The organism is Bacillus cereus ATCC 14579 (assembly GCF_000007825.1).
GTDB classification, from domain to species: domain Bacteria; phylum Bacillota; class Bacilli; order Bacillales; family Bacillaceae_G; genus Bacillus_A; species Bacillus_A cereus.
Window position 1 is genome coordinate 780,019 of record NC_004722.1, and the last position, 57,312, is coordinate 837,330.

Sequence of the window (57,312 nt, forward strand, 5' to 3'; positions counted from 1 at the left end):
GAAAACTTACCACCTCAGCCAAATGCATATGAAGAAATTCGTCAAACGAATATGGGGAAAATTCACCCAAGCGTGGATAAAGAGCGTGAAATGGAGATTGGTCCAAATCGTTGTGCAGTGCACGAATAATGAAATAAATAAAAAATGGAGGAATTGATGATGAATATAAAACAAGTATTAGATGCGAAAGGTTTAGCATGTCCAATGCCGATTGTAAGAACAAAGAGAGCAATGGATGCTCTACAAACTGGAGAAGTGTTAGAAATACATGTAACGGATAAAGGGTCAGTTAAGGATATTCCAGCGTGGGCAAATAAATGTGGCCATGACATCGTAAAGCTTGAAGAAGAAGGCGATGTGCTGAAGTTTTGGATTAGGAAGGCGTAGTGAAGCAATAGTTTTGTAAATATAGAGAGGGTTGGTTATATGAACATAATATTAAGTACGCTTTTCATTGTACTTGCTGCATGGTTTGTATTTCACGATTTTTACCAGTGAAAGGTGTTCAAAATATAAATGGCAAAGAATTGAAAAGTATAGTGGGGAAAAAGGGGAAGTATTTTATTGATGTCCGTACAGTAGGTGAATATAGAGGGAATCATATGAAAGGCTTTCAAAATATCCCCTTAAATGATCTAGCAAGTAAGGCGAATCAATTAGATAAGAATAAGGAAGTAATCGTTATTTGCCAAAGTGGAATGAGAAGTAAGCAAGCAGCAAAGGTATTGAAAAAACTAGGGTTTCAGCAAGTAATAAACGTTTCAGGCGGGATGAATAGTTTGTGAGGAGGAAATTTAAAATGAAAGAAATGACTACAAAAGAATTAGAAGAGAAATTGTTGCGTAAAGAAGTGGTAAATATTGTGGATGTACGTGAAGTAGAAGAAGTAGCTGAAGGGAAAATTCCAGAAGCATGTAATATTCCACTAGGACTATTAGAGTTTCGTATGCATGAATTAAATAAAAATCAGGAATATATTATCGTTTGTCGTTCAGGCGGGAGAAGTGCAAGAGCTGTTCAATTTTTAGAAAGTTACGGTTTTCAAGTAATCAATGTGGTAGGTGGTATGTTAGCTTGGGAAGGAAAAGTAGAATAGGGAGAAACAATTTTTTACAAATAAAAAAATACCCCTATAGGTAATTGGAGGGAGAACAATATGGAACAACAGAAGAAAACAACAATCGTTTTATTTAGCGGAGATTACGATAAAGCAATGGCTGCTTATATTATTGCAAATGGTGCAGCAGCGTATGATCAAGAGGTAACTATTTTTCATACTTTCTGGGGATTAAATGCTTTAAGGAAAGATGAATATGTGAATGTAAAGAAAACATTTATAGAAAAAGTATTTGGAAGAATGATGCCACGCGGTGCTGATAAGATGGGGTTATCCAAAATGAATTTTGCTGGTATGGGACCAAAGATGATTAAAGGCATTATGAAAAAACATAACACAATGCCTTTGCCAGATTTAATTGATTTGGCAAAAGAACAGGGGATTAAACTTGTAGCTTGTCAAATGACAGTAGATTTATTAGGGTTAAAAGAGGAAGAGATTATGGAAGGCGTAGAGTTTGCAGGTGTAGGGGCATATTTAGCAGATGCTTCGGATGGGAATGTAAACTTATTCATTTAATCACCTTCTTTTTAGAAGGAGGGGGATGTAAGGTGAGTGGAGTATTATTACTTTTTATAATTGGGTTTATAGGATCGTTTATATCAGGAATGGTTGGAATTGGCGGTGCAATTATTAATTATCCGATGATCTTATATATTCCAGTATTGTTAGGATTTACTGGCTATACGTCACATGAAGTGAGCGGTATTACAGCGGTACAAGTATTCTTTGCAACTTTTGCAGGCGCCTGGGCATACCGGAAAAGTACTGATATGAATAAAATGTTAGTTGTGTATATGGGAGCTAGTATATTAATAGGAAGTTTTATAGGAAGTTTTAGTGCAAATCTATTAGATGAACACGCTGTAAATGTTGTTTATACAGTATTGGCGACCATTGCAGCTATGATGATGTTTGTACCGAAGAAAAATAATAGTGGAGCAGTTAAGTATAATAAATGGTTAGCAAGTGTGTTAGCGTTTATTGTAGGAGGTGTTTCGGGCATTATTGGAGCTGGAGGTGCGTTTCTTTTAGTTCCTATTATGCTAGTTATTTTAAAATTACCATTGCGCATGACGATAGCGACATCTATCGCTATTACGTTTATTTCCTCAGTAGGGATTACGACTGGAAAAGTGATTACTGGACAAGTAGTTATCATTCCAGCTCTAATTATTGCGGTTGCAAGTATATTTGCTGCGCCACTTGGAGCGCGAGTCGGGAAGAGGATAAATCAAAAAGTACTACAATATATGTTATCGATTTTAATTGTCGGCACTGCTGTTAAGATGTGGATTGATATGATATTGAAATAAAAGGATGGCGCTGCTTGCAGCCCATCCTTTTATTTATGCCCAAATAACTTTCATTAAGTTTTTATATTCGTCATTCGCTAATTTATATAGCATTCTCGTATGTTCAAAGACAAGTGCTGGATTAAAGTTTGGTTCTGAGAATGCAAGAGATGTTGAAATATCAATTGCATTTTGCTTATTTAATGTGAATTTTGCAAAGCGATAAGATGTATTTAATTCATTGATGACATGTAAAATATCATTTGTTGATGTTGCATCAGGTACGTGAGCAACATTGAAGCAGTATATATCCACCGTAGGATGTTCGTTTTGGAAAGCAGCGATAAGTTGAATCTTTGCGCCAGCTTCAGTCTCTAATCCTACTGAAAAATGAACAGAGCCATCATTTTCATCTATATTTTCTTCCATGTATATATCGTTGGATTTTAAGTAGTCTTTAAAATCTGAGATGTTATGTTTTACTGCAGCTTTCATATGTATGAGCCCCCTGATAATTGGAATAGATTGCTACTATTTATTATAATTTAAAAATATTAAAAAAGATAGTTAGAAAGTTCTGATTTTTAATTCTGAAGAAATAAAAAGAAGCCGTACTCTACCTCCATAGAGTACGGCTTCTTTACTATTCATTGTCGTTAGACGATGTTTCTGTATCTTCACTGCTATTTTTGTTCTTATTTTTCACTTCATTGTTACTTGATTCGCGTTCACTTGAATTTTCAGACTTAGATTCTTTTGTCTTTTTCGAATCAGAGTCTGAGTCAGACTTTGTATATGCAGGTAGCCCAAGATGAGTACGAAGTTCATTTGTAACATTAGCTAATTCTTTTTTATCTGGATTGTAGTAGTAAGTTCGACCACCACCAGCAGATTTGCTACATGTATCGTCACCTTTTGCCATATAGCAATCATCACCTTGGATTTGTAATTTCTCAATTTCCGAATCCGATCCATATTTATAGAATGAAAGCATATCATCAAATGTTAAGTTTGTAACGAATTGTCCGTTAATATCATCAATGATGTTGCCAACTTTTGTTACAGAACCAACACTTGTTAGTTTCTTTAAAATAGCCTCGATAACGAGTTGTTGACGTTGTCCACGCATTGCATCGCTATCGATGTGTCTTGTTCTAGCAAGAGCAAGAGCTTCTTCGCCATTTAACTTTTGAACACCTTTTTCTAGATGAATTGCCTCAGCATTATCATTGCTATCTTGCTCAGTAAATTCAACTGGTACATCAACTTCAACACCGCCCAAGTCATCGACGATTTTTATAAATGATTTAAAGTTAAATTTCACAAAATAATCGACAGGAACATTCATTAATTTTTCAACTGCATCAATGCTTGCTTGTGGTCCACCATTTTTTCCGTTTTTAGCAGAACCGAATGCATGAGCGTGTGTAATTTTATCTTTTTTCTTTTCTATTGGGATATAAGTATATGTGTCACGTGGGATACTTAATAGTTTAACAGTTTTGCTATCTTTATTAAATGTTGCAAGTAAAAGCGCATCTGTTCTTATAGCTTCACCATATTCTTTTCCTCGGACATCGCTTTCATCAACACCCATTATTAAAACAGAGACGTTATTTGTAATAGGTTTTACAGCTTTATCTCGTAAATCAGATTTATCACCGCGTGCTAAATCGTGTGCGGCATTTCGAACAGCAGAAGATGCTTTATTTACTAAAAACCAAGTATAACCGCCGCCTATTAATAAAACGAATAGTATAGCGCTTATAATAATTTTTATTTTTTTCTTATTTTTTTTCGGTTTATTGCGTGTATTTTCTTGCAAAGATGGGTTTTGCTCCATTTCCTGTACTCCTTCATTTGGATTGAAATACGACACTCATATCCACTTATTATAATGAAATTTAGCGAAAAAAAACATTACAAAACATTTACATTTCGTAAAAATTCAATATATTTATAAAAAGTCAGATTTTCTATATTATCTTTTTTAGATGTAGAATAAGTATAAGTTGTTTTAGTAGAAATGAAAATATGTATTGTGAGAAAGTGATAGAGAAGTAAGATTTGTTGAAATATAGCCAAGAAGAAATGAGTAAGCTTACTTATTTCTTCTATATAATAAAGAAGAATTTGACGGATAAAGGAGAGAGCATAATGAATCATACATCATTCCGAGCAATCGTTGTGAACGAAACGGAAAATCATCAGTTTGTAAGAAAAGTTGTTGAGAGAGAAGTAAGTAGTTTACCTGAGGGAGACGTATTCATACAAGTTCATTATTCTTCATTAAATTATAAAGATGCTCTTTCAGCTACTGGTAATAAGGGTGTTACGAGAACATATCCTCATACGCCAGGAATTGATGCTGCAGGAGTGGTTGTGAGTAGTGAAGATGCTACCATTAAAGCAGGAGATCAAGTTATTGTAACGGGATATGACTTAGGTATGAATACCTCTGGTGGTTTCGGAGAATATATTCGCGTGCCATCATCTTGGGTCGTGCCTTTACCGGAAGGAATGTCATTAAAGGAAAGTATGATGTATGGGACAGCAGGTTTTACTGCGGCTTTGTCGGTATATAAGCTTATTGGAGCAGGAGTCAAGCCTAGTATGGGAGATGTTTTAGTAACGGGTGCTACAGGCGGCGTAGGGAGTGTAGCTGTTAGTATATTAAGTAAGCTAGGGTTTAACGTAGTAGGAGCGACAGGAAAAATGGAAGAGGAAGATATGCTGCTACGTCTAGGAGCGAAAAAGGTGATTCATCGCGCGGAATTGAATGATGAATCAGGAAGCCCGATGTTAAAAGGGATATACGCGGGAGTTATCGATACTGTAGGTGGACATATGCTAGAAACAGCTTTAAAAACAGTAAAGTATGGTGGTTGTGTAACGACATGCGGTAATGTGGCAGGCCAGGAACTACAAACAACGGTATATCCGTTTATTTTACGAGGTATAAGCCTTTTAGGGATAGATTCCGTGCAATGCCCAGTAGATGTGAGAAGAGATGTTTGGACGCTTTTAGCGAAAGAATGGGGAAATAAAGAGTTACTATCTTATACAGAAGAATGTACATTAGAAGAATTAGAGAAGAAGTTTGCACTTATATTGCAAGGAAAGTTAAAAGGAAGGACAGTTGTTAAAATATAATAAGAAAGAGACGCTTAAGTTAGCGTCTCTTTCTTATTATAATGATTGTTTTAGATTAATTTTTCCTTGTTCACCTAAAACACCGTCAGCGATATTTACAGCGTGATCACCAATGCGCTCTAAGTTACTTACCATATCGACGAAGATGATACTTGCATCACCTGAACAGCTGCGTTCGTTTAGACGTAATACGTGACGTTTACGAAGAACACGTTCCATTTGGTCGATTTTGCGTTCTTTGGCAATAACAGTTTGAGCTAGTTCAGTATCGAAGTTTGTTAAAGCTTCAACTGAGTCTTGCAGTGTTGAAATTGTTAACTCAAGCATTTCGTTTAATTCAGCTAATGCTTCATCTGATAGTGAAACACGGTTTGAAATTTGGAAATCTACAAGTTCTACAAGATTTTCTACATGATCACCGACACGTTCAATATCTCCAACAACACCTGCTAAAACAGAATGTTTTTCAGAATCCGTAGGTGAAAGTGGCTTTTCTGATAGTAAAACTAAATACTCGGTAATTTTTTTATCTAAATTGTTAATAGCTCCTTCTAATTGAGTAGCCATGTTTGCGTGTTTTTTGTCTTGTGTATTTAAAAATTGATTTGCTTCTTTTAATCCATGTAATGAGAACTCAGCCATACGGATAATCTCTTTTTGAGCTTCAGTTAAAGCGATGGCTGGAGATTGTTCAATAAAGATTGGATTTAAATGTTGTGGTTTGAAGTCAATCGCTGCATCTTCACCACGAATAATTTTTGTTACAATCCATGCTAACACTGCAATGAACGGGAATTGAATGATTGTATTTGTTACGTTAAATGTTCCGTGTGCAAATGCAATAGTCATTTCTGGATTCAAGTTTAATGATGTTTGGAAATATTGAATTAAACTTGTAAATGGTATTAATAAAATTGTAAAGATAATTGTACCGATAATATTAAAGATAACGTGAACTAATGCTGCACGTCTTGCTGCAATTGAAGTACCGATTGCTGCTAATACAGCTGTAATTGTTGTACCGATGTTATCACCGAATAATACAGGAAGAGCTGCTTGTAAATCGATTGCACCTTGACCGAATAGTTCTTGTAAAATACCGATTGTTGCACTTGAACTTTGTACAATTAAAGTAAAGACTGTACCGACAACAATTCCTAAAATTGGATTATCACTCATGCTCACTGTTAATTCTTGGAATGATTCTAAAGAACGAAGAGGTTTCATACCTGCGCTCATTAATTCTAAACCGAAGAATAACATACCAAAACCGAATACAACTTGACCTACAGAATGTACTTTTTTATTTTTAAAGAAGAATAGTAAGATTGCTCCAACTGCCATAACTGGGAGAGCATATTCTCCGATTTTAATTCCGATAATAAATGCAGTAACTGTCGTACCGATGTTTGCACCCATAATAACACCGATTGCTTGTCTTAATGTCATAAATCCGGCACTTACAAGTCCGACTGTTAAAGCGGTTGTTCCTGAACTGGATTGGATTAATACAGTAACTAACATACCTGCTAGTACACCCATAAGTGGGTTTGTTGTAAAACGATCTAGAATATCGCGAAGACGATCTCCAGCTGCTTGTTGCAGTCCATCGCCCATGTATTTAATCCCGAATAAGAAAATACCTAATCCACCAATGAACTGGAAGATCATATCTTGAACATTATATTCCACGCATTCCACTCCTTAAATTTCATGTACGATGTAATTATTAACTGAACCTTGAGTCACTGTAAACGGTTTGCTAGTAAAATTTACACTAAATTTACAAAGGGAATAAAAGTTTACAATCCCTTAAAGAAACAACTGCATTTCATTGGTTTTTATCTTGTATAAATCTTAATTTTGTAAAGAAATCACACTTTTTAGAATAATGTTGTTCAGTCGAATATCAAGGAAAGCGTATGCAAGTTCATCGTATATTTTTTGATGAACGTTAAAAAAATATGTAGGGAAATGCATGTAGTTTTAGAACAGCAAAATGAGGGAAAACAATTCTTTTAACATGATAAAAAAGCCACTGAATTATCCAGCAGCTTTTTCCGTGTTTTTATCGCCATGCTTTTGTTTTCTTATGCTTGTAATGTAAATGAAGAGAAAAGCAATAAGTAATAGAGAGGAGTAACGATATACAGTTGCATAGTTTGTAAAGTGAGCAATAAATCCAAAGATAATCGCTCCAGCGCCGATTCCAAGGTCAAATGCGGAGAAGAATGTAGCAGTTGCTACGCCGCGTCGATGCGGTGCTACGCGGTCAATCATCCATGCTTGTAGTGCAGGTTGGATCGCTCCAAAACCACTTCCGTAACATGCTGCAGCAATAATTAAGCTCGGAATTGTCGTCGTATACGACAATAAAATAATACCTGTAAACGTTATAATAACTCCCGGAATGATGACGAATGTATGGCCTTTCGCATCATATAGCTTTCCAGAGAATGGACGTGTCACAGCGATTGCTAGTGCGTTACATAAAAAGAAGAGACTAATATCAGCTATGCCGACTTCTGTAGCAAATAGTGTGATAAAACTTCCGATTCCTCCGTACATTAATGTAATACATAATATTAATAATGAAGGAAGTAAAGCTTTACGCTCAATAAATCCATCGAGAAAAGTACTAGATGATTGTTGTGGAGGCTGTTTCGTTTTTTGGATTTGAAGTAGTTTCGTTAATATTAATGAAACAATTGTGCACGATAATGCACATAAAAAAAGAATTGTGAAGTTATATGTTTGCATAAGCCATAGTCCGATAAGTGGACCGAGGGCCATTGCAAGTGTTCCAGAAAGACCAAAATATCCCATGCCTTCTCCGCGGCGAGCTGAGGGAATTAAATCAGAAACGACAGTTCCATATGTAGTCGTTGTAATGCCGAAACCAGCTCCGTGCAAAATACGAACAGCAAGCAAGAGAAAAATAGTTGAGGCGAAAAGGTAACTGCCCATAGCGAGTAAACAGATAGCAGTACCGATCATTAAAATGATTTTTTTATTGAATTTTTGCAAGGCGTTCCCAGTTAGCGGTCTAACAAAAAGTGCCGCAACGGTAAACATGCCGACAACAAATCCGATATTTGAACTTGTGCCACCAATTTCTTTCACATAAACAGGTAAGGTTGGAATTAACATTTGAAACCCTAAAAACATACATAAGTTTGCAAAAATTAAAGCAACAAACTCTTTTGTCCATAACGGTTCTCGTTTTACGAGTATTGCTTCTCCCATATATTCATCCCCTATATAAAATTTTCTCTTTTCTTTCGAGTATATGTATTGGCCAATGCAACAGTCAAGGAAGGTGTCTTGAAAACGGATAACAATTTTTAAGGTGAAAAACTGACAAATTTGTGTAAAGGCTACACAACTATGAAAAAAAGATGTAAAGTATAGATGTATAGACTTATAGGTGTTAAGAATGATAGAAATTGTTTTTTCTTTAAAGAAAGCGGATTCAAAGGAGTAGTGAACAAGAAGGGGATATATACTTTTTCACTACATATATTTGAAAAGGTTTACAATATGATGAAGAAAGAGGCGTGTACATATGAGACGATTAGGTATTTCTATTTATCCAGAACATTCAACAGTAGAGAAAGATAAGGAGTATTTAACATTAGCAAGTAAATATGGGTTTACACGTGTGTTCACATGTTTATTATCTGTGGATGGAGAAAAAGAGAAAATTATTGAAGAATTTAAAGAAACGATCTCACATGCGAATGCATTAGGGTTCCAAGTATTAGTGGATATTAGTCCATCTGTTTTTGAACAATTAGGTATTTCGTATAATGATTTATCATTCTTCCATGAATTGGGTGCGTACGGTATTCGTTTAGATGTTGGTTTTTCAGGATTAGAAGAATCAATTATGACTTATAATCCGTATGGTTTGAAAATTGAGATTAATATGAGCAATGGTACGAAGTATGTAGATAACATTATGAGTCATAGACCAAATCGTGAAAATTTAATTGGTTGTCATAATTTTTATCCGCATCGTTATTCAGGGTTATCATACGATCATTTCATTAAATGCTCGAAACAATTTAAAGATTACGGTATGAGAACGGCTGCTTTTATTTCATCATTTGATGCAACATATGGACCTTGGCCAGTAACAGAAGGGTTATGTACATTAGAGCAGCATCGTGAATTACCGATGACAACACAGGCGAAACATTTATTCGCGACGGAATTAATTGATGATGTTATTATTGCAAACGCATATGCGTCAGAAGAAGAATTACAAGCACTAGGTGCATTAAATAAAGAGAAACAAACATTTGATATAGAAATATATGATACAACGACAGAACTAGAAAGAATTATCGTATTAAACGAACCACATTTTTATCGCGGAGATGTATCTGAATATATGATTCGTTCTACACAAAGTCGTGTGAAATATAAAAAAGAAGAGTTTAAACCTCATAATACGCGTGAAATTAAGCGTGGGGATTTATTAATTGATAATGAACAATATGGTCAGTATAAAGGCGAATTACAAATTGCATTAAAAGATATGGTGAATACAGGAAAAACAAATGTAGTTGGTCGAATTGTAGAAGAAGAGATTTTCTTACTAGACTATTTACAAGCATGGGATAAATTCGGATTTACATTAAAGAAATAGAGAGAATATAAAGGGGAAAAACTACTGATTTCAGCAGCTTTTCCCCCTTTATATATAAAGAGCGAGAGGAAGAGCTATGACAAAGGTGCATCAGCGATTAATTTCTATTTTAGAGGAATTTTTAGAAGAGAAATCGATGTTAAATCGAGCTTTTTTAGCGGGCCGTTTACATGTATCGACGAAGACGATTCAAAAGGATATAAAATTATTAAATGATATATTGGAAGAAAACGGAGCGAAAATCGAATCGCAAAGAGGGACTGGGTACGAATTAGAAATTATACAAAAGAAGAAATTTGAAGACTTTTGTGTGAGTCTATTTCAAAAACAGACGGAAAAGATCCCAACTTCTTATGAAGAAAGAATAGCGTACATTCTGCAGCGTGTTTTAATGACAGAGGGATATGTGAAGCTTTCAGAATTAGCGGAAGAGATGTATGTGAGCAAATCAACGGTCAATTTAATTATGAAAGATGTTACAGATATATGTGGTCGCTATAAATTACAAATTGAGAAGAGACCGTATTATGGTATACGTATTGTTGGAGAGGAATTTAATATTCGTTCTTGTTTATCACAATATGGTTTACCGCGTTATGACCATACTCCGTTTCATGAGCAATTTGAGCAGACGGAGACATATTTATCGCTACCGCATATATCACTCATTCGTTCAATTATATTAAAGTATATTGAAGGCGGAACAATATATTTATCTGATATAGAAATTGATAATTTAGTCATTCATATTGCAATCGCATTAAAGCGTTTTCAAAGTCAACATTATATGAAAGGACTGCATGCGGAGCAATCAGAACTTATAATAAAGAAAGAATATACAATTGCGAAGCAGATTTTAGGAGATTTAGAGAAAGCGTTAAAATTTTCATTTCCAGAAGAAGAAGTATTATATGTGACGATGCATTTATTAAGTACTGCTGTTACAACGAGAAATCGCTATGAAAATATAGAAGAGCTATTAGGGAAAGATATATATGCATTTATGCAACATATTCTTTTTAAAGTAGCGGAAGAACGGAATCTTATTTTTTATTATGATGAAGAATTATTATTTGGATTTGGTATTCATTTAAAAACGTTATTAAATCGTTTGAAGTATAAGTTAAATACGAGAAATCCTCTTTTGGCAGAAGTGAAAAAGAATTATCCGTATGCTTTTGAAATTGCGGTTCTCGTTGGAGATATCATTGGTGAATATACGGGTGAATCGATCCCTGAAAGTGAAATTGGTTATATTGCAATTCACTTCGGTGGAGCTATGAGCCGTTTGCAGGAGCAAAATCAAAAGAAAAGATGCTTATTAGTTTGTGCGACTGGTCAAGGAAGTGCCCAACTATTAAAATATAAAATTTTATCACAGTTCCGAGATAAATTAGAGATTGTAGGTATTACAGGCTATTATCAATTGAAAGTAGAAGATCTTTATAAAGAAAAAATAGATTGTATTATTAGTACGATTCATATACCGAGTGGCTTGCCTGTTCCAGTTATAAAAGTGAATTCAATATTTGATGATAAAGAGATTAAATCGATTGGTCAGCGGTTGTTTACGCATGTGAATACTAGTGTGCAGCCTTATATTAAGGAAGATTTAATCTTTTTAAATTATAGTGCTTCTACGAAAGAGGATGTTATTCAGTTTTTATGTGAGAAAGCTGCTGAGAAACGCTATGTACCAGAAAACTTTTATGCTTCTGTTATGGAAAGAGAAAATACGTCTCCGACAGCGGTTGGGAATTCAGTTGCAATCCCGCATCCGATGCAGTTATTAAGTGAGGAAACTTTTTTGATGTTTTGCACACTTGAAAAGGCTGTTGATTGGGGAGATAAAAAAGTACAAGTAATTATTTTATTTAGTGTAAAGCGCAATAATAATGAAGATTTGCAAAGGCTTTATGATTTTTTATATGATATTATGTCTAGTCAAACTACGATAGAGAAACTTACTCAGACCGAGGTAATTGAAGATTTTCAAGAGATTTTATTATCATTTTGAAAAAGTATATAAAAACTTCCGTTACATAACGGAAGTTTTTTATGTTTAATTGTATGCGTTTTCATAATAAGATGGAAATATAGAAAACATATAGCTTGGGGGAATTTAAAATGGCTGATATGCAAACTCCATTTGCGTTAATTTTACATGGTGGCAATGCGAGAAGTGCGGCGCTTGAAGCAATTGCTTTTGCAAGACAAGGAGATTTCGGGAATGCCGGTGAAAAGATGAAACTTGCTAGTGAGGAAATTTCAGCAGCGCATCGTATTCAAACGGATTTAATTCAAGAAGAGGCAAGAGGAAATCATGCAGAAATTAGTTTACTGTTGGTGCACGCACAAGATCATTTAATGAATGCAATTACAGTGAAAGAACTGGCTGAAGAATTTATTGCTCTTCATAAACGAGTAGAAGAGAAAGTGACCGTATAAGATGTACATTTTATTATGTTGTGCAGCAGGTATGTCAACGAGTATGGTCGTAAGAAAAATGCAAGAAGAGGCAAAGAAACAGGGGAAGAATTATAAAATTAAGGCAGTTGATTCAGAACTAGTGAAGCTTGAAATTAAGGAAGCCGATGTCGTTTTAATTGGCCCACAGGTGAAATATTTATTTCCAGCTGTAGAGTTTCTTGCAAATTCATACAATATACCAGTTGCGATTATAGACCAACGAGATTATGGCATGTGTGATGGTTTGAAGGTGCTTAAGCAAGCAGAACAATTAGTTTTAGCATAATTATATCTTTTTAAATATAAACATTATAATGTTATAAAGTTTATTTCGTTCTTTTATAGTAGAGAGAAAGAGGAGGGCTATTGATGAATGGGTTTATGAGTTTTATGGAACAAAAGATTATGCCAACAACGCAAAAGATTGCAGGACAACGACATTTATTAGCAATTCGAAACGGGGTTATTTCTACATTACCGTTAACGATCGTCGGATCATTTTTTGTTATCTTTTTAAATTTACCAATTGATGCATATATGGAATGGATCGCACCGTTTCGCCATATTTTAGATATTCCATTCCGATTTACAGTAGGACTAATGGCGTTATACGCAGCGTTTGGTGTAGGGGCTTCGCTCGCGAACTTTTATCAGCTCAATCAGTTAAGTGCAGGGTTATTATCTGTACTCGCCTTTTTACTAGCATCAGTTGAACCAATTCAAATTACGAAAGCTGTACCAGGTGTTATTGATGCAGGGAGATATATTTCAGTAGGAACATTAAGTGCAACGTCTTTATTCGGCGCAATTGTTACAGCATTAATTGCAGTAGAAATTTATCATTTTATGATTAAGCATAATATCTCGATTAAATTACCAGATAGTGTACCACCAGCAGTTTCAAATTCGTTTGCAGCATTAATTCCAACATTAGCAGTTATTCTTTTATTCTGGGGCATTCGCTACGGTTTGAAATTTGATGTGAATACAACGATCACATATTTAATCGCACCATTAAAATCAGTATTAGTAGGAAATAATTTATTCGGTGGTTTATTAACAGTATTCTTAATCGTGTTTTTCTGGTCATTCGGTATACATGGACCAGCGATTTTAGGACCAATTATTCGTCCGATGTGGGATTCAGCAATTCTTGAAAATATGGAAGTATTCACGGCTACAGGAAATGCACATCAGTTACCAAACTTATTTACAGAGCAATTTATTCAATGGTTCGTATGGATTGGCGGATCAGGCTCAACGTTAGCTTTAGTAATTATGTTTATGTTCTCTAAATCTAAGTTCCTAAAAGAGTTAGGTAGATTATCATTCGTACCAGGTTTATTCAATATTAACGAACCAATTATTTTTGGGGCACCGATTGTAATGAACCCAATTCTAATTATTCCGTTCGTTATTACACCGTTAGTGACAACGACAGTATCATATTTTGCAGTTGTTTCAGGTATGATTCCACTTATGATGGCGAAACTGCCATTTACGATGTTAGCACCAATTGCAGCGGTAATTAGTACGGACTGGACAATTATGGCTGGTGTACTTGTACTTGTTAACTTTGTCATCTCATTCGTTATTTACTATCCATTCTTCAAAATGTATGAGAAACAACAATTAGCAGGAGAGGAGAAAACAGAATGCTCGGAGCAATTATCATCTTAATTACATTCGTGGTCGGACAGTGTATTGCCCATTATTCGAAATGGGTACAAAGTAAATCTTTATTAGTGTTACTACTAGTATCAGTTTTATTTATCGGTTGTTCAATGGGTGCATATGTAATGTTAGGATTGCAATCACCGTACGTAATTATTGTACCGACAATTTTATGTGCAACGTGTTTATCTGCAAAATATAGATTTACGAGCATGGCATTAATACAACGTGTGAAGGAGATGCAAAAGCATGGAGCGTAAATTAGGAATTTCACTTTATCCAGAACATTCAACGAAAGAAAAAGATATGGCTTATATTTCCGCAGCGGCACGACACGGTTTCTCAAGAATATTTACTTGTTTGTTATCTGTGAATCGTCCGAAAGAAGAAATTGTAGCTGAATTTAAAGAGATTATCAATCACGCAAAAGATAACAATATGGAAGTTATTTTAGATGTAGCTCCAGCTGTGTTTGATCAGCTTGGTATTAGTTATAGCGATCTATCATTTTTCGCAGAATTAGGCGCAGACGGTATTCGTTTAGATGTAGGTTTTGACGGATTAACGGAAGCGAAAATGACGAATAATCCGTACGGTTTAAAAATTGAGTTAAATGTAAGTAACGATATTGCGTACTTAGAAAATATTCTTTCGCATCAAGCGAATAAATCAGCTTTAATTGGTTGCCATAATTTTTATCCACAAAAATTCACTGGTCTTCCATACGATTATTTCATTCGCTGTAGTGAACGCTTTAAAAAGCATGGTATTCGCAGTGCAGCCTTTATTACATCACATGTCGCAAACATCGGTCCATGGGATATTAACGATGGATTATGTACATTAGAAGAGCATCGTAATTTACCAATTGAAGTACAAGCGAAGCATTTATGGGCAACAGGGTTAATTGATGATGTCATTATCGGAAATGCTTATGCGAGTGAGGAAGAGTTAGAGAAACTAGGAAACTTAAATCGCTACATGTTACAGCTAAAAGTGCACTTTGTAGACGAAGCGACTGAAGTAGAGAAGAGAGCTACGCTGCAAGAATTACACGTAAGGCGCGGCGACATAACAGAGTATATGGTACGTTCTACAGAAGTACGTAAAAAGTACAAAGATTATGACTTCCCAGTGCGTGAAAGTGTGCTGCAGGAAAGAGGGCAAGTTGTAATTGGAAACAATTCATTTGGTAAGTATAAAGGTGAACTGCAAATCATTCTGAAAGAAATGCCGATAGATGAACGGAAAAATATTGTCGGTACAATTGCAGAAGAGGAGTTATTCTTACTAGATTATGTAGGAGCTTGGACGCAGTTTACTTGTGTGGAATAGGGAAGAGAAGGAGAGGATGCTGTGACATCCTCTTTTTTCTGTTGAAATAGTAATCTATCGTATATAGAATGCAAAGAGATAGACTTAATTTGGGCGGGAGAGAAGGAGATGGAAGAGTATATAGATGATTTATTAAGGCGGATGGCTGATGAGGAAACAGAGATTTGGCATCGTGCGTATGATGAAGCAAAAGCGTTAAATGACTTATTAACTTTTCCTTATTTACAGCAGAAGGTAATCAAAGCAAAAAAGGTATCTATGAAGAAAGATATTTATTATTTAATGACGAAACTCGCCATCAATACGAAGGAAATCTATATTGCTGATTATCTTATAGATCGTTTGGAATGTGAACAAATCCCGACTTTGTTAAGTGAACTGCTTAGTAATATTTATACATTGCCAGAAATAAGTAGTACAAATAAAATCATTCCGTATATTTATCATAAAAACGATAGTGTTCGTTATTGGGCAGTTGCTTCCTTAAAGTTATATAAATCGTTAGAAGCGGAAAGTGCGTTGCTAAAGTTGTTGGATACTGAAGAAAATAAAGATGAGATTACACATATTTGTTATACATTGTTTGAGATTGGAACGAAGCAATCGATTCTGCCGTTAACAAAGCTTTTATATAGTAATAGTGCCTATGTTCGTTCAACCGTTATTGAGGTTTTAGCAAAAATAGGGGGATCGGACTTACAAATAGTTTATATTGAAGCTTTACATGATAGAAATGTTATGGTGAAATATGAAGCTGTTCGAGCTATTTATACGTATGGCGACGAAATGGCAATGAGAGCAATTTGCGAACGTGTGAATAAAATTGTTGCTAGAAGACGTAAAAATGAAGTAGAGCCTACGGATGAAGCAGAGATTATCATTGCTCTTCGTTTCTTACATAAGTTTGCTAATCATGAAGAAGTTTTAAAGATATTTGATAAGGTATACAAAAAACGTGGAAACTTGTTTATGTCGGAGAGGGAGTGGCTTCGAGACAATATTGCTTACTTTCAAGAGAAAGAAAGAATGTAATAATTATAGAAAAGGAGCCAGTCTCAACGATGAGACTGGCTCTTTTTTATAACTAGTTTAATACTTTAACTGTAACTGTTTTACGTCCCCAGCTACTTGATGAACCTTTATCTGGCATTAAAACGTCGATTTTATTACCTTTAATAGCTCCACCAGTATCACCAGCGATTGCTACTCCGTAACCTTCAACCCATACTTTTGAACCTAATGGAATGACACTTGGATCAACTGCAATTAGTTTCATGTTTGGATTAGCTGTTAAGTTGTGGCCTAAAGCTGATTTTACTTGGTCGCCTGCTTTATAACCATTTTCAAGTGGATCTGCTGTGTAAGCTGTTGCTACAACACGTAACTCACGAGAAGATGATGGTGTACTTGTTTCAGTTTCTTTTGCAACAGGTTGTTGTGTAGCTGATTTTTGAGCTTTAGCCGCTTCTTGAGCCTTAGCCGCTTCACGAGCTTCTTGAGCCTTAGCTGCTTCACGAGCTTCAGCTGCCTCTTGAGCTTTAGCTGCTTCACGAGCTTTAGCTGCTTCTTGAGCCTTAGCCGCTGCTTGAGCTTCAGCATCTGCTTGAGCTTTAGCTGCTTCACGAGCTTTAGCTGCCTCTTGAGCTTTAACTTCTGCTTGAGCTTCAGCATCTGCCTGAGCTTTAGCTGCTTCTTGAGCCTTAGCTGCTTCACGAGCTTTAGCCGCTTCTTGAGCTTTAACTTCTGCTTGAGCTTCAGCTGCTTCGCGAGCTTTAGTTGCTTCCACTGCTTTAGCTTTTGCTTGAGTTTCAGCTACTTCCTGAGCTTTAGCTGCTTCACGAACTTTAGCTGTATCTTGAACTGTAGTCGTTTTTTCAACTTTAGCTACTGGTTGAACTTTAACTGGTGCTTTACCTGTTAAGTAAGGAACATGAACATAAGCTGTTTTTCCGTTATATTCAAATTGAATCCAATCATTTTGTACTTGGTGTGTTGTTTCAATTACATCATCTTTTTTCAACTTACCAAGAATCTCTGAGTCTGTGTTTGCCCCAGCACGTACGTTTAATACGTTTGCTGTTACGTAGTAAGTGTCTTTTGTATAGTCAGCGCTTATGAAAGCTTCTTTACCGCTATTCAATTGAACTTTTGACCAACCATTTTCTGTATGTAAAACATTTACTTTATATCCATCTAATAATTTTCCTACAACTTTTGATTCAGTAGTTGGGTTTTCTCGTACGTTTAGTACGTCAGTCGTTACGATTGTTTCTGCTTTAGCAGATGTTGTGAAAATCCCAAGACCAAAAACCGCTGCTGTTGCTATACCCATAAATTTTTTCATAATAGCCTCCATTGCATTTGTTTTCGTTGACCTCATTATAGCAACCATTATTTTCTTATTTGCGAAAAACATAAAATTACAAAGCTTTCGTAACGGGGCATTAATATTCTGTAACAATTCCATAAATATCCTGATAGCGCTTCTTTGTTGTTTTTTGGCGTATTAGGGCATATGAAACACAAAATGAGTAGTATTTCAATTACTGTAACGTTAATAATGTTACAGTAATATTTCTTGATGATATCTATAGCGTTACAAAAATAGCTTATTTTACTGTTTGAATGGAAATTTAGTTATGAAACGATAATCTTTTTAGGCGTGAAAATATATAAATGAGGTGAAATTTAATAAAATATCGATATAATTGTTACAAAATCAGTCGAAGTATGGAAAAAATTACGCCTTGATTTTCGTCTGTTACATAGTATTTTTGCAATAATAGAATTAGATAATAGCCTTAGTACCTATAAATAATGAAGAGTATTAGAATGGTAGTTGTAACGTGAAACATATATAATAGAAGAAACTCAATTTAGTAGATAAATAAAAAACGCAGGAGTGTAAACTCCTACGTTTTTGTTTATTCATATCGTAAACATTCAATTGGATCCAGTTTGGCAGCTTTGTTAGCTGGCAGTAAACCGAATATAATACCGATTAACATTGAGATACCTACTGCAAGAAGTCCAAGTTCTTTTGAGACAACGAGTGGCCATCCAGCAAAGATTGAGACGATCCAAGCGAAGAAAATACCGAGCATGAATCCGATGAAACCACCAAGTCCTGTTAATATACAAGATTCGATTAAGAATTGTGTTAATACTTTACCACGTGTTGCACCAAGTGCTTTACGAATACCAATCTCACGTGTACGTTCTGTTACAGATACGAGCATGATGTTCATTACACCGATACCACCAACAAGTAAGGAGATAGCGGCAATACCACCGAATACCATTTTCATCATACCGATTGATTCGTCTAGTTGTTTCGTAAATTCACCTAAATCTTGTGCTTCGAATTTGTGCTCAAATTTAGGAGCTTTCATTTCGTTTAAGACAGAAACAGCTTGTTTTTCTACACTTTTACGTTCTGTCGGAGAGGTCATTGTTAATCTTACAGAGTCATACTCATTTACTCCTGAAATGACAGGCGCATTTTCAAGTGATGTATAACCTTCAGGCATAGGCATTCCAAAGTCATTTTTCGTTTCGTATACACCAACTATTTTATACGGCTTTCCTTTTATATCTGTGTATTGATTTGATTCCCAACCACTACTAAATAATTTGTTGAAAGCTTCTTCATTTAATATAACAGCAGGGATTGCTTGATTTAGTTCACTGTCATTTAATTCACGACCGTGAACTAATTTTATTTTCGAATCTGTCATAAAGGCGCCTGTTCCACCTTTTAAATCAAGATTTACATCTTTTGAACCAGCAGATGCTTTTACTTTCATACTTACGTCTGGATACACATCTTTAACGCCTGGTACAGTTTGCAGACGGTTTAGCATATCAGGTGTGATTTTGGCACTATCTGTTCCGTAATCAGGATTGTTGTAGTAAATCGTTACTTCGTTATCTTTTCCTTGGCCTAATTCTTTTTTAAACTTTGCGTTTGTACCATCACCCATTGAAATGATAGTAATAATGGCACTAATACCGATAATAATACCTAACATCGTTAAGATAGAACGCATTTTATGAGCAAAGATAGAGGAAAGGGCCATGCGTATATTTTCACTCGTATTCAAAATTAACCTCTCCAATCTTGGACGATATTTCCGTCACGAATTACAATTTGACGTGCTGCAGCTTCCCCGATTTCACGGTCATGGGTAATCATAATGATTGTTGAGCCTTGTTTATTTAATTCGTAAAAGAGGTCCATAATTTGTGTGCTTGTTTTCGTATCAAGTGCTCCCGTCGGTTCATCGGCTAAAATGAATTTTGGGTTATTTACGATTGCACGTGCAACGGCGACACGCTGCTTTTGTCCACCTGATAATTCGTTTGGTAAGTGAGTAGCGCGATCAGCTAAACCGACTTTTGTTAAAGCAGCTAATGAGCGCTCGCGTCTTTCTTTTTTATCGACTCCAGCGTAAATAAGAGGTAGTTCTACATTTTGAAGCGCTGTAAGTCTCGGTAATAACATGAAGTTTTGGAATACGAATCCAATCTCTTTATTACGTACGTGTGCAAGTTCTGTTTCAGACATGTTTGAAATATTTTGACCGGCTAGTTCGTACGTACCTGTCGTCGGTTTATCTAAGCAACCGATAATGTTCATTAATGTTGATTTACCAGAACCAGAAGGTCCCATAATTGAAGTGAATTCTCCTTGGTTCAATGTTACGTCAATTCCGTGTAATATTTGAACGGACTCTGCACCATTTTGGAAGGATTTCGTGATGCCTTTTAAGTTAATCACTGGGCGACAACCTCCATACCATCTTTTAAGTCTTTTTCAGGTTTAGAGATAATTTCCTCTCCTTTTTTCACTCCAGAAACTTTTGCTTCGCTATCAGTCTCGAATTCAACAGTAACTGCTTGTTCTTTCGCCTTACCGTCTTTTACAACGAAGACAACATTTTTGTCACCTTTTTTCACGATACTGCTTTTCGGAACAATTGTACCAGTTGCTTCGCCAGATTTACTTGTTACGTAAACGTGGAAGCCGTTTTGTAATTCGTCACTATTATCTAATGTGACAGTGAATTGATAGTTAGAAACAGTTTTATTTTCATCCATGCTCTTTAATGGTGTAGAACCGATTTCTGTTACTTTTCCTGTCCAAGTCTTACCAGCGACAGTTTTTGATGAAACAGTTACTTCTTGCCCAACTTTCATACTAGCAAGCTCATATTCAGAAAGTTGACCTTTTACCTTAAATTGACCAGCGTGGCGAAGAGTAACGCCGCTCATACCTGTTTTTTCGTCAGCAGTTTTCACGATATCATCAATTACGCCATCAGCAGGACTTGTTACAGAAAGATTGTTTACTTTCTCTTTTGCTGTTTTAATCATTTCATCAAATTTTTCAACATCAAACTTTTTCATTTCAAGTTGTGATTCTAATTGCCCAACTTCAGCTTCTGATGCTTTTAATGCTTCAGCGGGAAGGCCTGCATTTTTATCTTTTTGTAACTTTTGTTTCGCAGCATCAAGTTGTTTTTGGAACAACGTTACTTCTTTTTGTGCGATTTTCTTTTGCATTTCTGCTTCTGTTACACCTTGTTTAGCAGTCGGGTCATTGTATTTAAATAGAAGCTGACCTTTTTTCACTTCATCGCCTTTTTTTACAGCTAATTCATATGTTCCTTTTGTTGGATCGAATGAAATAGTTTCAATTCCGTTTGGAATAACTTCGCCACCAAATTTTTGCGCGTTTTGGATTTGTTTTTCAGTTACTTTATATCCGCTATATGCCATTGCTACTTCTGAACCGCCTCCAGCAAATGCAAAGTATGATCCAGCTGCAATTCCGATTGCTACTACACTAGTAATTAACACTTTATTTTTCTTTTTCATCTATTTATCACCTTTTCGTTCGTTTTAGTATCTACATTAAGTATAGAAGAGGTGAAGAATCTGACAAATCGTTTTAGCTTACAATAACCTTACAGTTTTGTAAGGTATGAATATGTAAATGTAAGGTAGAGGTTGTCCTAGTGTAAGCAAATGAATTGACTCGTCGTTTCTTTCTTACAATAATATTGTATGGAGGAAAGGAGGAAGGAAGATGGAAGCTTATTTTAGCGCACACCCATTAAAACCATTTATTCCATACTCAAGGCAACATGCCCTTATATTATTTATTATGTTGGTGGGGATATTTTTTCTGTATCAATACCAAGATGTATTACGTCAAAGTGAGTGGAATATAACGGTTCGATATGCAATTGCATTTTTATTTATAGGTAGTGAAATTGGGCTTCATATGTGGGAGTGGAAAGCGGGGATTTTTGAGCTAGCTACTTCATTACCGTTTGAATTATGTACGATTAGTTTATTATTAGCATCGATTATGATCGTAACGAAAAGTTACCGCATATATGAGATTGTATTTTTCACGGGAATTATTGGTGCATCACAAGCTATTTTAACGCCAAACTTGCAGTATGCTTTTCCGCATTTTCGTTTCATTGAATATTTTATCGCGCATATATTGCTCATTTGGGCACCACTCTTTATGACTTGGGTGGAAGGCTATAGACCGACCTTGCAATCTATTAAGCGTACGATGATATTTTTAAACATATTGATTCCGCTTGTTTCGTTTGTGAATTATAAAACAGGCGGTAATTATATGTTTTTAGCTCATAAGCCAGAAACAGCTTCATTACTCGATATGTTAGGACCGCATCCTTACTATATTATTTCATTAGAACTCGCAGCGCTTATTGGGTGTTTTATTTTGTATATGCCGTTTGCAAAAAGAGAAAGGCATGCGCATAAAGAATCACTAGGATCATAACCTAGTGATTTTTTATGATTGAATATTTACAATTCAGAAAATTAAGAATAAAATTAGAGAATAAAATATAAAGAGAGAGAAGGGAAAACGTGGTCAAAAAAGTTTTTCTGAATGGGATGGAAGTGACAATTCAATTTATTATTTCGATTTTGGGGATTATTATGTTAGGGGCTCTGCCGAAATTGTTTTATGGATTTAAGCTGGATGTATCAAAGTACATACAGAGTTTAAAAGAAGTGTTTGTGAACTTAATGGATATTTCCAATTTGCAATATGTGAAAGGTAAATTTTTATTTCCGCAGCTGTTCGTCCATTATAAAGAAACGATTATTATTTTTTTAGCTGCTTTTTTTATTTCATTATTTGTAGCATTTTGTATTGTTTATGTAATTATGAGTAGTTCACCGCGTATACAACATCGAATTAAATCATTTCTTATCTTCCTAGAATCTATTCCAGATATCCTTCTTATTTTAGTATCACAAATTTTAGTTATATGGTTTTTTAAACAAACAGGTTTTTTACCTTTTCAAATTGCTTCAATTGGAGGCGAGTCAATTAGAGGATTGCCGATACTTTGTTTGAGCATCCCGACTACGATTATGTTTGTAAAAATGGTCGTGCTTCGTTTTGAAAATGAACTAGAAAAAGATTATGTACTATTTGCTAAGGCGAAAGGGCTGGGGCGCTTTCATATTTTAAATCGTCATATTTTACGAAATGTGTTGCTTAGTACATTATTCTTTGCGAAAACGAATATCTTTTTTATGTTATCTAATTTATATATTATAGAATGGATTTTTAATACGGGTGGTATTTTTATGTTTTTGAAATCTTATTTTGGTATTAGAGTTGAGGTTTTCATCGTTAGTGTGCTTCTTATATATATTCCGATTTTTATTTTATTTAAATTGTTTCATTATCTCATTCCGGCTGCGATGAAGGAGAGATTATAATATGTGGACGTATATAAAACGTGATAAAAGATTTTGGATAAGCATTGGGTTTCTTCTCCTATTAGTTCTTTTGAGCATCGGAAATACGTTATGGAATGATGGACATATTAGACAAGTTACATTGCAATATGATGCGGATGAAAATCCACAAGTGCCACCGTTTTCACCTTCATTACAATTTTTACTCGGGACAGATCGGAAAGGATACGACCTTTTACATTTAGTTATTGAAGGCGCGAAGTGGACGATTGGTATATCTATTTTAATTGCGGCACTTAGAATGGTAATAGGTGTGTTTTTCGGTGTCGTACTCGGAACGTATATAAAAGGAGGATTTTCAAAAATTGAGGCTTTCTTTGATAGTTTTACAGTTATTCCGACAGTTATGATTGCGTATTTTTTTCTTCAATCTGCAAATGCATTTGGAAGCGGGGAGGAAACAACAACCTTTTTTGAAAGGGCTTCGTTTCAAGTTGTCTTACTTGTAATGCTTGTAATGCCAGTTATTGCACTGTATGTTGCGAAGGAAGTTCGTAAATTGCGAACGGAGGAATTTGTTGATGCCGCACGCATATTAGGTGGATCGAGAAGACATATTGTTATAAAGCATCTTTTCCCGCCCCTTTATATGACGTTTATACTTGTATTTTTTCAGCAGTTTACGCAGACTCTTACTATTTTACTGCACTTAGGGTTACTAGAAATATTCTTTGGCGGAACGGTTAAGTTTTTAGGACCGATAGAAGAAATAGAATCTTACACACATGAATGGTCAGGGCTAATTGGAGTCTATTTTAGATCTTTAACAGTGCATCCATGGATTCCTCTCGTCCCAATTACATTTTTCGGGCTTACCATTTTTTCAGGAAATATGATTGTAAAAAGTCTAGAAGAGGCGATGTTGAAAGTTCGATTAGGGGGAGAGATAAAGAAGGAAGTTGTAGAAGAGGAACAATCTGCTGTACAGTCAAAGGAAGAGTTGTTTACGTTTAAACATACGATGTGAAGAGAAAAAGAAGCAAGCATGGATTTCATGCTTGCTTCTTTTTACTTTGCAGAAACTTCACCTTCAGCTTCTGTTTGCGGAATAAAGTATCCGATTATACCACCAATTATTGCTGGAACGATCCAGCCGATTCCTAAGTTATAAAAAGGAATCGTGTGTACGATATTAGCGATAAAACTTGGTATCATTCCCACATTATCAAGTGCATGAATACAGCTAATAATGAATGCTGCGATCATTGCTCCGATGTAGACAGAAGGTTTACGTTTCGTATATTTATCGATAAATGATACGAAAATTAAAATGATTGTAATTGGGTACAAAATAATTAATACAGGTAGTGTGATTTTAATTAATAAGCTTAATCCTAAGTTTGAAATAACGAAACTAAAGATACAAACGTATAGTACGAGCTTTTTGTAAGAAACATTTGTTAATACTGTTGCGAAATAGTTGGCGAATGCACTTACAACACCAATTGCTGTTGTTAAACAAGCGAAGATAATGGCGATACTTAATAAAACATTACCGCTTGTCCCAAAGAATTGGTACATAACAGTTGCTAATAGTTGACCACCGTTCTCGAATTGTCCCAAGTTTCCGTTTGAAGCTCCGATATAACCGAGTAAGAAGTAAACAATTGTTAAGAATAGAGCAGCGATACTTCCGCAAATGATTGTATATTTCGCGATAGATTGCTTCTCTTGTATACCGTTTTGACGAATTGCATTTACAACAATTGTTGATAGTACGAGAGCGCCAATTGCATCTAACGTTAAAAATCCTTCAAGAAATCCTTTGAAAAACGGGATGTCTTTATAGTCACCGATAGGCTCTGCAAACGTTCCTGGTGAAAGAATCGCTTTTGTTGCCATAATTGCAATAATTACAAGTAAAATTGGCGTTAATATTTTACCGATATGATCTACTAGCTTGGATGGATTTAATGATAAGAAGTAAACGACTGTAAAGAAAATCGCACTAAAAACTAACATAGAATACCATTGATCTGGGAAAAGTGGTGCAATCCCAATTTCATAAGATACAGATCCAGTTCGTGGAATAACAAATAGTGGGCCGATTGAAAGATAAATAATGATAGCGAATACTGCTGCGAATTTTGGATGAACACGGCTCGCTAAAGTGTTAAAACTACCACCAGCAAGGGCAACAGCAACGATAGCAAGTAAAGATAAACCGACGTCTGTAATAATAAACCCTGTAATGGAAACCCACATATTTTCTCCGGAAGAAAGGCCAAGAAGGGGCGGGAAAATCATATTACCAGCACCGAAGAAAACTGCGAAGAGTAATAAACTAATCGAAAGTATTTGCGCTGGTTTCAAAGTTGTACGCATATAAAGAAAATCCTCCTAATGAGTATTTTTGTCGAAAATTCAAATAATTTGTCGAGTAACTGTTATTATTTTAAAGGTCTGATGACTAGAAAGCAATAGGGAATTTTGAAAAAATTAAAAAATAATGCATTAAATCGAATAAATATACTATTTGTATGTTTAATAGGAAGGATTTAACTTTTAACGTAAAAAAAACACATATCGCTAGGATACGTGTATTAAAAATATATTTTTCTATCGCGTTCTTCTTTTAAAATTTCAACCGCTTCTCGGAAACGTTGTGAATGGACAATTTCTCGTTCGCGTAAAAAGCGTAAACTGTCATTTATGTCGGGATCGTCAGATTGGTTGATAAGCCATTGATATGTGGCACGCGCTTTTTCTTCAGCCGCAATATCTTCGTATAGGTCGGCAATTGGATCACCTTTAGCTTGTATATAGGTTGCAGTAAATGGAACACCAGCTGCGTTATGGTAATGAAGTGCGCTGTCATGATCGACGTAATGAGGGTCGAGACCAGCTGCCTTCATCTGTTCAGGAGTCGCATCTTTTGTCAGCTTATAAACCATCGTAGCAATCATTTCAAGATGCGCAAATTCTTCTGTACCAATATCGGTAAGGAGGCCAATGACTTTATCCGGGATTGTATAACGCTGATTTAAGTAACGTAGTGCAGCAGCTAATTCTCCATCTGCACCACCGTATTGCTCAATTAATAATTTTGCAAGTGCTGGATTACAAGTTCCTACTTTAACAGGGTATTGTAATTTTTTTTCATAAATCCACATAGTTTCTCTCCTTTATATTTGCCATGGCCAAGGACCTTTGCTCCATTCCCAAGGGGCATTAGAATAGCTATTTCCATACTGTTGAAGCGGTCCATATTTTTCTTCCATCTGTTGTTTTAATACTCTTCGTTTATAGGAAAAATCATTAAATTGGTTAATAGCTGCTGTATCGTCTGGGTGGGTGTCTAAGTAAAGGGTTAGTTCAACTAATACAAAGTCTAATTCTTGGAGATTCTCTAAAAGTCGATAATACTCTTCTGGTAGTGGCTGGTTCACGTCAGTAGTCACCGCCCTTTTTTATAAGGATTTTCGTAATAATCATAAAAGATAGGCCATAAGGTTCCTTTTTGTAGTGCTTCTTTCGGTGAGAATTGTGGTAAATTTGGCGGTTGAAAACCTAAATATAAATTAGGAGGGGTAGAGTAATATTTTTTACCAATAGGAGGACAAGGATCTTGAGGACTATGATATGGCACATATGATTTCATATATTTATCCATTAATAAACCTCCCTATATTCTTCATCACTACGTATTGTATTCAGACATAATAGGCCTTTATGACACATATAAAAAAGTAATAGGTACGGGGGGAATGAATGTGGAGAATGTGAAACAATTCATTGTATTGGAAGTGAAAAACTTAAAGGAAACTTTGTATTTTTATGAAGGGATTTTAGGAATCAAGCCTAGTTTAGAAAGACCCCAATTAGATGTAACAGGGGTTTGGTATGATGCTGATTCAATGAGAGTTAGTTTTGTAATGAATCGTAGTTTGGGTGGGCGTGAGAAGAGTGTTACGGATTCGGTTGATGTACTAATGTTTTCAATTTCTAACATAGAGAACTTAAAGAAGAGGTTAGTGTTTTATAAAATTGCATATACAGAAAACAAAAGTGAGAAGAGTATTGTAGTACAAGACCCAGATGGATATAAAATTCAAGTGATAGAGAAGGACGAATAAACGGAGGGGATTTAGTGGAGAGGAATTATGAAGAAAGTGCATTGTTTGAGCATCAATTTTGGCTAAAGGTGCTTACTGATCATTCGCAATTTTTACTTGATGCATTAGCTCCGAAGGAAAAAGAGGATATAAAAAAGGCCACTTATTTTGTTGAAACATTTACGAATCTGTTAAATAAAGTTCGTAATGTGAATCTCATTGCGTTTTCAAAAGAGGCAGAACGAGCCGCAAAGGAAATACGAACGTTTAAATTAAGTATTATACAGAAACAACTCGAGGGAAAAATCACTATTCATTTTACGCCAACTTTCATCAATCATATGGTAAACGAAGTAGAAGAGTATATAACAGTGTTAGAATTTTTAAATAAAGGAGAAGTTCCGCCTGTTTTTCATGAATTACATTATCATCTCGTTTGGTTAACGGATGCGGCTGGCCATGCAGGGTCTATTTCTGGTGGATTAGATCTTGTTGAAAAAAGATTAAAAGAGAAAAGCGAAGAATTTACGAAGCACTTTGAACAATTTTATTTAAAGGCAGTTGAAATGACGGGGTATTTACGGACAGAGCTTCATCATTTTCCTGCATTAAAGAAGTTTACAAAAGATGTTTCACTTGAGTTAAAATTATTTTCGCATTTTCTCCATGAGGTCGAAGAGCTGGAGTTATCGAATGAAATATTAAGTGCATTATCTGCTAGAATGGCGGATCATATGGCAAGAGAAGAATGTTATTACTTATTAAAATTAGCACAATCGTCTGGACTTGAGATGCCAAAATGTAATCCGCTTTAAAGAAAAAAGAGGTCAATTTTATTTGGCCTCTTTTTCTGCTTTATTTTCTCTTTTTATTTTTGCTTGTTCAATACTTGCCTGTAATGTCTCCATAATATTGATGATGTTTGGAGTTGGAGAGATTGTTTCGGTTTTTTCCTGTTGTTCAATTTTGTTTTCGATTAGTTCGGTAAGGGCTTCTTTATACTCATCTGTATACATCTCTTGTTCAAAAGGATTTGTAAGATGGTGGATTAAATTGATTGCTGCTGTGAGTTCTTGTTTTTGAATCGGATAATTTTCGTTACTTGGTAAGTTAGGTGTATTTGTTATATCGCGAATTTCATTAGGGTAGTGAATAGTTTGTAATATAAGCCCATCTTCAAAGTTACGGATAATAGCTAAATGTTGTTTTTTTCTAATGGAAATATGGATAAGACCAAGTTTATTCGTACGTTCAAGTGCTTCTTTTAATAATAAATATGATTTTTCATGTCCTGAGGTAGGGCCTATAAAATAAGAACGATCGTAGAGAACAGAATCAATTTCGTTATTTTGGATAAAAGATATAATACGAATAGATCTTGGTTCGTGAGCTTTTTGCAACTCAGCTAATTCTTTTTCATCCATAATAATGTACTTATGAGGTGCGTATTCATAGGCTTTTACAATATCTTTATCATCAATTTCTTCACCCGTACAATCAGGAGCAAATTTTTTATATTTAATAGGTGTTAAGCATTCTTTATGAAGACTTAAAAACTTTATATCGTTTTCTTCTACGGCACTGTATAGTTTGATTCCTATATTTAATAGTCCAAGTGAAAGGGCACCTTTCCATACGGTATGCAAATGAAGCCTCTCCTTTCATTCAAAAATGATTATGTATATTATGAGATAGTAAGAAATTTCCTATACGTTTTTTGTTTTTACGGAATGTTAAGCAGGAGGATGTGGGATATAAAATATATTGACAAGCCCTCCAAAATATTTTAATGTGATTGTATAAAATTGTGTATATAAAGGGGAGTAACTTATTACAGTAAAGTCGTCATTACAGGGAGAAACCCTCGGCTTTATTGGCAACGTTTCGTTGTTAGTGAGACCTTTACCAGCAATGGTAAAGGCCCCTTATTGTCTTTTTTAGGACCCTTCCCATGTTTGGTAGGGGCCTTTTTGTATACAAAGAATGGAGATATAAAAATGAAAACCCTTATTAGTAGATTAAGAGTTGTATTTCATGTTCGCCGATTTGTTCCATTCCTATTTGACTTTTTCACTTCAAAAGAGGTTTCAATAAAAAAGAAAATTTTATCTATTGCGTTTTTAGTTGGTTATGTTACGATGCCGCTCGATTTAATTCCAGACTTCTTACCGTTTATCGGTATTTTAGATGATATTGGAATTGTATTATTTATTTTGAACCGAATTGTAAAAATGGCGCCAGTTCAATTACAAGAAAAGCATAACGTAAACGTAGGATAGGAGTTGGGGTAGAAAATATGGAGCAAATTATTTTAGATATAATCGAGTTTTTAAAGCAATTTTCTTATTTTGGAGTTGTGTTAGCATTAACGTTTGAATTTATTCCAGCAGAAGTAGTTTTGCCCATGGTTGGTTATTGGGTGTACGAGGGAGATATGAATTTTTGGCTTGCTGTATTAGCCGGAACCCTCGGCGGAACGACAGGACCTTTAACGTTATATGCACTCGGTTATTACGGTGGTCGTCCTCTATTAATAAAATACGGGAAATACTTCTTCATTAAAGAAGAACAAATTCAAAAAGCAGATGATTTCTTTGAGAAATATGGACCGGTTGTAGCATTTGTTGGACGCTTTGTGCCAGGAGTTCGAACGCTTATTTCTGTACCATGTGGTAAGGCGAAAATGAACATATGGAAATTTAGCATATATACATTTGTAGCAATGTTCCCGTTAACGACTTTGTATGTTTATTGTGAAATGAAATTAGGTCCACATTGGGAAAAAGCAGCGGATGTTGTTGGGCAATATATGTTACCGATATTAGTGGTCGTAGTTATTATTGTAGGTGGTATATTAATCTATAAATTTATGAAAAAAAGAAACAGATCGGAATCTATCTAGTCATTAGCACTCAGGTTAAATTTTTGAAAATAGATGAATAGTACAGGCAAAAGACTCTGAGGGACATACACATATAGGGAATATAAAAGAGAGAGGGGAAACAACTATGTCTTGTGAGTGCTCAGGGTCAGCATTAACTTGTTGTCCAGATAAAAATTATGTGCAAGATAAAGTGTGTAGTCCGTGGTCTGCTACTGTAGTTGCAACAGCAATTGATAATGTTCTCTATACAAATAATATCAACCAAAACGTAGTTGGTACTGGTTTTGTTAAATATGATGTTGGACCGGGCCCAATTACTGTAGAAGCGCTTGATTCTGCTGGGGGTACAATTGATACACAAACATTAAACCCAGGAACGAGTATTGCTTTTACGTATCGTCGCTTTGATAGTATACAAGTTGTGTTACCTGCAACACCTGCTGGAACGTATCAGGGAGAATTTTGTATTACAACACGTTATCCACTTTCATAGCAGAATAGGAGAGGATCGAAATGGGAATGAGAAGTTCCAGTTTGTCTTGTTGTTCTAATAAAACACTTGTGCAAGACCAAGTATGTACAGACTGGTCTATTACAGGTGCTGGTACTCAAATTGTATATACAAATAATATCACGCAAGAAGTATATGGTTCAGGTTACGTGAAGTATGATGTAGGTGCCAACCCGATTACAGTTGATTTTTTAGTAGGTGCAACAGTGGTTGATACAATTACTGTACAACCACAAAGTAGTGGTACTTTCACTGTCCGATATTTTACTACTGTCCGAATTACTACGACAGGAACGACTGTTAATCAAGGAGAGTTTTGTATTACAGTACGTTATCCAATCTCATAAAAAGCATACCGTGAACGGTATGCTTTTTATATTAAGGAAATAATGAAATTGGTATTCTATAAGCAACATGTAAATTCGCAACAGTACTTGCCTTCTAAATATAGTGAAGGATTACTTGTTATATTGATAATATTGATCGACTGTAGGTCTTTTCCTGTGTACGATATTGTATTACCAGGAAACACAGTGAAAATATTGGTTACTGTTCCAACGATTTGAATTGTAATTGCTTCGTTGCTGCTAGTACTATTGTAAACCGAGACAGTACCTGATATAAGTAGTATCCCATCACTTTGCCATAGTATCATTAATTGTGATGCATCTTTGGCAGAGGAGATGGTGTTATTAGTTATGAGGAAATTCCCTGCAAATTCATTTGTTACTCGCTCGCAATTTGGATTTGGAGGAGGGGGCGGTGGACAAGGGTCTGGACAAATAATAGATAAAGGAGCGAAACAGCCGATATTTTTTTTATTCTTCAATACAACCCCTCCTTTTAAGTTGTCTTTTATTACTATTAAATGTAAAAGCATGGCCGATGTGTTAAAAAAGAAGGAAATATTAAAAATTAAGATTGTCTAATAGGCTTAAACCTTAACTTATCATTAGTGTTATAGAAAAGATTATATGTGAATAGTCATAGGAAAAGAATGATCAGACTCTTTTAGACAAAAGGTGGTTGTATACAATAGTACGAGTAATGTTGGACTTAATTTCTAATTAACTGTATATTTACAAAAATCTAATAAAGTTCATTTGTTATTTAAACGACATTAACATGTATTAGATAAAATAGCCCTTGTAATGAATCAATTATTATGAGGAGGATTCACGTGGACAGAAATGCTTTAAGAAAAGTAAAAGGCCTTATTGGATTATTAATGTTTTTTGTATTAGCATTCGTATCATTTCCATGGAGTACATCAGTCAAGGCGGAAGAGAAAAAGCAAGAAAAGGCATCAAGTGAGAAGAAGATAGTTTTTCCAGTTGTAAGTGATGTGCATATTAAAAACAGTGGAACAGATGATACGTTTCGCTGGAAAAGAGCGATTGAACAGTTTAATACACTAGCACCAAAGCAAGATGCATTTGTTATTGTAGGTGATTTCACAGATACGGGATCAGTGCAGCAATATGATCGTTTCATGCAAGTGTATAATGAAAATGCAAATAAAGATGCCGTGAGAATGAATTCTCTTGGTAACCATGATTATTGGAACGGTTTATCTGTAGAGGGCGCACAGAAGCGTTTCTTAGAAAAAACAGGTATGGAATCAATTTATTATCATAAAGTGGTAAAAGGTTATCACTTCCTTGTTATGTCTCCAGAGAATGGAACAACTCATGGCTATTATTCGGACAAGCAAATTAATTGGTTAAAAGAAGAAATGGCAAAAGCGCAAAAAGATGATCCAGAAAAACCGATTTTTGTATTTTTACATCAACACATTAAAGAGACAGTATACGGTAGTCATGAATGGGGAACACAAGATAGCGCAAAAATTAATGCAGTATTAAAAGAATACCCACAAGTTATTACGTTTTCAGGTCATTCACACTATCCATTAGATGATCCGAGATCGATACATCTAAAAAGACTTTACATCAGTTGGTACATCTTCAGTAAGTTATATGGAAGTTGAAGGTGGTAAAGTACAAGGGAATATCCCGCCAGGAGCTAGTACGTTAAGCCAAGGTTTATTAGTAGAAGTAGATGATAAAGAAGTAACGATTAATCGTCGTGATTTCCATACGAATTCTTGGACAGGCGAGCCTTGGAAAATTAAATTACCAGCAAAGAAAGAAACATTTACACATGTAGAAGATCGTGATAAAGAAAAGCCTTACTTTGCTAAGGATGCAAAGCTTGCTGTATCAAATGTAACAGAAAATGCGGCAACAGTAACATTCCCACAAGCATTGGACAACCTCCTTGTTCACTCTTACCGTGTGCAGGCTAGAGATAAGCAAACGGGTGAAATGAAAAATAAATTGTTAGCATTCTCAGAGTTTTATCGTGATCCAGTGCCGAAAGATCTTACGTTTACACTGGCAGGGTTAGATGGCGGGAAAACATATACACTTGAAGTTGTTGCAATTGATTCGTTTGGTAATGAAAGTGCGCAGCCTTTAACGGCAGAAATTACTACGAAAAAAGATGATATTGATCCGAATGTAAAAGTGCCAAAGGCTGATGTTTTCGATGTGAATTTTGCAGATGGTACATTTAAAGACAATTCACCATTTGGTACAAAAGGTGATGTGAAGGGCAATGTGACTATTGAATATGATAAAGCATTGAAAAAGAATGTTATGAAGTTAAACGGACAATCTAATACATTTGGATACCTTCCATTTTCAGCAGCACAAAAAGAGAAAGTAGCAAATACATTTACGTTAGAAACGGTATTTTCAATGAATCAAATCCGTGGCCAAGGTATTTTGCAAAATACAGAGAGCGGCGGAATTGGATTTGAGTCTACAGGAAGTGGATATGTTGAATTATGGGCTCACATTGGTGGCAGCTATAAACGTGTTGGAGTTCAATTAGAAGCGAACAAAACGTATCATTTAACAGGAACGTATAACGGAAGTGAAGTAGCTATTTATGTCGATGGTAAAAAAGTAAATAGCCAACCAGCTACAGGGAAAGTGTATCATCCAAATGTACCATTTGCACTTGGAGCGGATCCTGATAGTAACGGCAATGGTGGTATTCCATTAAATGGACAAATCGCGCTTGCGAAATTATATAGTAAAGCGTTAAGTTCTTCAGAAGTATTAGCAGCGTACAATGAGTTTTCTAACCGTACGAAATTAGAGCAAGTGAACGCGTTATATGAAGAGCTTGGAAAAGGGAAAGAAGTGTTAGCTGGTACGTATGAGTTTGGTGATAAGCCAGGTCAATATTCAAAGGAAGCATTTCAAGAACTAGAGAAAAGCTATAATAATGCAAAACAAGTGTTTGAAAATGTAGGGAGCACGGGAGAGCAAATCGTTCAAACATATAACGAATTAAAAACAGCTAATGTAACATTTGTACAATCTAAAGTAGTAGAACAACCGAAAACACCGAAAGAAAAATTACAAATCAATATTGAATCTGCAAAAGTAGTAGTGAAAAAAGCGCAAGATGCAAATGTAACGGACGGTTCAGTGAAAGCACTGAGTCAAAAAATTACAGTGGCCGAAGCTGTAGTGAAAGATGTAAAAGTAAAAGATACACAGGTAGAAACAATGAATCGTACGATGGAATATGCAATTTCACTCGTTGAAAAAAGCATAAACAAGTAAGAGAGAAGAAAAGAAGCTTATCATGATAGGCTTCTTTTTTGTTATACTAAAAATAGCATAGAATGAAGGAGCGAATAATTTGGAACAGAAAAAGCTAAAAAGAATTCTTGAATATGTATGGATCGCGGTTGTGCTCCTTGTAGGATATTATTTCTTAAAAGAAAAAAGTATATGGGTTTTATTTTTAATGACGTTTTTATTAGCGGGTTTAGGCACGTTATTTATTAATTTCTTCTTTGATAGTTTAAATGCCTGGAAGAATAAAAAGAAGGGAACGAAGTAAAGGAGGGAATATATGCAAAAGTGGAAGCTCATATTTCAGGTGATTATTTTCCTATTGCTTGTAGGTATTGGAATTGTGAAATACGCAACGCCAATAGGAAATTGGGCATGGTTTACAGCTTGCATCGGCATATTTTTCATTTTACAATCGTTGACGAAAAAATATAATAGTACAGAAAGATAGCTCGCCGCTAAAACGGCGAGCTATTTTGTTATGCTTTTTTCTTTTCATCATTTGTTTTTTCAATAGCTAAATGACTATGTTTCCTAGAGTAGAAGAAATAGAAGCATAAGCCGACTATAAGCCAAACTGCAAAGCTAATCCATGTTGTTTTAGACAAATTGATCATTAAATATAAGCAGCAAAGAATCGCGACAACTGGTAATACAGGTACGAAAGGTGTACGGAATCCACGTTTTAAATCAGGGTGTGTTTTTCGTAAAATAAGTACTGCGCAGCAAACGAATGTAAAGGCTGTTAACGTGCCGATGTTTACTAAATTCGCTAGCAAATGTCTAAAAGGCCTGCTAATAAAGCAGCAACAACGCCAGTAATCCACGTATTTAATAAAGGGATTTTTACTTTTTTATTTACACGTGCTAACGCTTTTGGAAGTAAACCGTCACGGCTCATCGCATACGAAACGCGAACTTGTCCATACATAACGACTAAGAGAACGGTTGTCATTCCAGTCATCGCTCCAACAGCGAGTAGTCCTGCAATTGTATCCTCACCAACGAAATGCAATGCAAATGCAACTGGATCAGAAACGTCTAATTGCGTATAAGGAACCATACCTGTTAAAACGAAAGATACAATCATATATAAAACAGTACAAATAAGAAGCGAACCGATAATACCAATTGGTAAGTCGCGCTGCGGTTTTTTCGTTTCTTCTGCAGCGGTTGCGATTGCATCAAATCCTAAGAAGGCGAAGAATACAGTGGCAGCTCCGGTAATAATACCGTCGTATCCGAACGGAATGAACGGTGTCCAGTTTTCAGGTTTTACATATTTTGCACCTGCTACGATAAAGGCGATAATAACGGCTAACTTAATAAGAACCATAATATTATTAATGCGTGCGCTTTCGCGTATACCAAAACTTAAAAGGCCAGTAATAAGAAGTAAAATACAGACAGCAGGTAAATCGATGAGACCACCTTTTCCTACGCCGGGGGCCGAGGCGATTATGGCGGGCAGGTGTATATTGAACCCTTGTAGTAATGATTGCAAATAACCAGACCAACCGACAGCTACTGCTGCAACGGCAAGTAAATATTCGAGCATTAAACACCATCCGACGATGAAGGCGACGACTTCTCCGACTGTCATGTATGCGTAAGTATACACACTTCCTGAGACAGGAATAGAAGAAGCAAATTCAGCGTAACAAAAGGCTACACAAGCACAAGTAAATGCAGCAATAAGGAATGATAGCATAATACCAGGACCAGAATGTTTTGCTGCAACAATACCTGTTAATACAAAGATCCCTGTCCCAATTACGGCGCCGATTCCTAAAAATGTTAAATCGAGTGCGGTTAATGTTCTAGCTAGCTGCTTTGGTGATTCAGTACTAAGCGCTTTTTTTCGTAATAATGACTTCACTTTGGACTCTCCCCCCGTTTTTTCATTTCCATAACTGCGACTATAGTATGAGTCCATTAAAAAAGAGTAAGTAAGGAAGTGGAGGTGCAGTTATGGTATGTAGTTTTTTAAAATTGCTGGATTAATCTTAATATAATTCAGAATATTTTGTCAAATAAAAATATGACAAATAAAATGCGGATCAATAGGGGAAACTACTTGCAGAAATGGACGGGGGTTAACGACCCACTGATTAAAGTTAAAGTAGGAGCAGATGCTATGTTATTTTATTTTGAACTTGTCGTCATTTTACTTTGTACGAAATTAGCTGGTGACATTAGTGTAAGACTTGGTCAGCCTTCTGTACTTGGTAAGTTAATTGTCGGTATTATTATCGGTCCGGCTGTACTTGGTATTATTAATAGTTCTGAACTGATTGATGAATTGAGTGAGATTGGTGTTTTGTTACTTATGTTTATGGCGGGACTTGAAACAGATTTAGAAGAGTTAAATCGGAATTTGAAATCGTCGTTTGCAGTAGCGGCCGGTGGAATTATTTTTCCTTTCATCGGTGGTTATGTAACAGGATTGCTGTTTGGATTAATACAATCCCATGCCATTTTTTTAGGCTTATTACTTTGCGCAACATCGGTTAGTATTACGGTGCAGACGCTACGTGATCTAGGAAAAATGAATACGAGAGAAAGTACAACAATTTTAGGTGCTGCCGTATTTGATGATGTCATTGTCGTTATTTTATTAGCATTTGTAATGAGTTTTTTAGGAACACAAGATGTGAATATAACACTGGTCATTGTAAAGAAAATTATTTTCTTTGTAAGTATTGTTTTTATTGCTTGGAAAGTCGTTCCTTGGATTATGAAAATGCTTGTCCCGCTTCGTGTAACAGAAGCGTTAATTAGCGCGGCTCTTATTATTTGTTTCTCTTTTTCTTATTACAGTGAAATGATGGGAATTGCAGGCATTATTGGAGCATTTGCAGCAGGAATTGCTATTTCTCAAACAGAGTATAAGCATGAAGTGGAACATAAAATTGAACCGATTGCTTATGCAATATTTGTTCCAGTATTCTTCGTAAGTATCGGAATGGAAATTACATTTCAAGGCATTGGAAGTCAGCTTTGGTTCATTATTATTATGACTCTCGTTGCGATTTTCACAAAGTTAATCGGATCCGGCTTAGGCGCAAGACTGACAGGATTTAATCGCCAATCTTCTATCAGTATTGGTGCGGGGATGGTATCACGTGGTGAAGTAGCGCTTATCATCGCAGCAAATGGACTTACGGCGAATTTATTAGCGAAAGAAAATTTCACAGCGATTGTTATTGTTGTTATATTGACGACGATTATTACACCGCCACTTTTGAAGAAATATTTTGTATAAACAGGAAGGGCTTATCTGATGTAGGTAAGCTCTTTTTTTATTCCCAAAAGCAATGATCATATAGCATGAAGGGTTTGTAATTATGGTAAAATCTATGTATGTGATATGACAAGGAGAGGGAAGTGTGAAGATTACGAAGGAGAAGGTTATCGGTGTAATCGTACTTATTGCAGTATGTATACCATTTACTGCATGGAAAGAATCTAAAGTGAAAGATTTTCCGGTTTCTATTTTTTCGGAAGAAGCAGATGGTGAGTACGGTCAGAAGCTGAAATATACTGCTTTTTTACCTGATGTTGCGATTTGGATGAACGGTTGGGAAAAGAAGTGGACAGAAGGGGAAAGAACTGTTTATCAAAAAGGGAATCGCATTGTAAATGTGTTTCATCCTCCTGGCGATGATGGTTATTACCTTCTTGAAGCAAGAGAAAATAAGTGAACGCAACCGTAAGAAGTGGAGGTTAAATAGTGAAAGCTTCAACATTACTATTTAAAATTGAAAGTAATATGGATCAATTTTCACCAGCTGAGAAGAAGGTTGCCATGTACATAATGGAGAATGCAGAGATTGTACCGAATTTAACGACGAAAGAAGTGTCAACGAATGCAGGCGCAAGTGAAGCGAGTGTCGTTCGCTTTTGTAAATCGATTGGAATCGGAAGTTTTAAAGCATTTAAGATAGCACTCGTTCGTGAATTAACGATTGCTGATTATAATATTAACGATTTTTCAGTGATGAATACAGAAGATGGACCGTATGATTTATTTAATAAAGTTACTTATGTGAATAAAGCTGCAATTGAGGCGAGTGTTACTGCAATAGATAAGAGGGAACTTGAGAAAGCTGCAGATCTTATTGTAAATGCGAATAAAATTATATTTTACGGCGTAGGCGGATCAGCTACGCCAGCAATGGACGGGGCTTATAAATTTACGCGGCTTGGATTTACAGCGATGATGCTATCTGATTTTCATATGATGTTGCCGCTTGTGACAAATTTAAAAGAAGACGATATATTTGTTGCGATTTCAACATCTGGTCGAACAAAAGATGTGCTTGAAATGGCGCAGTATGCAAAGAGACAAGGTGCAACTGTTATTGGAATTACGAAATTAGATCAATCATCACCCCTATATAAAGAAGCGGATATTCGCCTTTGTATGCCAGATGTAGAACAAGACCATCGTATTGCGAGTATTGCTTCGAGAATGACACAATTGAATATGATCGATGCTTTATATGTTATTACTTTCAATCGAATTGGTAATAAAGTATTGGATCAATTTATGGAGACGCGAGAAGAAGCGTTGCGGTTACGGAAGTTAAAGTAGAAGAAAAGATGAGGAGACTCATCTTTTTTTTATCCCGTTAACGGGCAGTAAGCCCCTCACTTCAAAATTCAGCGGAAGCAAAGAAAGTTAGGTGGGGGATCAACTGCCCGTAAAAGCCCGATTGGTGCGGGCTAATAATCAGTGGGGATGAACAAAACCCCACTGATTAAAGTTTCACTTTATGATCTTTGACAAAAATATGTCATGTAGTGAAATTTTATTTCATAAAATAAGAAAGGGTTATTGATTTTTAGTTTCTTAAAGTTATAATAAAAGTGTGAAATATAATTTTAAAGAGGGTGGAAATATGTTAGAAAATTTATCGACAGAACATCGTAATGAGAAAACAATGAATCTGGATGAAATGAGCATAAAAGAAGTATTGCAAAGTATGAATGAAGAAGATCGAACTGTTGCGTTAGCAGTTGAAAAAGAGATAGAACAAATTGAAAAGGTTGTACAGACTGTTATTAAATCTTTTGAAGAAGAGGGACGCTTAATTTACATTGGTGCTGGTACGAGTGGTCGTTTAGGTATCCTAGATGCAGTGGAATGTCCGCCGACATTTGGCACGGATGATAAAATGGTGCAAGGATTTATAGCAGGTGGATTGAAAGCGTTTACTAAGGCGGTGGAAGGTGCCGAAGATCGCGAAGAGTTAGCAGAAGAAGATTTAAAAAGTATTGGATTAAATGAGAAAGATACAGTGATTGGAATTGCTGCCAGTGGCAGAACTCCTTACGTAATTGGCGGCTTGAAATACGCACAGAGCGTAGGAGCGAGTACAGCGAGTATTTCTTGTAATAAAAATGCTGAAATAAGTAAATATGCAAATTTAAATGTGGAAGTAGAAACAGGTGCAGAAATATTAACAGGATCAACGCGTTTAAAAGCTGGTACAGCACAAAAATTAGTGCTGAATATGATTTCAACAGCTTCGATGATTGGTGTAGGAAAAGTATATAAAAACTTAATGGTAGATGTTCAATCCACAAATGAAAAGTTAGTAGAACGGTCAAAACGAATTATTGTGGAAGCAACAGGCGCTAGTTATGAAGTAGCGGCAGAGTATTATGAAAAGGCAGAACGTAACGTAAAAGCTGCCATTGTTATGGTGTTGTTGCAGTGTGAGTATGGGGAAGCACTGGAGAAACTAAAATACGCAAAAGGGTTTGTGAAGAAAGCACTATAAAGTAATAGGGAGGGGGATTCTATTATGAAGAAAGAAGAGAGAATGGCCAAGGAAATTTCGGAGCAACTTGGTGGAATAAAAAATATTCGTAGTATTGCTCATTGTATGACGAGACTACGTTTAACGCTTCATGATGAAAGTAAAGTAAATATGAATCTTTTGAAAAAAGTTGAAGGCGTTATGGGTGTTATAGAAGATGAGACGCTTCAAGTTGTCGTTGGTCCAGGAACAGTAAATAAAGTAGCAGCTGAAATGGAAGGTTTGACAGGACTACGAATTGGTGAGGTAGCAGATCATCACCTTGAAGATATTGGGCAAGAGATGAAATCAGAGATTAAGAAGAAAAATAATACACCGGTGAAAAACTTTTTACGAAAAATAGGAAGTATTTTCATCCCATTAATTCCGGGGCTTGTTGCGTCAGGAATTATAAACGGGGTTGCTAACTTTGCGAAAAATGCTGGTGCTGATCCAAATGCAACGTGGTTACAAATGTTACTACTCATTGGCGGCGGTATCTTTACATTCTTAGGAATTTTAGTCGGCTGGAATACAGCGAAAGAATTTGGCGGGACACCGGTTCTTGGGGCAATTGCTGGTATTTTAATTTTCAACCCGGCGATGGCAAACGTAAAATTGTTTGGTGAAGCATTAGTGCCCGGACGGGGCGGATTGTTTGCAGTTATTTTTGCAGCATGGCTTATGGTTGTAGTGGAAAGACAAGTTCGAAAAGCAGTGCCAAACGCAGTTGATATTATCGTGACACCACTCATTACTGTATTAGTTGTAAGTATCGTAACGATGTTAGCCATTCAGCCATTAGCAGGTTTCTTATCAGATGGTATTACGAGCGGAATTAATGCTATTTTAAATATTGGCGGAGCATTTGCTGGCGCAGTACTTGCGGGAACATTTTTACCTCTCGTTATGGTCGGATTGCATCACGGTTTAACACCAATTCATATGGAATTTATTAATCAAACACACGTAACACCTTTATTACCAGTGCTCGCAATGGCTGGTGCTGGCCAAGTGGGCGCAGCAATTGCGATTTATGTGAAAACAAAAAACAAACGACTTCGAAATGTAATTAAAGGTGGATTGCCAGTTGGCTTTTTAGGAATTGGTGAGCCGTTATTATACGGGGTGACATTACCACTTGGGAAACCGTTTATTACTGCTTGTTTAGGAGCGGCTGTCGGTGGTGCATTCCAAGCAGTTATGCAAACAGCTTCTCTTGGAATTGGTGTATCAGGGCTATCTTTAATTCCGTTAATTGCTGACAATAAATATTTACTCTATTTCTTAGGTTTAGTAATTGCATATGCTTTCGGATTTATCTTTACGTATTTCTTCGGATTTAAAGAAGAAATGGCAGAAAACATATAGAGAAAGGGATTCCTTTCTCTTTTTCTATTAATAGAAAGGGAGTTTTATATGATCGGAGTTTCCATTTATCTTTCAAAAGAACGAGTAGAGAAACAAGAAGAGTGGCTAAAAGTAGCGAAGGAAAATGGGTTTACATCTATTTTTACATCACTGCACATTCCAGAAGATGATCCAAATACGTATAAAGAGTTAATTCAAATATTAGGGAAACAAGCTCTTGCACATGAAATGGAGTTAATGGTTGATGTTTTTCCAAAATCGTTACATCATTTAGGGCTAACATATGAAAATGTGGAAGAACTATTGGACTGGGGCATTACCGGTTTAAGAATGGATTACGGCATTGCGCCAAAAGAAATTGCAAGCGTATCTCATAAGATGAAAGTAGCTTTAAATGCGAGTACGATTACAAAGCCATTTTGGAAAGAATTAATTGCAGAACATATAAGAGTAGAGAATGTAGAAGCGTGGCATAATTTTTATCCACGTCCAGAGACGGGACTAGCAAAGTCCTTCTTACAAAAACAAAATCAATATTTACAGGAGTGCGGAATAAAAACGATGGCATTTATTCCAGGAGATGCGGAAAAACGTGGTCCGTTATATGAAGGGTTACCAACGTTAGAAAAACATCGCAATATGCGCCCGCTTGAAGCGTACTTAGAACTTGTTCAAGATTGTGGTGTTGATAAAGTATTGATTGGAGATATAAGCGCAAGTTTGGAAAGTATGCAAGAAGTAGCTAGTGCGAGTAGAGGGATTATTCCATTGCGTTACAAATCATTTATAACTGATAAAGAAGTATTAAAAGTGGTGGAGCAAGTGCATAAAAATAGACTAGATCCGGCTCGTGATGTTATTCGATCTGTAGAATCAAGGGAAGGAAATAGAGTGGTTTTACAGCCGATGCATACAATTGTAAGAAAGAAAGGCAGCATTACAATTGATAATGAATTGTACGGTAGATATGCAGGGGAGATGCAAGTTGCTACACATGATTTACCTGTAGATGAGAAAGTGAATGTTGTTGGAATAGTTGTGGAAGAGAACGTTTCTTTACTGCCTTATATTGGCGCTGGAAAAATGTTTCAACTTTTTCTATGCGATAGAATAAAAGCTTGAATTAGCGCTATTTTGTAGGAAAACATTATCCGTAAAACGGATAATGTTTTTTGTTTTCTTTAAAAAAGTATTTGACGAATGAAATAAAATACCGTATTGTTTTGACTTATAAATAAAAGTTCACCATAACAAAACAAAAAGGAGAGTTCAAAATGAATCAATATATTGGGAATTTAATTATTCGTATCGTGTTAGGAGTTACGTTCTTTGCACACGGTTTAGCAAAGTTTCAATCAGGTATCGATAACGTAGCAGGATGGTTTACAAGCATCGGTTTACCAGGTGGTCTTGCATACGGCGTAGCAACAGTTGAATTAGTTGGTGGTATATTATTAATTATCGGTTTAGGTGTACGATATGTAGGATTGTTATTCGCTCTTATTTTAGCTGGAGCTATTGTAAAGGTAAATGGAGCAGCAGGTTTATTAGGAGATGGAAAGAATCCAGGATATGAATTAGATCTTGCATTATTATCAATGGGTGCGTATTTATTCGTAGTAAAAGCAGAAGGATATGTAGATCGTTTCTTAAAAGAGAAAGTAATGAAAACGAAGTAAATTTTATTTATAAATTGTTGACTTGAATAATTATTGTAACTATAATGATTACAACTAATGAATTACGAATGAAACAATTTAAATATTTTTTTACACAAGATGTAACTGAATTGGTTATGTCTTGTGTAAAAATAAATAAACGGGAGGAAGTAATATGCCTAAATCAAATTTAGAAATTATTCAAAGCACGTATGAAGGATCAGCGTCTTCGAATGCAAAGCATTTAGCAGAAGCCTTCTCTGAAAAAGTGGAATGGACAGAGGCAGAAGGTTTCCCGTACGGCGGAACATATAAAGGCGTAGAAGCTATAATGGAAAATGTATTTAGCCGTTTAGGATCAGACTGGGATGATTATAAAGCAAGTGTAAATACATATCATGAAGTAAACGGAAAAGATGTAATTGTTGCTGAAGGTATGTATTCTGGAGTTTATAAAGAAACAGGAAAATCATTTGAAGCAGAATTTGTTCATGTATGGCAGCTTGAAAATGGAAAAATCGTGAAGTTTAAGCAGTATGTAGATAGTCATATTGTTAGGGAAGCGATGAAGAGCTAATGCTTTTTAAATGGATTGTAGGTATATGTATTACCATTATGGTAATCATCTCTTCTATAGTTGGCGGAAAGAAATTGCTTGCATATGTGGAAAAAGAAAATACAAATATTCAAACCGAGCGAGCGGCAAACGAAAAAGAGAAAAAAGCTGCAGAAGAAGCCCCGCAAATTAGTGAAGGTGAAATTATTTCTACTATGCATAAAATGGTGCACCAAAAGGTAAAATCCTCTGAAAAATGGGGATTTGTAGAGATGACAAAAAAGGAAATTTCTAATGTAAAAAGAGATATTGAAAATAGTACAGGTTTTCAATATAAAATGAAGTTATTTTCTATTATAAATAGATGGGAAAAAGGAGATTTTTCTCAAACTGTTGAGGAGCATAACTTTTTATGGAGCCTTCAAGGTGGAGATACTGGCAAGGCGACGGAACGTTTATCGCCAGAAGAGGAAAAGCAGTATATAAAAGAAATGAAGAGAAAATAAAAACATCGCCAACCCAGATGACGATGTTTTTTCATTAAGAATGTTTTCGCATTAAAGGTCTAACAGGCTGAACGGCAACAGTTTTAAAATGAGAAAATAAATAACATCCTGTTACAACGACAATTGTCCCTAAAATTTGTATCCACGTTAATTCTTCTCCGAGGAATATGAATGCTAAAATGGCTGTGAAAATTGGATTGAAGTTTAGAAAAATACCTGATGTAGTTGCGCCTAATTTTTGTACACCAATATTCCAAAATACCATACAAAGAACTGTCGAAATAAGCCCAGTATATAAAAGTGATGTGATGAAAGAAGTATTTATATTTGAAACAGTGAAGCTACCTATGTTAAACGGTAGTAATAAAATAACGCCGAAAATACCAGAGTACAACGTTGCCATAAGTGGTGTAGTTGTTTTTGTTGCCCATTTACTACAAACAGAATAGATTCCCCAAATACAAACTGCTGCAATCATCCATAAATCGCCGCTATTAAAATGTAGTGAAAATAAAAGCGAGAAATCACCTTTTAATAGGACGAGGATAACCCCGAAGAATGAAAGAATCATGGATAGGATTTGAAGTGTATTTACTTTTTCTTTTAGAAATAATACTGAAAATAATGCGATTGAAATTGCATTCAATGTAGAGATAAGACCTACATTCGTAGCGGATGTTTTTTCTAATGCTAAAAATTGAAAGATGTTAAAAAGAGCGACCCCTGAAATTCCCATCAATATTAAAGGAAGTATTGCGGTACGTGGTGGAAGGATTTTCTTTTCTTTAAACCATACCATCGGTAATAAACAAACAATCGCAATCATCCATCTTAAATTTGTCAGTGTCATCGGCGATGCATGATCGACGAGTGATTTTCCAACGACAAAATTTCCTCCCCATAATAAGCTCGTTAGTAATAGTAAAAAGACGTAAAAATAAGGCATGCTAAAATCCCCTTTTTTGTAATCAATACGAATTGTAAATAATTTTAGCATTTTTCTTTATTGTGTAATATATTCTTTTGTATAATGGTGAAAACTCGATAAAATCTTTAGTTATGAATGATATTTACGGAATGATATTCAGTTTTTTGTAAGGTATAAGGTGTTTTTTCGAATAATCATCGGTAAGAAAAAAGGGGGGAATTGTAATGGAGTCGTCTGTTATTAAAGTGTTGGATGATTTGGATGTACAAATTTTAGATATATTGCAGAAGGAGTCACAAGTAAGTAATGCAGAGCTGGCACGTCGCGTTAATTTATCATCGGCTGCGATGCATGCAAGAATAAAAAGATTGGATGGGGAAGGTTTCATCGATAAGCAAGTTGCGATTTTAAATCAAGAAAAGCTTGGGTTTGATTTATTATGTTTTATTTTTATGAGTACAAATATTCATCAATTTGACAAGCTGGAAGTGTTGGAGAAAGAATTAGAATCGATGCCGGAAGTGTTAGAATGTCACTGTTTAACAGGAGAGTACGATTATTTATTAAAGGTTGCAAATCGTGATCGTAAAGAACTAGAGCAGTTTATTAGAAAGTTGAATAAGCTTGGTATTACAAGGATACAGACAAGTTTAGCACTTCGTGAAATTAAATATTCGACGGTATTGCCGATACGAAATGAGGAACCGAGCATCGATTAGATTGCTTGGTTTTTTGTTTGTATAAATTGATTGACGAGGAGAAAAGAGAGATGTATTATTATATAAAATTATGAATTAAAATTCATTTTAAGTTATAAATATTAATATTGAGGGGCAAGGGGATGTAATATGAAAATCTGTAATGCAGTGACGAGTGATGTGAAAGAAATTTATAGTCTTATTGAGGTTTATGCAAAAGAGGGAGTTGTTTTACCACGTTCTCTTTTGTCTCTTTATCAATATTTGCAATGTTTATATGTTATGAAAGAAGATGAGAGAATTGTTGGAGTTGCTGGATTGCATGTATTAGGAGAAGATCTTGCAGAAATACGATCGTTAGTAGTTTCGCATACATATGCAGGGAAAGGGATAGGGCGTATGCTCGTAAATCATGTAATGGAGGAAGCTACGAAAATAAATGTAAGAAGAGTAATTTCCTTAACATATGAAACAGTATTTTTTCAAAAGTGTGGATTTGATTTTATAAATAAAGAAGCGTTGCCAGAGAAAGTATGGATTGATTGTAGACATTGTCCAAAGGTGGATTATTGTGATGAAGTGGCGATGGTGCGGTATGTTAGATGAAAATTTTATAGAGAAAAAGTTCCCACTATTATTTACATATATAGTGGGAACATATATTTCCATAAGAAATGGACAGGTTATTAAGAATTTGAATTCTTTTGTCTCACGGCAAAATTATAAAGTGGATCTTTAAGTTCATAGTTATACGTTAAACCGTCGACAATTCCTACAACTTTATCATTATCATAAAGGTCGAGCATAAATTGTGCCATTTGTTTTGCAGTGTGGAATTTTGGTACAACATTATCATATTGGAATTCATCAATATCAAATGAACGCTTCGCAAATTCTGTTTCAGTTGCAGCAGGAGCTAAAACTTTTGCTTGCAGTTTTGCGCCTTGTTCTTTCAGTTCGTGAGACAGCCCTTCTGTAAATGCACTTACATAGAATTTCGTAGCGCAATACGTAACAGCATCAGCAACAATTGTGTATCCGCCGCCCGATGAAACGTTAATAAGCTGTGTTCCATCAATCATTGAATAATCTCGAACGAAAAGAGAAGAGAGTATTGTTAGTGCTTCTATATTGACATGCAACATCGTCTCTATTTTATTTAAATTTTGTTCAGCAATTGAGGCGAAATTACCAAAACCTGCGTTGTTAATCCACGTTTCAATTTGAAAAGCTTGTAGGCTTTCATAAAGTTTATAAACATCTTCAGTCACAGATAAATCAGTTTTTCGAATGACAACATCCAACTCAGGATGCATTTCGTTAATTTTCAATTTTAATCCGTTTAATTCTTCTTGTCTTCGAGCTACAAGTACTAAATTTTTTCCGCGAGATGCAAATGCTAAAGCTGCTGCATAACCAATTCCGGAACTTGCGCCAGTAATAACCGTGTATTTCATATAAAATCCCCCTAAATTCAAATTCATTTATGGTTAGATTGTATTTGTTAGAGTATACTCTAAGTCAAACGTTTTTTATAAATTTGATACGGTTATAAAATATATGAGGGTAAGCATGTGAAGGGAGTTTTAGTATGTACACAATTAGCGAGGTAGCAAAATTATTAGGCGTGAGCACACATACACTACGTTATTATGAAAAGGAAAATATATTAATTGCAAATCGTGATACAAATGGAAATCGACTTTACGAAGAGTCACATATAAAGTGGTTGCAGTTTGTAATGAAATTAAAACAAACGCAAATGCCAATAGCGAAAATAAGAGAATACGCTAGATTATATACAGAAGGGGAGTATACAACAGAAGCTCGTTTACAGCTCCTAGAAGATCATAGGAAATCTATTCAGATTCAAAGAGAAAACTTAGAAGTTACAGAGAAGATGCTTGAGAATAAAATTCGTGCATACAAAAGCTCATTGGAAAATAAATAGATGGTTGTTATGTGATGAAAAATGGATTTGATCTATGAGTATTTCATCATGGTGTGCGGATAAATAAAAAAGAGCAGCTAGCAAAAGCTAACTGCTCCATTCAAGGGATCTCTCCAAGGGGGAGTGGAGAAAATATTATGTTACTAGCAGTATTGACAGATTATTAAGAAATATACAAATCAGATGAAAGAAATTTTAAATAAACTTTCGGCATTGACAGTTTTTAAAATGTTCATGTACAATATATATGAATGACATTCAGTCATTTTTATGTGACAGGATGCAGTTAGCTTAGAAATGGAACAAATACAATGGTAAATGAGGATGATAGTTGTTTTTATATAGTATTGATGAAAGAGTATATTTTTTTAAAACAAAAATGACTGATAGTCAGTCATAAGAGGTGAGAGGTATGAAAAATAGAGCATGGTTATATGTCATATTAACATGTATCTTTGAAATTTTTTGGGTGTTTGGTTTTAATACGGCTAATACTTGGTGGCATTGGATTATTATTTTAGGAGTTATCGCTGTTGATTTTCACTTCCTTTCTAAAGCGTGTGAACATCTTGCAACAGGGACTGTATATGCTGTTTTCGCCGGAGCTGGTACGGTAGGTACTTTCTTAATGGATGTATTTCTTTTCGGCGGAAGTTTCAGTGTAGGGAAGTTATTTTTTATCGTGATGGTTGTAGCTGGCGTTATCGGTTTAAAGCTAGCTGATAATAAAGAAGAAACTGTGGAAGGAGCTGCTTAAAAATGGGTTGGTTTTTCGTATTTTGTGCTGCAATTAGTGAAATAGTCGGTGTGATAGGACTTAAAATGTATAGTAAAGATAAGACATTAGCCAATGGTGCGATTTATATCGGTGGGTTTGCTACATCCTTCGCATTTTTGTATACTTCCTTCTTATTTTTACAAGTAAGTGTCGCATATGCGGTTTGGATTGGTATCGGAACAGCAGGTGCAGTTTTGTTAAACATGTTCTTGTTTGGTGAGTCGAAAAGTAAAGCGCGTATCATTAGTGTGTTTCTTATTGTATGTGGAGTGACAGGATTAAAGGCACTTTCTTAAAGATATATTGCATTTTTATCTCCTAATTGTTTATTAGGAGATTTTATTATAAAAAAATGAGTTCCTCTTAGAGTTCACTATCATTGACAGTACAATCGATTATCTTATAAAATGAGTGACAGTCATTCAATATGCGTGTGAAAGGGTTTAGATGATGAATAAAAAAGAGAAAATTGTCTATGCAGCTATTGAAGTGTTTCAGGAAAAGGGCGTCGAAAAAACGAAGATTTCTGATATCGTGAAATTAGCTGGCATTGCGCAAGGAACTTTCTATTTATATTTTCCTTCTAAGCTATCTGTTATGCCTGCAATAGCAGAAGTGATGGTTGAAAAGATGATACTTGCAGTGAAAGAAAAAGTACAAAAAGATGTACCTTTTTCAAATAAAGTGGCACAAGTAATCGATGCGGTGTTTCACTTTATAGAGGAATACCGTGAAATACAAGCTTTAATGTATGCAGGTCTTGCATCTACTGAACATATAAAAGAGTGGGAAGCTGTGTATGAGCCTCTTTATATGTGGTTAAGCGAATTTTTAAGTGAGGCGAAAGAAGCCGGTGAAATTCGTGATTCGGTTCACGCAGAGCGAACAGCGAAGTTATTTATCGCTCTTGTTGAATCAGCAGCGGAACAAGTTTATTTATATGATCATAAAGATGATGAGCAAGTGGATTTGCAAAAGGCAGAAGTACTAGATTTTTTAACACATGCACTACATATAAAGAAGTAGTAAGATGAACCTGTCTGAAAAGGTAGGTTCATTTTTGAGGAAAACTGAATGATAGTCATTCACCTAATACTTATGTATGTGTAGAAGGATAGAGTGAAATTCTAATGAGTGGAGGCATCCTCACTCATTACTAGCCCGCAAAGAGCAGGATAAAGAAAAAGCTTCTTGGGTATTATTTTTTGAGAGGAACTTATGGGAAGAGGTGTTAAAAAGTGAAGAAACCGATAAAAGAACAAAAGATGGTATTGGTTATTCTTTTGAGTAATATATTTATCGCTTTTTTAGGGATTGGATTAATCATTCCGGTTATGCCGTCCTTTATGAATGATATGCATTTAACAGGGAAGACGATGGGATATCTCGTTGCAGTGTTTGCAATGGCACAGCTCATTACTTCACCTATTACAGGCCGATGGGTTGATCTTTACGGTAGGAAGAAAATGATAATCATTGGATTATTTATTTTTGGTGTTTCAGAGCTTCTTTTTGGATTAGGAAAAGATGTGTGGATGCTTTATGTGGCAAGGGTATTAAGCGGAATTAGTGCTGCTTTTATTATGCCTGGTGTTACGGCATATGTTGCGGATATTACATCTATTCAGGAACGTCCAAAGGCGATGGGATACTTATCTGCGGCTATTAGTACTGGATTCATTATAGGGCCTGGAATCGGCGGATTTATTGCAGAATACGGTATACGTGTGCCGTTTTTCGTTGCAGCAGCAATTGCTTTTATAGCATGTGTGATTTCAATCTTTATTTTAAAAGAACCGTTAACGAAAGAAGAACTTGCAGAGATTTCTTCTAATACGAAAGAATCAAGTTTTATTGGTGATTTAAAGAAATCATTACATCCAATGTATGCAATTGCATTTATTATCGTATTTGTACTCGCATTCGGATTATCGGCGTATGAAACTGTGTTTAGCTTATTCTCAGATCATAAATTTGGTTTCTCGCCGAAAGATATTGCAGCAATTATTACAATCAGTTCAATCTTTGGGGTAGTTGTGCAAGTATTTATGTTTGGCAAATTGGTAGACATGTTCGGTGAGAAAGTATTAATTCAAATATGTTTAATTGTAGGTGCAGTATTAGCATTCGTCTCAACTGTAGTCTTTAATTATTGGATTGTACTTCTCGTTACTTGCTTCATTTTCTTAGCATTTGATTTACTTCGTCCAGCTTTAACGACGTTTTTATCAAAAGCAGCTGGAAAAGAGCAAGGATTCGTTGCTGGAATGAACTCGACTTATACGAGTTTAGGAAATATCGCAGGACCAGCGATGGGCGGAATATTATTTGATATGAATATTCATTATCCATATGCATTTTCAGGAGTTGTTTTAATAGTTGGTCTCGGCATTACATTTATGTGGAGAGAGAAACAGTTGGCTGAGAGTTTTGCGAAGTAATAAAACCCCTTACGACGGTAAGGGGTTTTTGTTTTATAAACTTAATCCAAACCGTTTTAATTCAATAAAAATCCCCTCTAATTGCTTTCCTTTATCCGTTAATGTGTACTCTACACGAGGCGGAACTTCTGGATATACTTTTCTCGTTATAATGCCTTGAGATTCTAATTCCTTTAGTCGAAGCGATAATGTTTTTGGACTAATCCCATCCATTGATTTTTGTAAATCACTAAAGCGTAATGTTCCTTCGATAAGAAGATCACGAATGATTAAAAATGTCCATTTTGTACTAATTACATCAAGCGTTTTAGCGATAGGACAAGGTATGCCAGGTAAACCTTTCGTTAATTCAACTGGATCTATATTGTTCATGGAACAAGCCTCCATAAAATTTTTTTGGATGAATTTGCTTTATAGTATCACAAAACTATACTTTTGGTAACTATATGAAAAAAATATCACTACTTCCATAAAGGAAGTTAGTGCATATACAATAGTAATACGAAACATAAAGGATTTATATGAGGAGGTGGTGATTTCCATGGGGATAAAAAAGTTATTTGGATTCCTTAGTTTGTTTGTTATTTGTATTGTGCTTGTAGCATGCGGCGCGGAACAAAAAGGTGAAGTTCAGTTATTAAAAGAAATGCCAAGGCCAAAAGCAATGACAATTGATCCCTCACTAAGTAAAAAAGAAGCGACAGAAATGGTTCATGCGGCGCAGCGTTTTTATGCATTTTGGGATACAGGTAAGGAGGAACTTATTCCGCAAACTGTTACTGAAAATTTTTTCGATAATACATTGCCGAAAGGGCGACCACAAGGCATTGAAGGATTAAAGTTTGCAGCGCAAAATTTTCGTAAAGTTGTGCCTGATATACATTGTGAGATTGAAGACTTATTAGTTGTTGGTGATAAAGTAACAGCCCGTCTTTCTTTTACAGGAACGCATAATGGTAAGAAAATTAATTTTTTTGCAATTGATATTTTACATGTGAAAGACGAAAAGATAACGGAAGATTGGCATTTAGAAGATAATCTTACACTACAGCAGCAACTCGGCTTAATAGCCGAAGAGTAGATCATATAGGGGAGAGAAAAACGATGAAAAATATATTTATTATAAATGGACATGAAAAATACGGTACAAAGGAAGGACGATTAAATAGAACGTTAGTAGATTATATGGTTACTGTATTAGGCGAGAATCATCATGTGAAAACAACAACGATTCAAGATGGTTACAATATTAAAGAAGAACAAGATAAGTTTTTATGGGCCGATGTTGTTATTTATCAAACACCGATTTATTGGTTTAGTGTACCGGGCTTATTTAAAACGTATATGGATGAAGTATATGAATACGGTTTGTTCTTTAAAGGTGCAGATGAATATGGAACAGGTGGTTTATTAAAAAAGAAAGAGTATATGTTCTCTACAACTTGGAATGCACCTGAAAAAGCATTTGGAGATAAGACAAAGTTCTTTGAAGGAGAAAGTTTAGAATCAGCGCTTAGTCATTTACACCGCGTGCAAAAGTTTCTCGGTATGAGTCCGTTAAAGAGTTTTGCTTGTTATGATGTGGTGAAGAATCCGGATATAGAGAAGTTTTTAGTGAACTTGAAAGATCATTTAGATGGAGTAATTAAATAATAGTATGTGAAGAAGGTACTACTAAGGATGTAGTACCTTCTCCTTTTATAAAAACTCACACTTTAATACGTGGATGGCTGTATCCATAACTTCGCAAAATTTGCCCAACCAAATGAATCAATTGTTACGTTTTTTAAAGAAGAAGGGTATGTTTTTCTTTTTAAAACGTGATAGTTAAATAAAATGATGTGTTCTGTTTGTAAAAATTCTTCGACCTCATACATGAGCTCGTAGCGTTTTTCTTTATTTTCTTCTAATAAAAAGGTATCAAGTAAACAGTTAATTTGTTTTTCATAGTGTGGGTCCATGAACCGATTTATGAAGCAACTTTTATTTTTAAATACATTTAAGAATGCAAGTTCATGATCGGCAGCAAACACTTCTCCCATGAAAATAATATCGGCATGTTGATCGATAGAACGGTTCATATAATCTGAAACGAGAAAGGGGTGAAGCTCTACTTGTATACCTAAACTTTCACATCGTTCTTTTAGGAAATATGCGTCATTTGCACTATCTTTAAATGCGAAGAAGTAAATATGTATCGTTTCTCCATTATAGGTGCTCTTTTTTAAATACTCTTTCGCTTTTTCTAAAGAGTAAGCTCTTTTAGAAGCTTGGCGACTTCTTTCAGGGAAAAAGCTTGATGCAGCAATTGTTCGTCTACCCTCTATGCTACGAAGTATCGTTTCAACATCATATAGTTCTCTCCAAGCCTTTCGAAAGTAAATATCGTGATGAGGACCAGGTTTTGTAAAGTTGAAGCTAGCATAAATACAACCTATTTCTTCTATTTGTATATCATGCCTTTCATTTTCCTCTTCGTTTGGTAGTTCATAATCAGCATCTATTTGCACATGGTCAGGAATACCCCAAAATTCAATACGGTCTAATAATGCGCGCTCTTTAAAATAATGAGTGAACGCTTCGAGTACGATATTATCTTCAGAGTAATGAGCAAGTTTGAAAGGTCCAGTACCTATATAATGATGATTTTGAATACTCGTATCACGCGGTAAAATTGCGAGCTGCATGGAACTTACATAGTGTAAGAAAAATAAATTTGGTTTTGCTAAATGAAATCGAATTTGCAGTGGTGATGGCGTTTCAATTTGAACAATTTCTTCTGTTAACCATTCGAAAGGAGAGTGAACCTCTTTTAGTCTTTCAAATGAAAATTGTACATCTTTAGAAGTTAAAACTGTTTCGTTATGAAAATATACATCCTTTCGTAAATAAAAAGTCCACGTAAGCCCGTCTTCACTTAATTCCCACGTATGCGCAATGTGTGGTTCCATTTTTTCAGTAACATCGTTATAGACGACTAACGTATCAAAAATTTGACTCGTAAGATGGCTCTCTGTAGTTACAGCCACAAAAGCCGGATCTAATGGGAATATCTTTCTCGATATAGGAATCTTTAATATGTCGTACATATCATTTGAAGGTTCGTATCCAAAATGATGATGTAGTTTGTTTTCTATCTTTTTTTGAAGTGCAGGGGGTAGGGGTTCTTTTAAAAGAAGAAAAACATCCTTTAATTTTTCTTGCGCTAACAGGTCATCTGTATAGGACTCAATCGCTTCTACGAAATTATGTATAAATAGAATTTCCGTTTTATTTCCGCGGCCTCGCCCTGGAGTCCAGCTAATTAATTGCTCCTCGCTCATTTTCTTTAATAAAATCTTTACGTTTTTCGTACTGCAATATAAAACATCCGCTAATTCTTGTAAGCTATTTCGCATATGTTGTTGATCTTGTGCATGTAGTCTTAGTCTAATGTAATAGTCCATAATTTTCATATATACACTTCCTTCTATCATAAAAGGGGAAACTCTTTAGAATATTCTAACCTTTTTCTTCCTTTTTTTCAAAGTAAAATAAGTAAGCATAAGGAGGGGGAAACAATGGGATTTTGGAGTATGCATCGAAATATAAAAATTAGAATTATAACTTCGTTTTTAACACGTACTGTGTCCACGATGATTTTTCCATTTATGGCGATTTATTTTTCAATAAAGTTAGGTAGTGCGGTTGCTGGTGCGTTACTACTCATTAATGTCATAGTTTCATTAGTAATTGGTTTATACGGTGGATATGTTGGAGACCTGCTTGGGCGTAAAAAGGTTATGATTATCGGTCAAAGTATACAAGTCATTTCTATTGCTTGTATGGGAGTTGCGAATTCGGATTATGTAGATTCACCGTGGTTAACATTTATCTTTATGCTAGTGAATAGTTTAGGATCTGGACTTATGAATCCTGCGACAGAGGCGATGTTAATTGATGTGAGTACACCTGAAAATCGAAAAGTAATGTACAGCATTAATTATTGGGCTATTAATTTATCCATTGCGATTGGAGCAATATTTGGTGGATTACTATTTGAAAACTATAGATTGCAATTGTTTATCGTATTAACGCTTGTTGCGATTATTACTCTATATGTGATGGCTGTGTATATGGAAGAAGTGTATGTAGCACGAAAAACGGTGGAGAAGAAAAATGTATTAAAAGGTATGGCAGATAGTTATAAAGTCGTGATGAAAGATAAAGCATTTTTAATTTTTTGTGCAGCGAGTATATGTACATTGTCTTTAGAGTTTCAAATTAATAATTATTTAGGTGTTCGCTTGCAGAAGGAATTTGAAACGGTGCACTTTTTCTTTGGAAATGGTGTTACGTTTGATTTAACAGGTATTCGCATGCTGAGCTGGATATCAGCGGAGAATACAATTTTAGTTGTGTTATGTTCAGCACTTCTTATTAAAATGCTGAAAAGCTTCAACGATTTGAAAATCTTATATGTAGGTTTATTCATTTATACAATTGGATTTACAATACTCGGAACGAGCAATAGCTTATGGATTTTATTAATTGCAGGGCTTTTCCAAACGGTAGGTGAGATGATGTATGTGCCAGTGCGTCAATCTATTATGGCAGATATGGTGCCAAATGAGGCAAGAGGTTCTTATATGGCGATTAACGGAATGGTCTTTCAAGTGGCAAAAATGAACGGGGCATTAGATGTTATGCTAGGTTCATTTATTGCATCTTGGGGCATGAGTGCTCTGTACTTTATCGTTGGTATGAGCAGTATTTTATTATTTATGAAGGCGATAGGGAAAGAGAAGTATGAGGATGAGAGAAATGTTTCTCAAATTGGATGAAACTATATAAAAGCGAACCAGTTATACTGGGACTCGCTTTTTATATAATTTTTAGAACGGATCAACTTCAGCTAAATCAGGGTTAGCATTCGGATTTGTTAATAAGGTTTTCAGCTCACCTACTTCTGAGAGAGCAACGAGGATATAACCACTAATAAGAACGATGAGTCCAATGACCCGTAATGTTTGCAGTGTAATATCACGGCTATTGTTTTCGGAGTTGTCTTGGGGCGGAGAAGGTGGATTATTGTTCATAGTTAGGCTCCCATCTTTTGTATTTATATATGTTCGAAATCATTATTTAACTTATGGATAGGAATTATATAGTCATTTTCACTATATGAGAACTGCCTATGAAAAGTGATAAGGAATTTTTGGGCGAGAAAAAGGGGGAATCCAAAAGATTATTAAAACTGAACTTTTGGATTCCCCTCTTTTTATTTATCTTGCTATTTGTGGTGGTCGGATTGCCTGTAAACGACCAGTTGGTGAGGGCTAATTAATCAGTGGGGGATGAATAAAACCCCACTGATTAACTATTTTCATGTAAATAAAAGGAGGTTAGTTATCCTAATATACGCAACGATTCTTCAATAAACGCTGGGATGTCCTCTGGCTGTCTACTTGTTACTAGCTGATTTTGACATACGACAACCTCTTTGTCATGAAAGTTCCCGCCGGCATTTTTCAAATCGACTTCAATAGATTTATATCCAGTGACATCACGTCCTTCAAGTGTTTGTGCAGTGATGAGTAGCTGAGGTCCGTGACAAATAGCGAAAACAGGTTTTTCCGCATCCATAAATGCTTTACTAAAGCGAACAAAACGTTCATCTGCACGAAGTATATCTGGAGAAAATCCACCCGGTATGAAGAGGGCATCAAAGTTCTCTGGAGAAACATCATCAATACTTTTATCAATTACGACTTCACTTTTTCCTTGCTTACCGTGTACTGTTTTCCCTTTTTCCATTTCAATAGTTGTTAATTCATATTCCTTTTGATTAAAAGCTGCTACTGGCTCTGTGTATTCTGTGTCCTCGAAATAATCCGTTATTAAAATAGCAATTTTTTTACTCATTCTAATCCGCTCCTTATATTATCGGTTCCAGAATCTTCCTTGGGCAATACCTTCTATAAATGATTCAATTGAAGTGTTTGTTAGGTTATA

At 35.4% G+C, this 57,312-nt stretch carries 67 protein-coding genes and 3 pseudogenes (2 of these 70 cut by a window edge); 48 read left to right on the forward strand and 22 right to left on the reverse strand.

Features of this window, described 5'->3' with window-relative positions:
- From BC_RS04000 to BC_RS04025, 6 genes and pseudogenes are all read left to right on the forward strand, one after another.
- Positions 1-129 carry the end of an MBL fold metallo-hydrolase gene (locus BC_RS04000; RefSeq protein ID WP_001101329.1) on the forward strand. Its footprint begins 1,002 nt before the window's first position, so the window shows 129 of its 1,131 coding nt (coding positions 1,003-1,131); its start codon lies beyond the left edge, outside the window; its stop codon occupies positions 127-129.
- A gap of 27 nt (positions 130-156) precedes the next feature.
- Complete coding sequence (locus BC_RS04005; RefSeq protein ID WP_002093886.1) at positions 157-387, forward strand: sulfurtransferase TusA family protein; 231 nt, start codon at positions 157-159, stop codon at positions 385-387.
- Between the two features lie 39 nt (positions 388-426).
- Positions 427-785: pseudogene (locus BC_RS04010) on the forward strand (rhodanese-like domain-containing protein).
- A 14-nt stretch (positions 786-799) separates the two neighbouring features.
- Entirely contained in the window at positions 800-1,096 is a 297-nt protein-coding gene (locus BC_RS04015; protein WP_000661811.1) for a rhodanese-like domain-containing protein, read from the forward strand.
- 60 nt (positions 1,097-1,156) lie between these two features.
- Positions 1,157-1,636, forward strand: a complete 480-nt coding sequence (locus BC_RS04020) for a DsrE/DsrF/DrsH-like family protein (RefSeq protein ID WP_000437747.1) — start codon at positions 1,157-1,159, stop codon at positions 1,634-1,636.
- A gap of 32 nt (positions 1,637-1,668) precedes the next feature.
- Positions 1,669-2,433, forward strand: a complete 765-nt coding sequence (locus BC_RS04025; RefSeq protein ID WP_000017250.1) for a sulfite exporter TauE/SafE family protein — start codon at positions 1,669-1,671, stop codon at positions 2,431-2,433.
- A 33-nt stretch (positions 2,434-2,466) separates the two neighbouring features.
- On the opposite strand, the gene BC_RS04030 is transcribed toward BC_RS04025, so the two are convergent.
- The gene (locus tag BC_RS04030) at positions 2,467-2,907 is read right to left on the reverse strand and encodes a hypothetical protein (protein ID WP_000642362.1); all 441 of its coding nucleotides are present in this window, start codon (positions 2,905-2,907) and stop codon (positions 2,467-2,469) included.
- Positions 2,908-3,055: 148 nt separating this feature from the next.
- Complete coding sequence (locus BC_RS04035) at positions 3,056-4,255, reverse strand: LCP family protein (RefSeq protein ID WP_000437391.1); 1,200 nt, start codon at positions 4,253-4,255, stop codon at positions 3,056-3,058.
- Between the two features lie 314 nt (positions 4,256-4,569).
- On the opposite strand from BC_RS04035, the gene BC_RS04040 reads away from it, so the two are divergent.
- A complete protein-coding gene (locus BC_RS04040) occupies positions 4,570-5,565 on the forward strand; it encodes a YhdH/YhfP family quinone oxidoreductase (RefSeq protein ID WP_001016968.1) in 996 nt (331 codons plus the stop codon).
- Between the two features lie 36 nt (positions 5,566-5,601).
- Here BC_RS04040 and BC_RS04045 read toward each other — a convergent pair whose 3' ends face one another.
- Together BC_RS04045 and BC_RS04050 are read right to left on the reverse strand one after the other, a co-directional pair.
- Positions 5,602-7,257, reverse strand: a complete 1,656-nt coding sequence (locus BC_RS04045) for a Na/Pi cotransporter family protein (protein WP_000456278.1) — start codon at positions 7,255-7,257, stop codon at positions 5,602-5,604.
- 351 nt (positions 7,258-7,608) lie between these two features.
- On the reverse strand, positions 7,609-8,811 hold the full coding sequence (locus BC_RS04050) for an MFS transporter (RefSeq protein WP_000503245.1): 1,203 nt from the start codon (positions 8,809-8,811) through the stop codon (positions 7,609-7,611).
- A gap of 319 nt (positions 8,812-9,130) precedes the next feature.
- On the opposite strand from BC_RS04050, the gene BC_RS04055 reads away from it, so the two are divergent.
- The 8 genes from BC_RS04055 (at position 9,131) to BC_RS04090 (ending at position 16,729) form a co-directional block, all read left to right on the forward strand.
- Positions 9,131-10,219, forward strand: coding sequence for a DUF871 domain-containing protein (locus BC_RS04055; RefSeq protein WP_001253349.1), 1,089 nt, complete (start codon positions 9,131-9,133; stop codon positions 10,217-10,219).
- Positions 10,220-10,295: 76 nt separating this feature from the next.
- Positions 10,296-12,236 (forward strand): BglG family transcription antiterminator, encoded by a 1,941-nt coding sequence (locus BC_RS04060; RefSeq protein WP_000169798.1) that lies wholly within the window; start codon positions 10,296-10,298, stop codon positions 12,234-12,236.
- Positions 12,237-12,346: 110 nt separating this feature from the next.
- Complete coding sequence (locus tag BC_RS04065) at positions 12,347-12,667, forward strand: PTS lactose/cellobiose transporter subunit IIA (RefSeq protein ID WP_000774631.1); 321 nt, start codon at positions 12,347-12,349, stop codon at positions 12,665-12,667.
- Position 12,668: 1 nt separating this feature from the next.
- Positions 12,669-12,974, forward strand: coding sequence for a PTS sugar transporter subunit IIB (locus BC_RS04070; protein ID WP_000275642.1), 306 nt, complete (start codon positions 12,669-12,671; stop codon positions 12,972-12,974).
- A gap of 83 nt (positions 12,975-13,057) precedes the next feature.
- A complete protein-coding gene (locus BC_RS04075; RefSeq protein WP_001013053.1) occupies positions 13,058-14,368 on the forward strand; it encodes a PTS sugar transporter subunit IIC in 1,311 nt (436 codons plus the stop codon).
- On the forward strand, positions 14,344-14,622 hold the full coding sequence (locus BC_RS04080; protein WP_000900048.1) for a hypothetical protein: 279 nt from the start codon (positions 14,344-14,346) through the stop codon (positions 14,620-14,622). The genes BC_RS04075 and BC_RS04080 overlap by 25 nt, the downstream gene beginning before the upstream one ends.
- Positions 14,612-15,697 (forward strand): DUF871 domain-containing protein, encoded by a 1,086-nt coding sequence (locus tag BC_RS04085; RefSeq protein WP_000440054.1) that lies wholly within the window; start codon positions 14,612-14,614, stop codon positions 15,695-15,697. The genes BC_RS04080 and BC_RS04085 overlap by 11 nt, the downstream gene beginning before the upstream one ends.
- Positions 15,698-15,805: 108 nt before the next feature.
- Positions 15,806-16,729 (forward strand): HEAT repeat domain-containing protein, encoded by a 924-nt coding sequence (locus tag BC_RS04090; RefSeq protein WP_000393374.1) that lies wholly within the window; start codon positions 15,806-15,808, stop codon positions 16,727-16,729.
- 52 nt (positions 16,730-16,781) lie between these two features.
- On the opposite strand, the gene entC is transcribed toward BC_RS04090, so the two are convergent.
- The 4 genes from entC to BC_RS04110 form a co-directional block, all read right to left on the reverse strand.
- Positions 16,782-18,164, reverse strand: a complete 1,383-nt coding sequence (gene entC, locus BC_RS04095; RefSeq protein WP_033685022.1) for a cell wall-binding protein EntC — start codon at positions 18,162-18,164, stop codon at positions 16,782-16,784.
- A 457-nt stretch (positions 18,165-18,621) separates the two neighbouring features.
- Entirely contained in the window at positions 18,622-19,776 is a 1,155-nt protein-coding gene (locus BC_RS04100; protein WP_001986269.1) for an ABC transporter permease, read from the reverse strand.
- Positions 19,777-19,802: 26 nt separating this feature from the next.
- Positions 19,803-20,477 (reverse strand): ABC transporter ATP-binding protein, encoded by a 675-nt coding sequence (locus BC_RS04105; RefSeq protein ID WP_000609100.1) that lies wholly within the window; start codon positions 20,475-20,477, stop codon positions 19,803-19,805.
- Positions 20,474-21,577: an efflux RND transporter periplasmic adaptor subunit gene (locus BC_RS04110; protein ID WP_000728834.1), complete on the reverse strand. Its 1,104-nt coding sequence runs from the start codon at positions 21,575-21,577 to the stop codon at positions 20,474-20,476. The genes BC_RS04105 and BC_RS04110 overlap by 4 nt, the downstream gene beginning before the upstream one ends.
- A 211-nt stretch (positions 21,578-21,788) precedes the next feature.
- Between BC_RS04110 and BC_RS04115 the strand changes: the two genes are divergently transcribed.
- From BC_RS04115 to BC_RS04125, 3 genes are all read left to right on the forward strand, one after another.
- A complete protein-coding gene (locus BC_RS04115; RefSeq protein ID WP_000388698.1) occupies positions 21,789-22,523 on the forward strand; it encodes a YwaF family protein in 735 nt (244 codons plus the stop codon).
- 89 nt (positions 22,524-22,612) lie between these two features.
- The gene (locus tag BC_RS04120) at positions 22,613-23,479 is read left to right on the forward strand and encodes an ABC transporter permease subunit (protein WP_000239670.1); all 867 of its coding nucleotides are present in this window, start codon (positions 22,613-22,615) and stop codon (positions 23,477-23,479) included.
- A 1-nt stretch (position 23,480) separates the two neighbouring features.
- Positions 23,481-24,485 carry an ABC transporter permease gene (locus tag BC_RS04125; protein ID WP_000269972.1) on the forward strand — a complete coding sequence of 335 codons (1,005 nt, stop codon included), beginning with the start codon at positions 23,481-23,483 and terminating at the stop codon, positions 24,483-24,485.
- Positions 24,486-24,526: 41 nt separating this feature from the next.
- Here BC_RS04125 and brnQ2 read toward each other — a convergent pair whose 3' ends face one another.
- From brnQ2 to BC_RS04145, 4 genes are all read right to left on the reverse strand, one after another.
- Positions 24,527-25,843: a branched-chain amino acid transport system II carrier protein BrnQ2 gene (brnQ2, locus tag BC_RS04130; RefSeq protein WP_001260938.1), complete on the reverse strand. Its 1,317-nt coding sequence runs from the start codon at positions 25,841-25,843 to the stop codon at positions 24,527-24,529.
- A 218-nt stretch (positions 25,844-26,061) separates the two neighbouring features.
- Positions 26,062-26,631 carry a spore coat protein CotJC gene (cotJC, locus tag BC_RS04135; protein WP_000265278.1) on the reverse strand — a complete coding sequence of 190 codons (570 nt, stop codon included), beginning with the start codon at positions 26,629-26,631 and terminating at the stop codon, positions 26,062-26,064.
- A gap of 12 nt (positions 26,632-26,643) precedes the next feature.
- Positions 26,644-26,907, reverse strand: a complete 264-nt coding sequence (gene cotJB, locus BC_RS04140) for a spore coat protein CotJB (RefSeq protein ID WP_001075543.1) — start codon at positions 26,905-26,907, stop codon at positions 26,644-26,646.
- Positions 26,908-26,915: 8 nt separating this feature from the next.
- A complete protein-coding gene (locus BC_RS04145) occupies positions 26,916-27,131 on the reverse strand; it encodes a spore coat associated protein CotJA (protein WP_000362187.1) in 216 nt (71 codons plus the stop codon).
- 34 nt (positions 27,132-27,165) lie between these two features.
- Between BC_RS04145 and BC_RS04150 the strand changes: the two genes are divergently transcribed.
- Entirely contained in the window at positions 27,166-27,594 is a 429-nt protein-coding gene (locus tag BC_RS04150) for a VOC family protein (protein WP_162837398.1), read from the forward strand.
- A 14-nt stretch (positions 27,595-27,608) separates the two neighbouring features.
- Positions 27,609-28,388, forward strand: a complete 780-nt coding sequence (locus tag BC_RS04155) for a DUF2935 domain-containing protein (RefSeq protein ID WP_000440988.1) — start codon at positions 27,609-27,611, stop codon at positions 28,386-28,388.
- Between the two features lie 18 nt (positions 28,389-28,406).
- Here the strand turns inward: BC_RS04155 and BC_RS04160 are convergent, their stop codons facing one another.
- Positions 28,407-29,219, reverse strand: coding sequence for a Ku protein (locus tag BC_RS04160; protein WP_000557759.1), 813 nt, complete (start codon positions 29,217-29,219; stop codon positions 28,407-28,409).
- Between the two features lie 351 nt (positions 29,220-29,570).
- Between BC_RS04160 and BC_RS04165 the strand changes: the two genes are divergently transcribed.
- The 4 genes from BC_RS04165 (at position 29,571) to BC_RS04180 (ending at position 31,315) form a co-directional block, all read left to right on the forward strand.
- On the forward strand, positions 29,571-29,852 hold the full coding sequence (locus tag BC_RS04165; protein ID WP_000854045.1) for a YkvA family protein: 282 nt from the start codon (positions 29,571-29,573) through the stop codon (positions 29,850-29,852).
- A gap of 17 nt (positions 29,853-29,869) precedes the next feature.
- Complete coding sequence (locus tag BC_RS04170; protein ID WP_000435003.1) at positions 29,870-30,475, forward strand: DedA family protein; 606 nt, start codon at positions 29,870-29,872, stop codon at positions 30,473-30,475.
- Positions 30,476-30,581: 106 nt separating this feature from the next.
- Entirely contained in the window at positions 30,582-30,950 is a 369-nt protein-coding gene (locus BC_RS04175) for a DUF3992 domain-containing protein (RefSeq protein WP_001277540.1), read from the forward strand.
- Positions 30,951-30,970: 20 nt separating this feature from the next.
- Positions 30,971-31,315, forward strand: coding sequence for a DUF3992 domain-containing protein (locus BC_RS04180; protein ID WP_000525819.1), 345 nt, complete (start codon positions 30,971-30,973; stop codon positions 31,313-31,315).
- Between the two features lie 56 nt (positions 31,316-31,371).
- Here BC_RS04180 and BC_RS04185 read toward each other — a convergent pair whose 3' ends face one another.
- Positions 31,372-31,779, reverse strand: a complete 408-nt coding sequence (locus tag BC_RS04185) for an S-Ena type endospore appendage (RefSeq protein ID WP_250702592.1) — start codon at positions 31,777-31,779, stop codon at positions 31,372-31,374.
- Here BC_RS04185 and BC_RS27915 point away from each other — a divergent pair.
- The 4 genes and pseudogenes from BC_RS27915 to BC_RS27505 all read left to right on the forward strand — a co-directional run bounded on the left by BC_RS27915 (position 31,667) and on the right by BC_RS27505 (position 35,075).
- Positions 31,667-31,897, forward strand: coding sequence for a hypothetical protein (locus tag BC_RS27915; RefSeq protein WP_001224933.1), 231 nt, complete (start codon positions 31,667-31,669; stop codon positions 31,895-31,897). The two genes, BC_RS04185 and BC_RS27915, sit on opposite strands and share 113 nt — an antisense overlap.
- 251 nt (positions 31,898-32,148) lie before the next feature.
- Positions 32,149-34,609: pseudogene (locus tag BC_RS04190) on the forward strand (LamG-like jellyroll fold domain-containing protein).
- 79 nt (positions 34,610-34,688) lie between these two features.
- Positions 34,689-34,892: a hypothetical protein gene (locus tag BC_RS04195; RefSeq protein WP_000435797.1), complete on the forward strand. Its 204-nt coding sequence runs from the start codon at positions 34,689-34,691 to the stop codon at positions 34,890-34,892.
- Positions 34,893-34,904: 12 nt separating this feature from the next.
- On the forward strand, positions 34,905-35,075 hold the full coding sequence (locus BC_RS27505) for a hypothetical protein (RefSeq protein ID WP_001174832.1): 171 nt from the start codon (positions 34,905-34,907) through the stop codon (positions 35,073-35,075).
- Positions 35,076-35,103: 28 nt separating this feature from the next.
- Here the strand turns inward: BC_RS27505 and BC_RS04200 are convergent.
- A pseudogene (locus BC_RS04200) lies at positions 35,104-36,503 on the reverse strand (amino acid permease).
- Positions 36,504-36,665: 162 nt separating this feature from the next.
- Here BC_RS04200 and BC_RS04205 point away from each other — a divergent pair.
- The 9 genes from BC_RS04205 (at position 36,666) to BC_RS04245 (ending at position 44,522) form a co-directional block, all read left to right on the forward strand.
- Positions 36,666-37,889, forward strand: a complete 1,224-nt coding sequence (locus BC_RS04205) for a cation:proton antiporter (RefSeq protein WP_060852387.1) — start codon at positions 36,666-36,668, stop codon at positions 37,887-37,889.
- Between the two features lie 124 nt (positions 37,890-38,013).
- Positions 38,014-38,328 carry a hypothetical protein gene (locus tag BC_RS04210; RefSeq protein WP_000704958.1) on the forward strand — a complete coding sequence of 105 codons (315 nt, stop codon included), beginning with the start codon at positions 38,014-38,016 and terminating at the stop codon, positions 38,326-38,328.
- Between the two features lie 29 nt (positions 38,329-38,357).
- On the forward strand, positions 38,358-39,221 hold the full coding sequence (locus tag BC_RS04215; RefSeq protein ID WP_000648169.1) for a MurR/RpiR family transcriptional regulator: 864 nt from the start codon (positions 38,358-38,360) through the stop codon (positions 39,219-39,221).
- A 307-nt stretch (positions 39,222-39,528) separates the two neighbouring features.
- Positions 39,529-40,413 (forward strand): N-acetylmuramic acid 6-phosphate etherase, encoded by an 885-nt coding sequence (gene murQ / locus BC_RS04220; RefSeq protein ID WP_000892350.1) that lies wholly within the window; start codon positions 39,529-39,531, stop codon positions 40,411-40,413.
- 24 nt (positions 40,414-40,437) lie between these two features.
- Complete coding sequence (locus BC_RS04225) at positions 40,438-41,802, forward strand: PTS transporter subunit EIIC (RefSeq protein WP_000711301.1); 1,365 nt, start codon at positions 40,438-40,440, stop codon at positions 41,800-41,802.
- 48 nt (positions 41,803-41,850) lie between these two features.
- Positions 41,851-42,924, forward strand: a complete 1,074-nt coding sequence (locus BC_RS04230; RefSeq protein WP_000580623.1) for a DUF871 domain-containing protein — start codon at positions 41,851-41,853, stop codon at positions 42,922-42,924.
- 152 nt (positions 42,925-43,076) lie between these two features.
- Positions 43,077-43,481, forward strand: a complete 405-nt coding sequence (locus BC_RS04235; RefSeq protein ID WP_001077751.1) for a DoxX family protein — start codon at positions 43,077-43,079, stop codon at positions 43,479-43,481.
- A gap of 154 nt (positions 43,482-43,635) precedes the next feature.
- Positions 43,636-44,037, forward strand: coding sequence for a nuclear transport factor 2 family protein (locus BC_RS04240; RefSeq protein WP_001126699.1), 402 nt, complete (start codon positions 43,636-43,638; stop codon positions 44,035-44,037).
- Positions 44,037-44,522: a PRK06770 family protein gene (locus BC_RS04245; protein ID WP_000897995.1), complete on the forward strand. Its 486-nt coding sequence runs from the start codon at positions 44,037-44,039 to the stop codon at positions 44,520-44,522. Before BC_RS04240 ends, BC_RS04245 begins: the two co-directional genes overlap by 1 nt.
- 34 nt (positions 44,523-44,556) lie before the next feature.
- Here BC_RS04245 and BC_RS04250 read toward each other — a convergent pair whose 3' ends face one another.
- A complete protein-coding gene (locus BC_RS04250) occupies positions 44,557-45,468 on the reverse strand; it encodes a DMT family transporter (RefSeq protein WP_001146242.1) in 912 nt (303 codons plus the stop codon).
- 206 nt (positions 45,469-45,674) lie between these two features.
- Between BC_RS04250 and BC_RS04255 the strand changes: the two genes are divergently transcribed.
- Both BC_RS04255 and BC_RS04260 read left to right on the forward strand, forming a co-directional pair.
- Complete coding sequence (locus tag BC_RS04255) at positions 45,675-46,169, forward strand: Lrp/AsnC family transcriptional regulator (protein ID WP_000446112.1); 495 nt, start codon at positions 45,675-45,677, stop codon at positions 46,167-46,169.
- A gap of 129 nt (positions 46,170-46,298) precedes the next feature.
- Entirely contained in the window at positions 46,299-46,754 is a 456-nt protein-coding gene (locus tag BC_RS04260) for an N-acetyltransferase (RefSeq protein WP_000686664.1), read from the forward strand.
- 80 nt (positions 46,755-46,834) lie between these two features.
- On the opposite strand, the gene BC_RS04265 is transcribed toward BC_RS04260, so the two are convergent.
- Positions 46,835-47,605 (reverse strand): SDR family NAD(P)-dependent oxidoreductase, encoded by a 771-nt coding sequence (locus tag BC_RS04265; protein ID WP_000878068.1) that lies wholly within the window; start codon positions 47,603-47,605, stop codon positions 46,835-46,837.
- A 134-nt stretch (positions 47,606-47,739) separates the two neighbouring features.
- Between BC_RS04265 and BC_RS04270 the strand changes: the two genes are divergently transcribed.
- From BC_RS04270 to BC_RS04290, 5 genes are all read left to right on the forward strand, one after another.
- Positions 47,740-48,099, forward strand: coding sequence for a MerR family transcriptional regulator (locus BC_RS04270; protein WP_000288073.1), 360 nt, complete (start codon positions 47,740-47,742; stop codon positions 48,097-48,099).
- Positions 48,100-48,511: 412 nt separating this feature from the next.
- Positions 48,512-48,856: a DMT family transporter gene (locus BC_RS04275; protein WP_000796022.1), complete on the forward strand. Its 345-nt coding sequence runs from the start codon at positions 48,512-48,514 to the stop codon at positions 48,854-48,856.
- A gap of 2 nt (positions 48,857-48,858) precedes the next feature.
- On the forward strand, positions 48,859-49,173 hold the full coding sequence (locus BC_RS04280; RefSeq protein ID WP_000539671.1) for a DMT family transporter: 315 nt from the start codon (positions 48,859-48,861) through the stop codon (positions 49,171-49,173).
- Between the two features lie 151 nt (positions 49,174-49,324).
- A complete protein-coding gene (locus BC_RS04285; protein WP_002025356.1) occupies positions 49,325-49,903 on the forward strand; it encodes a TetR family transcriptional regulator in 579 nt (192 codons plus the stop codon).
- A 212-nt stretch (positions 49,904-50,115) separates the two neighbouring features.
- Positions 50,116-51,318, forward strand: coding sequence for an MFS transporter (locus BC_RS04290; RefSeq protein WP_000742961.1), 1,203 nt, complete (start codon positions 50,116-50,118; stop codon positions 51,316-51,318).
- A 33-nt stretch (positions 51,319-51,351) separates the two neighbouring features.
- Here the strand turns inward: BC_RS04290 and BC_RS04295 are convergent, their stop codons facing one another.
- Positions 51,352-51,690, reverse strand: a complete 339-nt coding sequence (locus BC_RS04295; protein ID WP_001059470.1) for a winged helix-turn-helix transcriptional regulator — start codon at positions 51,688-51,690, stop codon at positions 51,352-51,354.
- Positions 51,691-51,859: 169 nt separating this feature from the next.
- Between BC_RS04295 and BC_RS04300 the strand changes: the two genes are divergently transcribed.
- Together BC_RS04300 and BC_RS04305 are read left to right on the forward strand one after the other, a co-directional pair.
- Positions 51,860-52,399: an ester cyclase gene (locus BC_RS04300; protein ID WP_000511551.1), complete on the forward strand. Its 540-nt coding sequence runs from the start codon at positions 51,860-51,862 to the stop codon at positions 52,397-52,399.
- A gap of 23 nt (positions 52,400-52,422) precedes the next feature.
- Entirely contained in the window at positions 52,423-52,971 is a 549-nt protein-coding gene (locus BC_RS04305) for an NAD(P)H-dependent oxidoreductase (protein WP_000789193.1), read from the forward strand.
- 62 nt (positions 52,972-53,033) lie between these two features.
- On the opposite strand, the gene BC_RS04310 is transcribed toward BC_RS04305, so the two are convergent.
- Positions 53,034-54,794 (reverse strand): SgrR family transcriptional regulator, encoded by a 1,761-nt coding sequence (locus BC_RS04310; RefSeq protein WP_000569512.1) that lies wholly within the window; start codon positions 54,792-54,794, stop codon positions 53,034-53,036.
- 84 nt (positions 54,795-54,878) lie between these two features.
- Here BC_RS04310 and BC_RS04315 point away from each other — a divergent pair, with 84 nt between their 5' ends.
- Entirely contained in the window at positions 54,879-56,141 is a 1,263-nt protein-coding gene (locus tag BC_RS04315) for an MDR family MFS transporter (protein ID WP_000508232.1), read from the forward strand.
- A 51-nt stretch (positions 56,142-56,192) separates the two neighbouring features.
- Here the strand turns inward: BC_RS04315 and BC_RS04320 are convergent, their stop codons facing one another.
- Entirely contained in the window at positions 56,193-56,396 is a 204-nt protein-coding gene (locus BC_RS04320; protein ID WP_001063856.1) for a hypothetical protein, read from the reverse strand.
- A gap of 98 nt (positions 56,397-56,494) precedes the next feature.
- On the opposite strand from BC_RS04320, the gene BC_RS27510 reads away from it, so the two are divergent.
- On the forward strand, positions 56,495-56,644 hold the full coding sequence (locus BC_RS27510) for a hypothetical protein (RefSeq protein WP_162840102.1): 150 nt from the start codon (positions 56,495-56,497) through the stop codon (positions 56,642-56,644).
- Between the two features lie 62 nt (positions 56,645-56,706).
- Here the strand turns inward: BC_RS27510 and BC_RS04325 are convergent, their stop codons facing one another.
- Positions 56,707-57,222 (reverse strand): type 1 glutamine amidotransferase domain-containing protein, encoded by a 516-nt coding sequence (locus BC_RS04325; protein ID WP_000037531.1) that lies wholly within the window; start codon positions 57,220-57,222, stop codon positions 56,707-56,709.
- A gap of 18 nt (positions 57,223-57,240) precedes the next feature.
- Positions 57,241-57,312, reverse strand: the 3' end of a protein-coding gene (locus BC_RS04330; protein WP_001035777.1) for a catalase. Its footprint extends 1,926 nt past the window's final position; the window shows 72 of its 1,998 coding nt (coding positions 1,927-1,998); its start codon lies beyond the right edge, outside the window — the gene reads right to left on this strand; the stop codon is at positions 57,241-57,243.

Coding starts and splice junctions, on each gene's coding strand:
- BC_RS04005 (WP_002093886.1), top strand. CDS start 157: ATGATGAATATAAAACAAGTATTAGATGCGAAAGGTTTAGCATGTCCA.
- BC_RS04015 (WP_000661811.1), top strand. CDS start 800: ATGAAAGAAATGACTACAAAAGAATTAGAAGAGAAATTGTTGCGTAAA.
- BC_RS04020 (WP_000437747.1), top strand. CDS start 1,157: ATGGAACAACAGAAGAAAACAACAATCGTTTTATTTAGCGGAGATTAC.
- BC_RS04030 (WP_000642362.1), bottom strand. CDS start 2,907: ATGAAAGCTGCAGTAAAACATAACATCTCAGATTTTAAAGACTACTTA.
- BC_RS04035 (WP_000437391.1), bottom strand. CDS start 4,255: ATGGAGCAAAACCCATCTTTGCAAGAAAATACACGCAATAAACCGAAA.
- BC_RS04040 (WP_001016968.1), top strand. CDS start 4,570: ATGAATCATACATCATTCCGAGCAATCGTTGTGAACGAAACGGAAAAT.
- BC_RS04050 (WP_000503245.1), bottom strand. CDS start 8,811: ATGGGAGAAGCAATACTCGTAAAACGAGAACCGTTATGGACAAAAGAG.
- BC_RS04055 (WP_001253349.1), top strand. CDS start 9,131: ATGAGACGATTAGGTATTTCTATTTATCCAGAACATTCAACAGTAGAG.
- BC_RS04060 (WP_000169798.1), top strand. CDS start 10,296: ATGACAAAGGTGCATCAGCGATTAATTTCTATTTTAGAGGAATTTTTA.
- BC_RS04065 (WP_000774631.1), top strand. CDS start 12,347: ATGGCTGATATGCAAACTCCATTTGCGTTAATTTTACATGGTGGCAAT.
- BC_RS04070 (WP_000275642.1), top strand. CDS start 12,669: ATGTACATTTTATTATGTTGTGCAGCAGGTATGTCAACGAGTATGGTC.
- BC_RS04075 (WP_001013053.1), top strand. CDS start 13,058: ATGAATGGGTTTATGAGTTTTATGGAACAAAAGATTATGCCAACAACG.
- BC_RS04080 (WP_000900048.1), top strand. CDS start 14,344: ATGCTCGGAGCAATTATCATCTTAATTACATTCGTGGTCGGACAGTGT.
- BC_RS04085 (WP_000440054.1), top strand. CDS start 14,612: ATGGAGCGTAAATTAGGAATTTCACTTTATCCAGAACATTCAACGAAA.
- BC_RS04090 (WP_000393374.1), top strand. CDS start 15,806: ATGGAAGAGTATATAGATGATTTATTAAGGCGGATGGCTGATGAGGAA.
- entC (WP_033685022.1), bottom strand. CDS start 18,164: ATGGAATTGTTACAGAATATTAATGCCCCGTTACGAAAGCTTTGTAAT.
- BC_RS04100 (WP_001986269.1), bottom strand. CDS start 19,776: ATGGCCCTTTCCTCTATCTTTGCTCATAAAATGCGTTCTATCTTAACG.
- BC_RS04110 (WP_000728834.1), bottom strand. CDS start 21,577: ATGAAAAAGAAAAATAAAGTGTTAATTACTAGTGTAGTAGCAATCGGA.
- BC_RS04115 (WP_000388698.1), top strand. CDS start 21,789: ATGGAAGCTTATTTTAGCGCACACCCATTAAAACCATTTATTCCATAC.
- BC_RS04125 (WP_000269972.1), top strand. CDS start 23,481: ATGTGGACGTATATAAAACGTGATAAAAGATTTTGGATAAGCATTGGG.
- brnQ2 (WP_001260938.1), bottom strand. CDS start 25,843: ATGCGTACAACTTTGAAACCAGCGCAAATACTTTCGATTAGTTTATTA.
- cotJC (WP_000265278.1), bottom strand. CDS start 26,631: ATGTGGATTTATGAAAAAAAATTACAATACCCTGTTAAAGTAGGAACT.
- BC_RS04145 (WP_000362187.1), bottom strand. CDS start 27,131: ATGGATAAATATATGAAATCATATGTGCCATATCATAGTCCTCAAGAT.
- BC_RS04165 (WP_000854045.1), top strand. CDS start 29,571: ATGAAAACCCTTATTAGTAGATTAAGAGTTGTATTTCATGTTCGCCGA.
- BC_RS04170 (WP_000435003.1), top strand. CDS start 29,870: ATGGAGCAAATTATTTTAGATATAATCGAGTTTTTAAAGCAATTTTCT.
- BC_RS04175 (WP_001277540.1), top strand. CDS start 30,582: ATGTCTTGTGAGTGCTCAGGGTCAGCATTAACTTGTTGTCCAGATAAA.
- BC_RS04180 (WP_000525819.1), top strand. CDS start 30,971: ATGGGAATGAGAAGTTCCAGTTTGTCTTGTTGTTCTAATAAAACACTT.
- BC_RS27915 (WP_001224933.1), top strand. CDS start 31,667: ATGAGGAAATTCCCTGCAAATTCATTTGTTACTCGCTCGCAATTTGGA.
- BC_RS27505 (WP_001174832.1), top strand. CDS start 34,905: ATGCAAAAGTGGAAGCTCATATTTCAGGTGATTATTTTCCTATTGCTT.
- BC_RS04205 (WP_060852387.1), top strand. CDS start 36,666: ATGACAAATAAAATGCGGATCAATAGGGGAAACTACTTGCAGAAATGG.
- murQ (WP_000892350.1), top strand. CDS start 39,529: ATGTTAGAAAATTTATCGACAGAACATCGTAATGAGAAAACAATGAAT.
- BC_RS04225 (WP_000711301.1), top strand. CDS start 40,438: ATGAAGAAAGAAGAGAGAATGGCCAAGGAAATTTCGGAGCAACTTGGT.
- BC_RS04230 (WP_000580623.1), top strand. CDS start 41,851: ATGATCGGAGTTTCCATTTATCTTTCAAAAGAACGAGTAGAGAAACAA.
- BC_RS04235 (WP_001077751.1), top strand. CDS start 43,077: ATGAATCAATATATTGGGAATTTAATTATTCGTATCGTGTTAGGAGTT.
- BC_RS04240 (WP_001126699.1), top strand. CDS start 43,636: ATGCCTAAATCAAATTTAGAAATTATTCAAAGCACGTATGAAGGATCA.
- BC_RS04245 (WP_000897995.1), top strand. CDS start 44,037: ATGCTTTTTAAATGGATTGTAGGTATATGTATTACCATTATGGTAATC.
- BC_RS04250 (WP_001146242.1), bottom strand. CDS start 45,468: ATGCCTTATTTTTACGTCTTTTTACTATTACTAACGAGCTTATTATGG.
- BC_RS04255 (WP_000446112.1), top strand. CDS start 45,675: ATGGAGTCGTCTGTTATTAAAGTGTTGGATGATTTGGATGTACAAATT.
- BC_RS04260 (WP_000686664.1), top strand. CDS start 46,299: ATGAAAATCTGTAATGCAGTGACGAGTGATGTGAAAGAAATTTATAGT.
- BC_RS04265 (WP_000878068.1), bottom strand. CDS start 47,605: ATGAAATACACGGTTATTACTGGCGCAAGTTCCGGAATTGGTTATGCA.
- BC_RS04270 (WP_000288073.1), top strand. CDS start 47,740: ATGTACACAATTAGCGAGGTAGCAAAATTATTAGGCGTGAGCACACAT.
- BC_RS04275 (WP_000796022.1), top strand. CDS start 48,512: ATGAAAAATAGAGCATGGTTATATGTCATATTAACATGTATCTTTGAA.
- BC_RS04280 (WP_000539671.1), top strand. CDS start 48,859: ATGGGTTGGTTTTTCGTATTTTGTGCTGCAATTAGTGAAATAGTCGGT.
- BC_RS04285 (WP_002025356.1), top strand. CDS start 49,325: ATGATGAATAAAAAAGAGAAAATTGTCTATGCAGCTATTGAAGTGTTT.
- BC_RS04295 (WP_001059470.1), bottom strand. CDS start 51,690: ATGAACAATATAGATCCAGTTGAATTAACGAAAGGTTTACCTGGCATA.
- BC_RS04300 (WP_000511551.1), top strand. CDS start 51,860: ATGGGGATAAAAAAGTTATTTGGATTCCTTAGTTTGTTTGTTATTTGT.
- BC_RS04305 (WP_000789193.1), top strand. CDS start 52,423: ATGAAAAATATATTTATTATAAATGGACATGAAAAATACGGTACAAAG.
- BC_RS04310 (WP_000569512.1), bottom strand. CDS start 54,794: ATGATAGAAGGAAGTGTATATATGAAAATTATGGACTATTACATTAGA.
- BC_RS04315 (WP_000508232.1), top strand. CDS start 54,879: ATGGGATTTTGGAGTATGCATCGAAATATAAAAATTAGAATTATAACT.
- BC_RS04320 (WP_001063856.1), bottom strand. CDS start 56,396: ATGAACAATAATCCACCTTCTCCGCCCCAAGACAACTCCGAAAACAAT.
- BC_RS27510 (WP_162840102.1), top strand. CDS start 56,495: ATGAAAAGTGATAAGGAATTTTTGGGCGAGAAAAAGGGGGAATCCAAA.
- BC_RS04325 (WP_000037531.1), bottom strand. CDS start 57,222: ATGAGTAAAAAAATTGCTATTTTAATAACGGATTATTTCGAGGACACA.